We start from the raw sequence: 57,671 nt of genomic DNA, 5'->3' as shown, positions 1-57,671 counted from the left end.
GTACCTCTCGCACTTCCGCGCGGACTCGATCGTGGCCGACGCCGAGCACGTGCGCCGCACGCTGTTCGGCGGTCGCCGCTGGGAGTCGCTCGGGCAGAGCTACGGCGGCTTCCTCACGCTCACGTACCTGTCACGCGCCGCCGAGGGCCTCTCGGCCTGCTACGTCACGGGCGGGCTCGCGGGCATCGAGGCCGACGCGACCGAGGTCTACCGCCGCACCTACCCGCGCACCGCGGCCAAGAACGCTCGCTTCGCGTCGCGCTTCCCCGACGACGTCGCACGCCTCGCGCGCATCGCGGACAGGATCGCGGTGGGGGACGTCACTCTGCCCGACGGCGACACGCTCTCGGTGCGACGCCTCCAGACGCTCGGCATGGACTTCGGCATGAAGCCGGGCTTCGAGCGTGTGCACTGGCTGCTCGACGAGGCGTTCGACCACGACGACGAGGACCTGAGCGACACGTTCCTCAGCGAGGTCCGGGACCTGACCTCGTACTGGACGAACCCGCTGTACGCGGTGCTGCACGAGTCGATCTACGCCTCGGGCCGCGGGGCCACGGGCTGGGCCGCCGAGGGGGTCCGCGCCGAGCACCCGGAGTTCTCCCCCGAGGCCCGGCCGCTGCTCTTCACGGGCGAGATGATCTACCCCTGGATGTTCGAGGAGATCGCGGGGCTCCGCGCGTTCCGCGGGGCGGCCGAGGAGCTGGCCCGCCGCGAGGAGTGGACCGTGCTGTACGACCTGGACGTGCTCGCGGCCAACGAGGTCCCGGTCGCCGCGGCCGTCTACTACGACGACATGTTCGTCGACGCCCACCTGTCGCTCGACACGGCCTCGCGCGTCGGGAACGTGCAGGCGCTCGTCACGAACGAGTTCGAGCACGACGGGCTGCGCACGGGCGACGTCCTGGAGCGGCTGCTGCCGCTCGTCGACCAGCAGGGCGGGCCGCTGCGCGACGTGTGACGACGTGCGACGCCGTCAGCGAGGCGGGCGCGACGTGGGCGGGCCAGGGCAGGCAGGGCGAGCGCCGGCCCGGCCCACCTCACTCCGCGCCGGGCGTCGGCGCGTGCTTCTCGAGGAACGCGTAGACCTCTGAGGCGTCAACCCCGGGGAACGACCCCGAGGGCAGTGCCGACAGCACGTGCTGGTGCATGCGCGCGCTGGGCCACGCGACCTCCTCCCAGCGGCGCGCGAGCTGGGCCTGGGGCCGGCGGCAGCAGGCCTCGTCGGGGCAGGTCGAGGCGCGCCGCGCGGTCGTCTCGCGTCCCCGGAACCACTTGGCCGAGGCGAACGGGACCCCGACCGTGATCGAGAACTCGCCCGTCGTCGTCGTGCCCGTCTGCGTGCTGCACCAGAACGTGCCCGCCGGGGTGTCCGTGTACTGGTAGGACTCGGTCGCCCGGTCGCGGCGCGCGAAGGCCTCGCGTGCCGCCCACCGGCGGCAGACCAGCTGCCCCTCGATGGCCCCCGTGACGTCGGCCGGGAACGGCAGACCGTCGTTCGCGTAGCCGCGGTAGAGGGCGCCGTCGTCGCCCACGCGCATGAAGTGCACGGGGATGCCCAGGCGCGACGTCGCGAGGTTCGTGAAGCGCTGCGACGCGGCCTCGTGCGAGACGCCGAACGCGTCGCGGAAGTCCTCGACCGCGAGGTCCTTCTCCTTCTTGCGCTGCTCGAGGAACTCGACCGCTGCGGACTGGGGCATGAGGCAGCACGCCGCGAAGTAGGTGATCTCGACGCGCTGGCGCAGGAAGTGCGCGTACGACGTGGGCCGCTGGTGCCCGAGCACGCGGTGCGCGATGGCCTGCAGACCGAGCGAGCGCAGGCCGTGGCTCCCGGGGATCGAGGCCGGCGGCAGGTAGATGCGGCCGTTGCGCAGGTCCGTGACGGTGCGGGTCGAGTGCGGCAGGTCGTCGACGTGGAGCAGCGTGAAGCCGAGCTGCTCGGCCATGCGAGCAACGGTGCGGTGGGTGAGCGCACCCACGCGGTAGCCGGCCCGGCGCGTCATCTCCTCGGCGAGGTCCTCGAGCTCGGGGATGTAGTTGTTGCGCGACTGGCGCTCGAGGCGCAGCTCGGTGTTGGCGCGGCGTGCCTCCTCGGGCGTCGCGATGGCCTCCGACGCGCGCCGGGCGAGCTCGCCGTGCAGCCCCACGAGGTTCTCCAGGACCGGCATGGGCAGCTTCTGGGAGGCCTTGACCGACGGCAGCCCCAGGGTCGCGAAGAGGGGGCCTCGCTGGGCCCGGTCCAGCTCGATCTCGAGCGCGGCCCGGCGCGACGGCGGCTCGTCCGCGAGCAGGTCCGTCACCGTGACGTCGAGCGCGCCCGCGAGCGCCTGGAGCAGCGAGAGCCGGGGTTCACGCTTGCCGTTCTCGATGAGCGACAGGAGGCTCGCGGTGGTCCCCACCTGCGCACCGAGGGCGTCGAGGGTGAGCTCCCGACCGGTCCGGAACCAGCGGATCCGGCGGCCCAGCGTGATGAGGTCGGTGGTCGCGGGAGCCAGGACCTCGGGGGTCGTGGGGATCTTGCGGTCTTCGTCGACGGCCATTCCTTGACTCTATGTCAAGAACCGCAATTCTTGACACGGTTCTGGGTGGAAAACTGCGCCGTTCCGGGTCGAAGGTGGAAACAGCAGGACACACGCCCACCGGGCGAACGCCCCCGCCCAGGACCGGAGACCCGATCATGACCGTGACCGCCAACCCTCGCCGCACCCACCTCGCCGCCCTCGCCGAGGAGCTGCCCGACGTGCTCGCCACGCCCCTGGCCGGTGCGGCGTTCGGCCCCGGTGCCCGATCCGCCGTCGTTGCGGACCGCGACCCGCGCGCCTGGGTCCGCGAGATCGCCGACCTGACCGAGCCCGACTCGGTCGTGTGGTGCGACGGGTCCGCGGCCGAGAAGCAGCGGCTGATCGACCTCATGGTCGACGCGGGCACGCTCCTGCCGCTCGACCCCGAGCTGCGACCGGGCAGCTACCTCGCCCGGTCGAACCCGAGCGACGTGGCCCGCGTCGAGTCCCGCACGTTCATCTGCTCGCAGGACGAGGCCGACGCGGGGCCCACCAACAACTGGCGCGAGCCCGACGTGATGCGCGCCGAGCTGCGCGGGGTGTTCGACGGCTCGATGCGGGGTCGGACCATGTACGTCGTGCCGTTCTCGATGGGACCGGTCGGCGGCCCCATCTCGCAGGTCGGCATCCAGGTCACCGACTCCCCGTACGTCGTGGTGAGCATGGGCGTCATGACGCGGGTCGGCAGCGACGTCCTGGCCCTGATCGACGCGGGCGCGCCGTTCGTGCCGGCCGTCCACTCGGTGGGCGCGCCGCTCGTGGTCGACCGCCCCGACGGTTCGGTCGACCTCCACGAGGACGTCGCGTGGCCCTGCAACGACACCAAGTACATCGCGCACTTCCCCGAGACCCGGGAGATCTGGTCGTACGGCTCCGGGTACGGCGGCAACGCCCTGCTCGGCAAGAAGTGCTTCGCGCTGCGCATCGCCTCGGCCATGGCACGCGACGAGGGCTGGCTCGCCGAGCACATGCTGCTCATCCGGGCCACGTCGCCCGAGGGGCGCGCCTACCACCTCGCCGCGGCGTTCCCGTCGGCGTGCGGCAAGACGAACCTCGCGATGCTCCAGCCGACCGTCCCGGGGTGGAAGGTCGAGACCATCGGCGACGACATCGCGTGGCTCCGCCCCGGTCCGGACGGGACGCTGCGCGCGATCAACCCCGAGGCAGGGTTCTTCGGCGTCGCGCCCGGCACGGGCATCGACACCAACCCGGTCGCGGTCGCGACGTTCGCCCGCGACACGATCTTCACCAACGTCGCCCTGACCGACGACGGCGACGTCTGGTGGGAGGGACTCACCCCCGAGGCCCCCGAGCACCTGATCGACTGGCGCGGTGACGACTGGACGCCCGCCGACGGGGCCGCGGGCACGCCCGCCGCGCACCCCAACTCCCGGTTCACGGTCGCAGCCGCCCAGTGCCCCACGATCGCCGACACCTGGGAGGACCCCGCGGGCGTCCCGATCGACGCGATCGTCTTCGGCGGGCGCCGCGCGACCAACGTGCCGCTCGTCGCCCAGGCCTACAGCTGGGAGCACGGCGTCTTCATGGGAGCCACCATCTCGTCCGAGCGCACCGCCGCGGCCGAGGGCGCGCTGGGCGAGCTGCGCCGCGACCCCTTCGCGATGCTGCCGTTCTGCGGGTACAACATGGCGGACCACTGGGCCCACTGGCTGAGCGTCGGGGCAGGGCTCGACCCGGCCAAGCGGCCCAAGATCTTCCAGGTCAACTGGTTCCGCAAGGGGGCCGACGGCTCGTTCCTGTGGCCCGGGTTCGGGGAGAACTCGCGCGTGGTCGAGTGGATCGCCCAGCAGGTCGACCGGTCCCGCGGCCTGCGGACGGACGCGGGTGCGGTGACGAGCGCCGTCGGGCTGCTGCCTGCCGAGGGTGCGCTGGACGTCGACGGGCTCGACCTCCCGCAGGGTGCCCTCGAGGCGCTGTTCGAGGTCGACGCCGCGTCGTGGCTCGCGGAGACCGAGCTCACGAGCGAGTTCTTCGACACGTTCGGCGACCGGGTCCCGGACCAGCTGTGGGCACAGCTGGCGCGGCTGCGGTCGCGGCTCGGGGCCGAGTGAGCCTCGGACTCGTGTGAGGACGCGGACCGGTGCGAGACGCGGACCCGGGCGAGAAGGGCCCCTCCTCGCCGAGGGTGACCACCCCGCCCGCCGACGGTGACGCACCAGCCCGCCGACGGTGACACCTGATGTCCCCCTCGGCGGGCGGACTGGTCACCGTCGGCGGGCCCTCACGTCACCCTCGGCCGGAGCACGCGTCACCCTCGGCGGTAGACCATGCCCATGAGCCCGCGCACGTCCTCGAGCGTGCGGTCGGCGATCTCGTTGGCCCGCGCGTTGCCGCGCGCGAGGATGTCGAGCACGTCGGGTCCGTCGCCCGCCGCGAGCGCCGCACGCCGCGCGCGGATCGGGCGCAGGTGCTCGACGAGCGCCTCGGTCACGAGCGCCTTGAGCCTCCCGGCACCCGCGGACCCGATCTCGTCGGCGATCTGCTCGGGGGTGCGCCCCGTGCACAGCGACGCGATCGTCAGGAGGTTGGCGACCTCGGGCCGGGCGTCGGGCTCGTAGGTGATGACCCGCTCCGCGTCGGTCTTGGCCCGCTTGACCCACCGGGCCGTCTCGTCCTCGCTCGCCCCGAGAGGCAGCGTGTTCCCGCGGCTCTTGCTCATCTTGGTCCCGTCGGTCCCGAGGATCGTGGGCGAGGGCGCGAGCAGCGCGTCGGGCTCGGGGAAGTACGGGTTCGCGGCGGCGTACCGCTGGTTGAAGCGGCGCGCGACGGTACGCGTCATCTCGAGGTGCGGCAGCTGGTCCTGCCCCACGGGCACGAGGTTGCCGTGGCAGAACAGGATGTCGGCGGCCTGGTGCACGGGGTAGGTCAGCATGAGCCCGCTCATGGCCCGACCGCCCGTGGCCGCGGTCTCGGCCTTGACGGTCGGGTTGCGGTCGAGCTCGGCGACGCTCACGAGGCTCAGGAACGGCAGCAGGAGCTGGTTGAGCGCGGGGACGGCGCTGTGCGCGAAGACCGTGGTCCGGTCCGGGTCGATCCCGGCCGCCAGGTAGTCGAGCAGGATCTCGCGCACCGTCCCGCGCAGGTCTCCGGCCTCGTCGCGGTCGGTGATGACCTGGTAGTCGGCGAGGATCAGGAAGACCTCGACGCCTGCCTGCTGGAGCCGCACGCGGTTCGCGATGGTCCCGAAGTAGTGCCCGATGTGCAGCGCTCCCGTCGGTCGCTCGCCCGTCAGGACGCGGAACTCCGCGGGGTTCGCAGCGATCCGCGCCTCGACCTCGAGGCTGCGGGCACGGGCCGCGTCGAGTGTCCCGACGGCGGAGCCCGCCTCGGGCGGACGGGTCCCCTGGGCAGGGGGCGTGGCTGCGACGTGGGCCGCGGTGGTGAGGGTCATGGTGCTCCTTGGTTCAGGAGCCGCCCTCGCTCGCCGGAGGCGACGGAGGGCCGACCCGGGCTGCACGCAGGGCAGCTCGGGGACACGACTGGTCACGGCTGCGAGGGCAGCCACCACCAGTTGCGCGTTGTCATGGGCTCAAGGCTACTCCCGACGCCCCTGGGCAGAGCACCGGTGCGCTGCCGAGCGGACCCGCCCGGGTCGACCACACCCGTCCCCGGGTACGTCGCCGCGCTCGGTTCACGGCACCGTCCGACGGCTCTGGCGCAGGAGCCGACGCAGGCCGTCCTGCACCGGTTCCCGGGTCCGGGACAATAGCCCCATGCGTGCCGAGAACATCACCGGTCCCGTCGCCCACCACGGCGAGGGGCCTGTGTGGTCCCCGACCTGGGGCGGGCTGCGGTTCGTCGACATGATGGCCGGCGACCTCCTGACCCTCCAGCCCGACGCCACGGTGGCCCGCCGCCACGTGGGCGACTACGCGACCATGGTGCGCCCTCGCTCCCGGGGAGGCTACGTCGTCGGGCTGGAGCGTGGGCTCGCGCTCGTGGACGACGAGTCCCCCGACTCCCCCGTGCGCCCCTTCCCCGAGCTGTGGAGCGACCCGACGGTCCGCCTCAACGACGGCTCGGCGACCCCGGACGGCGCGTTCTACGCGGGGTCCATGCCGTTCGACGACCGCGCGGGCGCGGGCGCCCTGTACCGCGTCGAGCCCGACGGCGCCGCTCGCCTCGTGCTGTCGGGCGTCACGTGCTCGAACGGGCTGGGCTTCTCCCCCGACGGGACGCTCGCGTACTACGTGGACACGCTCACGTGCCGCGTCGACGTGTTCGACTACGACCCGGGCACGGACGAGCCGCTCGCGAACCGTCGGGCCCTGGTCGAGATCCCGCGCGAGGACGGGCTGCCCGACGGGCTCACGGTCGACGCCGAGGGCGGCGTGTGGGTCGCGCTGTGGGGCGGCAGCGCGGTGCGCCGCTACGCCCCGGACGGCTCGTTGACCGAGGTCGTCGAGCTGCCCGCCTCGCACGTCACGGCGTGCACGTTCGGCGGCGCGGGCCTCGACGAGCTGTACATCACCACCTCGCGGCTCATGATCGGCGAGCCCTTCGAGCCCGAGCTCGACGCGGGGTCGGTGTTCCGCGTGGTGCCCGGGGTCGAGGGGCTGCCGGTCCTGCCCTTCGCGGGGTAGGCACGCGGCGCCCTGGCCGACCCTCAGGTCGTCACACGACCGCGTCGCGGACCTTCTGCTCGCAGCGGCCCAGGCCCTCGATCTCGACGGCCATGACGTCGCCGTCGACCAGGTAGGGGAAGCGGCCCGAGAGCGCGACCCCCTGCGGCGTCCCGGTGTTGATGACGTCCCCCGGCTCGAGCACCATGTACTGCGACAGGTGCCACACGAGGAAGTCGACGGCGAAGATCATGTCGGCCGTCGACGAGTCCTGACGGACCTCCCCGTTGACCCACGAGCGCAGGCGAAGGTTCGTGGCGTCGACCTGGTCGGCCGGGACGAGCGCGGGACCCATCGGGTTGAAGGTCTCGCAGCTCTTGCCCTTGGACCACTGACCGCCCGAGACGGCCATCTGGTAGTCGCGCTCGGACACGTCGTTGGACACCGTGTACCCGGCGACGTGCGCCGCGGACTCCGCGGGCGAGGCGAGGTAGCGGGCCTTCTTCCCGATGACGACCGCGAGCTCGACCTCCCAGTCGACCTTCTGGGCCCCTGGGGGCAGCAGCACGTCGTCGTCGGGGCCGACCACGGTGTTGGAGTGCTTCCAGAAGATGATCGGGACGGTCGGCGGCTCGGAGCCGGACTCCGCCGCGTGCGCGGCGTAGTTCATGCCGATGCACACCACGGCCGTGGGCCGGGCGACCGGGGCCCCGACCCGCAGCGCGTCGGCGTCGACGACCACGGGCAGCTCGCCCGCCTCGAGGGCGGCCCGGGTGCGCGCGATCCCGTCGGCCGCGAGGAACTCGCCGTCGACGTCGCGGGTCAAGGAGTCGAGCGAGTAGGTGGTGCCGTCCGCGGTGCGGACGACGGGACGTTCGTGGCCGGGGAGGCCGAGGCGCATGAGCTGCACGTGCTGCACGGGGTGCTCCAGGAGGTCGTTATCAGGGATGAAACAGGACGTCAGCGTGCCAGGGCGCGCGCGTAGTCCGGGTTGACGATCGAGCCGACGGGACGGCCCGCGAGGAACTCGATCGCGTTCTGCGCGGTGTGCACGGGCAGGTCGGCCATGGCCTCGGGCGAGAACCAGGCGGCGTGCGGGCTCAGCAGCACCTGGTCGAGGGTGCGAAGGCGTGAGTCCGCGGGCAGCGGCTCGTGCGAGAACACGTCGAGCGCCGCAGCCCCCAGGTGGCCCCCCTCGAGCGCGTCGGCCAGCGCCTCCTCGTCGATCAGGGGGCCGCGGCACGTGTTGACCACGACGGCGCCCGGCTTCATGGTCGCGATCGACGACGCGTCGAGCAGGTGCCGCGTGGCCTCGCTGAGCGGGGCGTGCAGGCTCAGCACGTCGGCCTCGGCGATGGCCTGCTCGCGCGAGACCGGCAGGTAGCCGGCCGCGGCGACGTCGACGTCGGGCACGAACGGGTCGTGGACCAGGACGCGGTAGCCGAGCGCCGCGCAGCTGCGCGCCACGAGCGAGCCGATCCGGCCGTAGCCGATGACCGAGACCGTGGTCGCGGACAGGCGCGCGGCCATGGGGCGCGGGGCGGTCGCGGCCCAGACCCCGCTGCGCACGGCACGGTCGTAGCCGACCAGCCCTCGGCTCAGCCCGAGGACCATCGCGACCGTGTGGGACGCGACCTCCTCGATGCAGTAGGTCGGGGTGTTCGCGACGGCGATCCCGCGCTCGGTCGCGGCGGCGACGTCGACCATGTCGTAGCCGATGCCCATGCGGCTGATGAAGCGGACGCCCTCGATCTCGTCGAGGACTCGGGCGGTCAGGGGCGCCCACTGGACGACCAGGGCGGACGGGGTCGCGCCTGCGGCCGCGGCGTCGCGGACGAGGTCGATGACGGCGTCCTCGGTCCGGGCCGCCCCGCGCACGACACCGAGGCCGGCGGCCGTGACGGTGTCTTCGCAGGCGGTGCCCGGGAGGTCGCAGTCGGTGATGACGACGGTGTCGGGGTTCATGAGCGGAAATGCTATAGCATCTAGCAACCCGGAGCCAGCGTGCATGGACAGGTGCTTGCGCTCCCCACAATTTGCTATAGCGTTTGGCCCATGGCTCGACGACTTGCGCTGATCACGGGCGCCAGCTCCGGGATCGGTTCCGCGACCGCCCTCCAGCTCGCCCGTGACGGATACGACCTCTGGCTCACCTACGCCCACGACGAGCTCGGGGCGCGCACGACCGCGGACCTCGCGACCGAGCTCGGCGCGACGTGCCACGTCTCGCGCCTCGACCTGCGCGACGTCGTGTCGGTCGAGAAGCTCGTCACGCGGGTCGACCGGCAGTGGGGCATGCTCCACGTCCTGGTCAACAACGGCGGCATGTGCCCGTACCGCGCGCTCGACGACATCGAGCTCGACGAGTGGGACGCCGTCATGGAGACCAACGCGCGCGGCACGTTCGTCCTCTCCCGCGCGGCGCTCCCTCTCCTGCGGGCCGCCGCAGCCCCCGAGGGCGAGCCTCCCGTCGACCGCAGCATCGTCAACGTGGCCTCGATCGCGGGCCAGCAGGGCGCGCTCAAGACCGGGGTGCACTACGCCGCGAGCAAGGGTGCGCTCCTCGCGATCACGCGCAGCTTCGCGCGCCTCCTGGCCGCCGAGGGGATCCGCGCCAACGCGGTCACGCCCGGCCCCGTCACGAGCAACATCACGAACCAGCTCGACGACGTGGGTCGCGCGGCCCTGACGTCCTCGATCCCGCTGGGCCGGTTCGGCACGCCCGACGACGTCGCGTGGGTCATCGCGTCGCTCGCCTCCCCGCGGGCCGGGTTCGTCACGGGAGCCACGTACGACATCAACGGCGGCGTCCGGATCGACTGACCCGGCACGACCCGGCCACCACCCGACGACCACGACGAGACGAGCACCGCATGACCGAGCGCACCGCACCCCCGAGCGAGACGGCCCACGCCGTGGTCACCGAGCAGGTCACCGCGTTCAACGCGCACGACCTCGAGCGGTTCCTCGCGACCTACGCGCAGGACACCGTGGTCGTCGGCGTCACGCCCGCGCCGATCGTCGGCAAGGACGCGCTGCGCGCCTTCTACGGTCCCCGCCTTGCAACCGGAGATGTGCACTGCACAATCGATGCCTCGGTGACGTACGGTGAACGATGGGTGGTCGCACGCGAGATCGTGACGACCTCGAACGGGTCGGGCGAGACCATCGCCACCTTCGAGGTCCTCGACGGTGTCATCACCCGGGCGAGCATGCTCAAGGCCTGACGCCCCCACGAACGCGGAGCCCGGTCGGTCACCCCCCTTGATCGACCGGGCTTCGCTCTGTCCGGTGCGCACTACCTCCCGAGCGACGCCGCCAGCGGGCACGTGAACGGCTCCTGGGCGCGCAGGCCCACGTGGTTGAGGTAGCTCACCACGATCCCGTAGGACCGGAACAGACCCACCTCGGTGTAGGGCACGCCCGCGACCTCGCAGTAGGTGTGCACGATCGGCTGGACCTTCTTGAGGTTGGGCCGGGGCATGCTCGGGAACAGGTGGTGCTCGATCTGGTAGTTCAGCCCACCCATCACGGCGTCGACCGCGTACCCGCCGCGCACGTTGCGTGACATGAGCACCTGGCGCCGCAGGAAGTCGAGCGTCATGTCGTGCGGCACGATCGGCATGCCCTTGTGGTTCGGGGCGAACGACCCGCCGAGCAGCACGCCGAACAGCGTGAGCTGCACCCCCAGGAAGGCGGCGGCCTTGCCCGGTGGCAGCAGCACGAACAGCACACCCACGTAGACCGCCAGCCTCCCCAGGACGAGCGGCGCCTCGACCCCCCGATGCGGGAAGGCGTCCTTGCGCAGCACGGTCCGCACGCTCGCGACGTGCAGGTTCAGACCCTCGAGCGTCAGCAGCGGGAAGAAGAACCACCCCTGGTGGTGGGCGAGCCACGCGCGCCACCCCGTCCTCGCCGCCAGGGCAGCGGGGGTGAACGAGATGACTCCGGGCGAGATGTCGGGGTCCTCGCCCTCCTGGTTGGGGGCCGAGTGGTGGCGCTCGTGCTTGGTGCGCCACCAGCCGTAGCTCAGGCCGACGAACCCGCCCGCGAGGACCCGGGCCGTCCAGTCGTTCCACCCGCGCGAACGGAAGATCTGCCGGTGCGCGCTGTCGTGGCCCAGGAAGGCGATCTGCGTGACGACCACGGCCATGGCCGCGGCGACGACGAGCTGCCACCACGAGTTCCCGACGAGGGCGACCGCGACCCAGATCCCGGCGAAGGCGAGCAGCGCCAGGACGAGCCGCGTCCAGTAGTAGCCGTACCGCCGTCGGAGCAGCCCGGTCTCACGGACGAGCCGGGCCAGGGTGGAGTACTCGTTCGTCACCCGAAGCGCGACGGGCCGCGCCCTCGGGAGGTCTGTCGGCGCCACGTCCATGGGGTCCTCATCGCTCCGGGGTCACTCGAAGCGGATCTCGTCCGCCTCCACGAGGACGGCACCGGCGCGTCGATCCTCTTCTCGCTGCAGGTCCGCGACCTCCGCGGCCAGGCGGTCGTGCTCGGCGACGAGGTCCCGGCTGACATCACGCAGGACGCCGGCGATCTCGCGGGCGAGGCCACTCCGGAGCACGGCGAGGCTCGTGTGGCCGATCAGCAGGCGACGGTCCGAGACGGTCAGCTCGACGCCCTCGTATCCCGCGTCGGCGAGGCGTCGTCGGACGTCGTCGCTCTCGATCGCGTCCTGCTCCTCGCGCGTGACGCGGCGCGAGAACACCGCAGGGACGGTGTAGGCGACCGGCTCACGCGCCGTCCCCAGCTCCGGGGGCAGAGCGGTCGCCAGGACACCGGTCAGCCGGAGGGCGTCGGGGTCGGGTGGCTGCTCGGGGTCGCGGCCGCGCGCGTGCGCGTTCTCGCCGACGTGCCCTCGCTCGTGCCCGCCCTCGTTGTCCCAGTCGCGTGCCGCCGCGTCGTCCTCACGCTCCGCGACCGAGCGTTCGACGTCCTCCGGCAGCGTCGTGAGCGCGCCCTGTCCCCCGCCGCGCCCTGGTGCAGCCGGTCCGTGCGTCTCGTTGCCAGGCATAGTTCGACGCTACGCCTCATCGGGTGCGCCGACGGGTCCTCGCCGGTGCAGGTTGCGTGTGGGTCGGGCCGCCTCGCCGGGCACGACGACGGCCCCGGTCCGTGAAGGACCGGGGCCGTGCGTCTCGCGCGTGCGGAGGTTCTCAGACCGCGTCGTCGAAGGCCGCGCGGAGCTTGGCCTCCTCGTCGGCCGACAGGTTCGTCTGGATGAGCTCGCCGTGGATGCCCTGCGCCTTGAGCGCCTCGTGGACCCGGTCCATGACGGCCCCCGACGTCATGACGAACAGCGCCGACGTGCCCGGCGTGACCTTGGACCGCACCGAGTCGATGAAGTCGTCGTCGATGCCCACGTCGGTCAGCGAGCCGGCCAGCGCGCCCGAGGCAGCACCGATCGCGACGCCGATGAGCGGGATGAAGAAGATGATCCCGAACAGCAGGCCCCAGAACGCGCCGCCGAGCGCGCCGATGCCCGTCGTGTTGTTGGACTGGTGCGTCTTGGGCTTCTTCTTGCCCTCTTCCCACGACACGATCGCCGCGTCCTGCACCTGGATGAGCTCCTGCTTCTGCAGCCCCAGCAGCGCGTCCTCCGCCTGCTGTGCGCCTTCAGGAGTCTCGAACTTCCACACCGTCAGTGTTGCCACCACAAGCCTCGTTCCGTCGTCGTCGGTTCTCGGAGGACGCCGTCCCGGTCCGGGAGCGGGTCCTCCTCGACCGTAGGTGCGCTTGCCCGAGGCCGCCATCGGAGACCGGCGTCAGTCGGCGCAGCACGAGCACCCGTCGCGGTCGGGCGTCGCGCCGCCCGCGGCACGCGCGTCCGTGCCCGACGACGGAGCCCCCTCTCCCTCGGCGTGCAGCGCCGCGACGGGCGAGCAGCACGCGTCGCCGCGCCAGGCCTCGACGCCTTCCTTGATCGCGACGGCCGCGATGACGAGGGCCGCGACCGGGTCGGCCCACGTCCAGCCCAGCGTGGTGTTGAGCAGCAGGCCCACGAGCAGCACGGCCGAGAGGTAGGTGCACAGGAGCGTCTGGCGCGAGTCCGCGACGGCCGAGGCCGAGCCCAGCTCGCGGCCCGTGCGTCGCTCGAACCAGGAGAGGAACGGCATGATCGCGAGGCTCACGGCCGCGAGCACGATCCCGACGGTCGAGTGGTCAGGATCGGATGCCCCGAGCAGCGTGCGCACGGCGTCGACGCTGACGAACAGCGCGAAACCGAAGAACGACACCGCGATGAGGTGCATCGCGGTCCGCTCGCGACGGTGCGGGTCGGGGGCCGCGAACTGCCATGCGACGGCTGCGGCCGACAGCACCTCGACGACCGAGTCGAGGCCGAAGCCCACGAGCGCGGCCGAGGACGCGAGGCGACCGGCCGTGATCGCGACGACCGCCTCGACCACGTTGTAGGCGATGGTCGCCGTGACGATCCAGCGCACGCGACGCTCGAGGAGGGCTCTGCGGGCGGGCGCGAGGCCCGCGTTCGGGCGGGGGCCGATCGACACCGAGGTCATGAGCAGGTGCACCCGTCGGGCGAGCAGCACGTCGGGTCGACCGTGACGACGAGCCGGAGCAGGTCGTCGAGCGCGGGCGCGAGGTGGCTGTCGGCGAGCCGGTACCAGGTGCGTCGGCCGTCGGGGATCGCCTCGACGAGCCCGCACCCGCGCAGGCACGCGAGCTGGTTCGACATGACCTGGCGCGAGACGCCCAGGGCGTCGGCCAGGTCCGAGGGGTACGCGGGCGCTTCACGCAGGGTCAGCAGGATGCGCGTGCGCGTCTCGTCGGACAGTGCGTGCCCGAGCCGCGCGAGCGCCGCGGTGTGCGTGAGGGTGACGGTCTCCATGGACAGGACAGTACACGGAAACCTGAATCCAGAAGATAGTGTATCGCCAAGGTGGCCGGGTCGTCAGGGTCCTCCCGGTCGACTCACGCCAGCCCGTACCGCGCGTCGAGCTCTGCGTCGTGCGGCAGCGTGCCGAACGACGCGGTCCAGGCGCCGTCGGCCGCGATCGACTGCCCGGACACGTAGGACGACTCGTCCGACAGCAGGAACGCGACCACGGCCGCGATCTCCGACGACTCGGCGATGCGCCCGAGCGGCGGGCCCTCGGCGAGCCCGCGCTCCTCGGCCGCCGGGTCGGCGGCGTTCGCGATCTGCGCGTCGAGGTGCGGCGTGCGGACCCCGCCGGGCGCGACCGTGTTGGCCCGGATGCCGTAGCGCCCGTATGTCACCGCGACGCTGCGCGCGAGGGCGTCGATCCCGCCCTTGGTCAGCTCGTAGGCCGCGTGGTCGACGAACGAGGACCGCCCGTGGATGGACCCGACGTTGACGATCGACCCGCCGCTCACCTGGTCGGTGAACGCCTCGACCGCCGCGGCGGCCCCCCACAGGTAGCCCAGCCCGTTGATCTCGACGACGTCGCGCGCCGTGCGCTCGATCGCCTCGGCCCGTCCGGGGTCGCCCATCGCGTGCAGCGGCGTGGTCTGGGTGATGCCCGCGTTGTTGACCCAGCCCGCGAGCGGCGCGAGGGTCCGGGCGACGCGCGCGGCCTCGCGGTGCGCCTCGCGGTCGCGCGAGTCCGCGAGCACGACGGCCGCGCAGATCCCCTCCGCGACGGTCCCCGAGCCGGGGGTCCGCTCGAGCCCGACGACGGCCCAGCCGTCCGCGGTCAGCCGCGCCGCGATGGCCCGGCCGATGCCCTTGCCGCTCCCGGTCACCACGACGCTGCGGGTCGCGGCTGGTCCTGGCACGGAGGCTTGTCCGGTCGGGTTCTGGGCGGACACCGGTCCTCGCTCGTCGTCGTGCCCGACGGCGGAGCCCGCCCGGGGCGTGCTCGTCGGGTCGGTCATCGGTCCTCCTGGTCGCCGAGCATGCGGTTGTCGTCGGTCGAGCATGCGGTTGTCGTCGTTCCGGGGCCCGTTCCGGACGCCAACCGCATGCTCGGCCGCGAGGGCTCGGTCTCGAACGTGAAGTACGCGGGCGAGAGCGTGAAACCCAGGCCGGGGGCCTCGGGCGGCAGCGCCGTGCCGTCCGAGAACGTCGGCCCGCCCTCGACGAGCAGCGGCGCCGGGTCGTAGGGGTTGCCCTGCGGCGAGCGCTCGAACGTCTCGACCCCGATCCCCGCTGCGCCTCCCAGGTGGACGCTGACCTCGGGGTACACGTGGCTCGACGTCACGAGCCCCGCGTCCTGCCAGGACCGGACCAGGGGGTCGGCGGCGGTGATGCCACCGATCCCGACCACGTCCACGCGCGCCACGTCGAGCGCGCCGAGCGCAGCGAGCCGCGCGAAGACCTCAGGGTCCGTGACCTCGTCGCCGATCGCGAGCGGCAGTCCCGTGACCTCACGGATGCGCGCTGCGCCGTCGGCGTCCTCGGGCAGCACGGGGTCCTCGAGCCAGGCGAGCGCAGGCGCTCCGGCCCCTGCGGGACCGCCGATCCCCCACGCGTCCAGGTCGGCGAGCGCGTCGTCCGCGTCACGCCAGCCGAAGCCCACGTCCACGACGACGCCGCTGCGGCCCGCCTCCGTCTCCCGGCCCGTCGCTCCTGGCAGCTCGTCGCGCAGGATCGCGAGCAGGCCGCGCATGAGGTCGCGGTCGGGAGAACGGGAGATCTTGAGCAGCGGCCAGCCCTCGCGGGCGCGGTCGAGCACCTCGTCGGCGACGTCGCGCGCCGTGCGACCGGGGGTCGGGTAGGCCGCGACCAGGATCGCCGGGCGGGCCGCTGGCACGACCGGGCCGGAGTCCAGGAGCCGCCACACCGGGACTCCTGCGACCTTGCCCGCGACGTCCCACAGGGCGACGTCGACCAGCCCGATCGCCCGGCGGACCAGGCCCACGCGCCCCACGATCGCCGATCCGCGCAGCGCGGCGTCCCACGCCGCGCGCACCCCTGCGGCCGGATCGTCGACCGGGAGGTCGCGGCCCACGACGTGCGGTGCGACGAGGCGCTCGACGATCTCGGCCATGGGCGCCTCGCGCGTCAGGGCGTAGGAGACACCCGTGACCTCGGCGCCGTCGGGCAGCACCGCACGGACCTGGACCCCCACGTACTCGCGGCGCGTGACCGTCATGGCCCCGAGCTGCAAGGGCTGCGGCAGGGCGACGACGGTCGTCGACGTGCGGACGTCGGTGATGCGCGCGAACCCGCCCCGGCTCATGGCTCGGCTCGTCATTCCGGCTTCTTCGCGAGCGGGACGCCGTAGTCGATGATGAACCCGCCGTCGACGTAGATGGTCTGGCCGATCACGTACTGCGACTGGTCGGACACGAGCCAGCTCACGGCGTTCGCGATCTCCGAGGCGTCGGCGAGGCGGCCCGCGGGGATGCGCGCGAGGATCGTCTCCTCCTTGAGCGTCCCGGCCGCGACGCCCTGGCGGAAGACGCCCGTGTCGATGTACCCGGGCGCGACCGCGTTGACCCGTACCCCGCGCGCGGCCCACTCGGCCCCCGCGGTCGAGGTCAGGCCGATCACGGCCGCCTTGGTCGTCGAGTACGGGGCTCGGCCCGCGGAGCCGCGCGCCGAGACCGACGAGATGTTGACGATCGCGCCGCGGCCCGCGGCGAGCATGTGCCGGCCCGCGGCCTGGAGGCAGGTGAAGACGCCGTGCAGGTTGACGTCGACCACGGCCTTCCACTCGTCCCAGCTCAGGTCCTCGATGCCGCGGTGGCGCTGGATCCCGGCGTTGTTGACCAGGGCGTCGATGCTGCCCGTCGCGGCGGCGACCGCGTCGAACGCCGCCCCCACGGCCGCGTGGTCGGTGACGTCGAGGGGCATCCAGACCAGGCTCGGCTCGGCGGGCAGGGCCACGAGGTCGAGCGCGGGCAGGTCGTGCTGGACGACGTCCACGCACACCACGCGGTAGCCGTCGGACGCGAGCCGCTCGGCGATCTGTCGGCCGATGCCGGCCGCGCCGCCCGTGACGATCGCGGTGCGGAGCGGGGTGCCGGCCGGGGTGCCGGCCGGGGTGCCGGTCGTGGTCGTGGTGCTGGGGATGCTCACTGTTCCTCCGTGGAAGTCTGCGCTGGTGCCGGCGTCGTCGCCGCCAGGGTGTCGATGAGGTGGTTCGCGTGCTGCTCGAGCCGCGCGAGCGAACCGGGCGCGAGCGGCGACTGCCACGCCTGGTAGGCGCCGCGCACGTAGGCCTGGTCGGTCGGCAGGTAGACGAAGCCCGGGCCGTTGGTCAGGTTCGCGACGACCACGGGGTGGTCACCCGCGTGCTCGCGGACCGTGCGCTGGAAGCGCGAGTACGCCTCGCCCGGGTGCGCGACGAGGAACCCGTCGCCGATCTGCCACACCCACGTGGGGTGCTCGACGGTCGGGCCGGTCACGTAGCCGTCGCGCAGGTTGCGCGCGCGGCGCAGCCGCTCGTCGCGGCTGCGCGGGTCGATGTCGGCCCACTCGGCCTCCATCTGCGCGAGGCTCGGCAGGTCGCGCAGGTCCAGCACGACGGCGTCGCTCACCGCGCGCAGGACGCGCGAGCCCTCGACGGGGCGCGGCTCCCACATGCCCAGCGGTGCTCCGGACTGCACGACGTGCGTGAGCTCGAGGGCCGTGCCGGGGGGCGGCAGCTCGGCGAGCGCCGCGAGGACCGCGTGCCCGAGCGAGAGACCGTGCCGGTCGGCGACAGCGACGTCCCCCGTGTACTGCTCGCGCGGGGCCAGCTCGCCCGAGGCGCCCTGGAAGAACGCGACGGGGGCCCCGGTCGACTCCTCGACGAGGTCGCGCATCGCGCCCACGTAGTCCGGGGAGACCAGGGTGTTCTGCCACGCGAGCGTCGTGGGATGGCACGCGTAGTTGACGATCGTCGCGAGAGGCGTCGTGGTCGGCAGGGGCTCGCGGGCGGCCGCGCAGGCGGGGCAGCGGCTCGCGTCGGCGGTCGACGGGGGGTGGTCGTGCCCGGTCGGTGCAGGGTGGTCGTGCCCGGTGTGTGGCTCGACCCGGCTGAGCCGGCCGATCACGACCGTGTCGTCCGTGGCGGCGCGCGGGACCGACGGGTTGAACCCGATCACGGGGAGCCCGAAGTCCTCGGTGACGTCCGCGGTGGCGCCGGAACCGGCGGACGTCGCGGCCACGGCCTCGCGGCCCGCGTCGACGGGCTCGCCGTGCGACCCGCCCGCGCCGAGGATCAGCTCGCGGTCCGCCGCGAGCGCGCAGCGCCCCGTGGTCCACTCGAGCGTCGCGGGGGCGAGCGTGGCCACGGCCTCGCGGCCCGCGTCGACGGCCTGCGCCGCGAGGTGCTCGAGGTAGGCGGGGACGAGCTCGCCACCTTCGAGGTCGGCGTCGTGGCTGCACAGCACCGGTCCGGCGTGGGTGTGGGACAACGAGATGAGCAGCCGCTCGGGCGGCAGGCCGAGGCCCGCGAGGACCGCGTCCCGGACGCCGCGCTCGTCGTCGACGCGGCGCCACCACGTGGCGTCCACGGTGATCATCACGAGCGGTTCGACCCGGGGAGCGGCGAGGTGCTCGGGGTGAGCGGCGCCGTCGGGCGTGCCGACCTGCTCGGGGTGAGCGGCGCCGTCGGGCGTGCCGACCTGCTCGGGGTGAGCGGCGCCGTCGGGCGTGCGGCGCGCGGGCGAGACGCCCGAGCCGGGCGCCTGCTCCTCGGCGAGGGCGATCGCGGTGAGGGTCATCGCGCGGTGGGTGCCCCGGGAGGCGTTCCAGTCGGCCGGACCCCAGTTGCGGGCGCGGATGCCCACCGGTGGCGTCACGTCGCGGCGCGCGACACCTGCCAGACCGCGGAAACCAGGCACCTTCACCTGGTCGTGCAGGGACACCATGGATCCTCCTCGAGCCTGTGCGTGAACCCTCGAATGCTATAGCATGTAGTGAGGGGGCAAGCCGTCCGGTGGCCCTTCGCCTCGATGGTGGCACAACGGTGCGCCCCGCGCAGACCTCGCCCCGACCACGCACCGCGGGCGAGCAGCCGGGCCCGGTTCGCCGACCGCTATCCTTCGGGGCACCTCCCGGATCGGACCGCAGAACACTACGGAGAACCCATGGCGCTCAAGAGCGTGCCCGACCTGAACGTCGCCGACCGCGTGACCGTCGAGCTGCGAGAGGCCATCTTCAGCGGCGACCTCGCGCCCGGGTCCCGACTCGTCGAGCGCAAGCTCGCCGAACGCCTCGGCACGAGCCACATCCCCGTGCGCGAGGCCCTCACCCGCCTCACCGAGGAAGGGCTCGTCGAACGCCTCCCCCACCGCGGGGCGCGCGTCGCCGCGCTCACGAGCCGCGACCTCGAGGAGATCTCGAGCCTGCGCACCCTGCTCGAGCAGTTCGTCGTCGTGCGCGTGCAGGCCGAGTGGGACGCCAAGACCGAGGCCCGCCTGCGCAAGACCGTGCAGCAGATGGTCGACGCGGCCGAGCGCGGCAGCTCGGCCCGCGTGTTCGAGCTCGACCGACGCTTCCACGAGCAGCTCTGGGAGCTCGCCGACCACCGCATGCTCATGACCATCACGTCCCAGCTCCGTTCCCGGATCACGGGCTTCCTGCGCGCCGCGAACGTGGCCCTGGACCCCGAGGCGCGCGTCGCGCACGCCGAGACGCACAACCTCATCATCGACGCGATCGCGAGCGGCGACCCCGAGCGGGCGCGGACCGTCATGGCCGAGCACATCGGCGAGGCTGCGGCGCGGCTCGAGAGCCACACCGAGGAGGGCGAGGCAGAGGCCGGCCCTGCTCCGGTGGCTGGGGCCGTGGCCGGGGCCGTCGAGGCCGCGCGCTGACGCGACGGGCTGTGCGGGGTCAGGCCTGCAGGTAGCGGAGCAGCAGCCGGCCGACCAGCGCTTCGTACGCGTCACGCGCGAAGACCAGGTGCACGGGCGGGGTGAACGGCACGTCCTCGACCCCCTCGTCGGCACGGTCGCCCGGGACCTGCCAGCCGAGGTCGCGCCACTCGACGACACCCTGACCGATCACGAGCCGCGCACTCACCGCGCCGCACCCGAGGTCCGCGCACACCGGGCAGACGAGCAGCGGGACACGACCGTCGGCGAAGACGCTCACGTCGTCGGGGGCTCCGCCGCCGAGCAGCGCGTCGAGGTACTCCGACGCGGTGGCCGGCAGGAACGGGCTCAGGTCGACCAGCGGGGCCGCGAGCCCTCCCGGTCCCTCCGCAAGGGACACTCGATCGACGAGCCGGGTGAGCGTCTCGCCGTCGACGGTCCACTCGTCGCGGTACGCCAGCGTCCCGGGGTCGGTCGGTTCCATGACCGTGCGGATGCCGAGCTCGTTCACGCGCGCTCCGACAGCAGCGCGGCCTCGCGCCGGGACGCCACGAGGGCGAGCGCACCGCACCCGACCGCGAGCACCAGGAGCAGCGGTCCCTGTGCGCGGGACAGGACGAGCGCGACGATCGGGCTCGTCACGACCAGCGCGATCCCCGGGCCCCGGAGCAACGGGTTCCCGGTGCGACCGTCGAGCAGGAGCAGCCCGATGCCCAGCGCGAAGGCAGGACCGGCGAACCGGAGCATCATCGGACCCGAAAAGTACGCCAGCAGGACGAGCACGAGCAGGACCACGCCGTACCGGTCCTTGCCCTCGGTCGCCCACGCCGGTCCGCGCCTCGTGCGACGCGCGGCGACGACCCACAACACGAGGTACACGAGGGACGGGACGAGCATCCCCGGCCAGAACCTCCAGGGGTCGCTCCAGAGGGACACGGCGAGGACCGCGAGCCCTGCGGCCGTCCCCGTGAGCGGGAGGGACGTGGCGCGTCGCTGGGCTCGACGCCTGGCCTCGGTCGCTGCGAGGAGCGAGGCGGCGTCGACGGTGGTCGTCGTCATGGGAGCACTGTGGCGTGCCGCGCACACCCCGTCAACAGGGGTGGGCAGCGAAGGGACGGCTCGCGTCGGTGCGGGTCGTGGCGGTCGAGGGATGGACACGTCGTGCGAGGTCCAGCCCGACCTCGCACGTGCTTCGTTGCCGTGCATCGTTCACTCGAGAACGTGGTTGCGAGACTATTCTTGCTATAGCAAAGCGTCAAGCCGGCAGGGCCAGGCGTACCTGGACCGCCTCGCGCACCCATCCCCACCTGCGACGACATCCCGCAGGCTCATCGAGGAGCCCCATGGAATTCCGCACCGCGACCCCCGCCGACGTCCCGTCGCTGTACACGCTGTGGGCTGCGGCGTTCGACGCCCCGCTCATGGTCCCGGTCTACGAGACCGACACCGACCGGCTCGACCGCACGATCGTCGCCGTCCTCCCAGGGACGGGCGCAGAGCCGGACCGCGTCGTCGCCTCGGTCTGCTGGAGCCCGCGCACGCTCGTGGGCCTCCCCGGCCCCGACGGGGCAGCCACCACGCTGGCCGTGGGTGGCGTCTCGAACGTCGCCTCGGCGCCCGACGTGCGCGGGCGCGGCCTGGTCCGCCTCGCGCTCGCCGCGGCGGTCGAGCGCATGGAGGCTGCGGGCATGGACGCCTCGCTGCTGTTCACCGGCACGCCGGGCGTCTACCGCCCGAGCGGCTGGGAGACCTTCGAGGTCCCCGTCATCTCGGGTCCGCTCCGGCCCGACGGCGCCGCTCGCCCCGGGCAGCCGGGCCCGGCCGGGCAGCCGGGCGCGACCAGGCTCGCGGTCCGCCACGAGGGGGCGGCGCGCGCAGCTTCGGCCACCCCCACCACGTTCCCCGCCTGGAGCACCGACCTCTTGTGGCAGGACCTCGCGACCCTCCACGACGCGTTCCACGACGCGCCCGTGACCACGCGCCGGACGGCCGAGCACTGGCAGCACCGGGTCCCCCTCTGGTACTCGGCCGCCGAGCTCCTCACCGCTCGACGCCCCGACGGCACGATCGCGGGCTACCTGGTCGCGGAGACCGAGGGCGAGACGCTGCGCGTGCGGGAGCTCGCCGTCGGGCCCGACGACACGTCGGCGGTCGAGGCGCTCGCGAAGGCAGCCCACACCCTGGGCCACGAGCGCGGCGCGACCCGCGCCGAGGTGCGCCTGCCGCGCACCCCGGCGACCACGGTCCTCACCGATGTGCTCCTGGCTGCCGAGGGCCGCGAGAGGACGTCGGACGCTACGGGCATGCTGCGACCGGTCCGGCGTCCAGCGGCGGAGATCGACGCCCTGCGCGCCGCGACGAGCGGCCCGGCCGCCGGCTTCCACTGGCCCGGCGACTACCTGTGAAGCACGGGGCGCCGACGTCGTGCCCGACGGGGGACGCGCACCGAGATGCGGCCGACGTCGCCGCGCGACCTTGCCACCCGACGCGCGCCGAGATGCGCCCAAGGGGGGCCGCGGAGCCCCGCCGAACCCCCGTCGGACGCATCTCGGCGCAGCGGGCACCCAGCCGGCAGCGTCCCACCCCGCCCCGCCCCGGAAGGACCCGACGGACCTGGCGGCTCGTCATCAACCTCTTGACATTGCTATAGCACCGGCCTAATCTCCGGGAAATGCCCGATTCATCCGGACGCAACGAAGCGCATCCATCCTGCTGTCGCGGCCTGCCGCACACAGCCTGAACCGTTCCCTCGCACTCCCGTCCCCGGTCACCGCAGCCCCGGCCCGGCGGACTCCACCCGCACTCCCCCGTTGCCGCGCGTCGGCCACGCCTGAACGGACCCGTCTCATCGACTCGTCCGAAGGGTGACCCACGTGAAGACCCCCCTGACTGCCCGCGAGAGCGCGGCAGCGCCACACCTCTCCCCCGACTCCGACACCACCGCCCCCTCGCGCCGCGGCCTGCTGCGCGTCGCCGGCATGGGCGCGCTGGCCGCGACCGCGTTCGCGCTGTCCACGAGCACGGCGCCCGCGGCGCTCGCCTCGCCGCTGGGCCTGAGCAAGGACAGCGAGCCCGACGACGAGCTCACCGTCGCGACGTCGGTCGCCCAGCTCGTCGGCTGGCGCGCCAAGAAGATCGACCACGGCACCGTGGTCCGGCTCCTGGGCCACGCGACCCCCGGCGACGGCGCCGCACGCCTCGTCCGCTACGACGCGAAGAGCACCGCGACCCCCAACGGAGGCACGGTGCTGGCGCCGCAGGACCTCGGTGCGGCCGGGCTGGGTCCTGGGCGGTGGCACACGCTCCACACCGGCACGGCCGACTTCCGCTGGTTCGGGATCTTCGGCGCCGACGCCCCCACGGGCAGCGCCGACGACGCGCTCGACGCGCTCGTGAACGACCCGACCGTGAACCGCATCGAAGGGCACACCGAGCTCAACTTCGTGCGCCGCCACACCTACGCGCGCTCCGACCTCGAGCTCGACTTCGGCGGCCGGACGATCACGACCGAGGGCATCGAGCGCAACGCGCACGACAACCCGTTCGGCGCCGTCATGTTCTTCCAGGGGACCGTGACGGACGTGACCCAGCAGCGCACGCTCGTCGAGACCATGCCCGACCAGCGCGACGTGTTCGAGGTCGCGGACTCGACCGCGTTCGCGGTCGGCGACTGGTGGACCGTGCAGGTCGACCCCCGGCCGGGCGGCGGGCGCGACGAGCGCGAGCTCCAGCGGCTCGTGCAGGTCACCGAGGTCGTCGACGCGGCGCACGTGCGCGTCAACTACCGCAACGGCTGGGAGCTCGCCCCGGGCCGCGTGCTCGAGTGGCGCAAGGTCGTGCCCGTCGAGCAGGTCCACGTGCGGAACATGACGTTCGTCGGGGCCGGCCCCTACGACGGCCCGCTCGACGGGGAGCTGCCCGACGACCGCGAGCTCAGCGGCTCGCACCCGGTCGCGTACGAGTTCGCGGTGCGCTGCGACGTCTCGGACGTGCACGGCTCCAGGACGTGGTGGCCCGTCATCATGCGCCGTTGGAACACGTTCTTCGCGACCGAGCGCTGCTCGGTCGCGAACCCGCCCACGGTCTTCTACGGCGGCGCGGGCTACCTCACGCAGCAGATCTACTGCCTGTACGGACGCGTCGCGGACTGCCGCTCGCACAACGCGCGCCACCTCAACGACCTCACGGCCTCGGCCTACTGCCTCGTCGAGAACTGCCACGGCGACGGCGACGACCAGGGCGGCAACCCGTTCACGACGCACGGCCAGTACGAGCACGACCTGTTGTTCCAGGGCAACAGCGGCCTCATGGACATCGCCAACTCGGGGGCGCAGTGGGGCATCAGCGCCAAGCGCATCACGGTCAAGGGACACGTGGCCTCGTGGTTCACGGTGAGCACCAAGATCACCGACCTGACGCTGGAGGACGTGCACGTGGTCGCGCGCTCGACGTTCGACCAGCAGGGCAGCCTCACGGTCAACGCCGACGGCGTGCAGATGCGCGGGTGCACCGCGTCGTTCTTCGCGGTCGCCCAGCGGTCGAACCTGTCGAAGCGGCCCAACGTCATCGAGGACTGCCACTTCTCGCTGCCGGTCGCCAGCGTGCTGCACCAGACGCCGGTCGCGAACCCGGTCCACTTCGTCCGGACGAGCTTCACCGGGTTCGACGGCACGATCCTGCGCGGCGCGGGGCCCGTGACGTTCACCGACTGCACGTTCGTCGGCTCGACCGACGAGGCCTCCCCCGCGGCCCCCGCGCTCGTCGGGTCGGCCGACGTCACGATCAGCGGCGGGACGCTCACCGGCACGGGCATCCAGCTCAGCGGGGTCCGCGACCAGAGGCTCACGGTCCGCGGGGCGGAGCTCTCCGGCACGACGACGGCAGGCGCCCTGGTGTCGCGGGCTGCGGGCCCGGGCACGGTCCAGGTGGACCTGCGCGGCGCGACGCTCTCCACGAGCGGGACCACCGCGCACGTCACGCTGACCTCGGGCACCGACGCGCTGACCGCGGTCGGCACGCGCTTCAGCGGCGGCCGGTACGACCTGGCCCCGGCCACGCGCGTGCTCCAGTCCGGCTGCGTCGAGCAGGGCGTCGACCGCACCGGCTTCCCCGAGGGCGACCACGTCCTCGTCACCGACTCCCTCGCGCTGTGAACCGCACGAGCACTCCCCCTCCCTGCCCACCCGGAAGCACCCCTGATGAAAGGCCTCTGCAGATGACGAACCTCCTCACGCCCGGACAGACCCCCGACGGGCCGGCGACGGCGCCGATCTCGCCCCTCCAGGGCCCCACGGTCGAGGCCCCCTCGCGCCGCAACCTGCTGCGCGTCGCCGGGATCGGCGGCCTCGTGGCTGCCGGCGCCCTGATGGGCACCCAGTCGGCCGCAGCCGGCACGCCCGCTGCCGCTGCGCCGTCGGGCGTGCTGCCCATGAAGAAGGACGAGCCCGACGACGAGGTCCTCGTCGCGACGTCCGTCGCCCAGCTCGTGGGTTGGAAGGCCAAGAAGATCGACGACGGGACGGTCGTCCAGCTCCTCGGCCACGCCACGCCGGGTGACGGTGCGGCGCGCCTGGTCCGCTACGACGCGAAGAGCGAGGCGGCCGCGAACGGCGGCACGGTGCTCGCGCCGAAGGACATCGGAGCCAAGGGGACGAACCGAGGGCGATGGCACACGCTCCACACGGGCACCGCCGACTTCCGCTGGTTCGGGCTGTTCGGGAAGGACACCCCGGCCGACGACGCGCTCGACGCGCTCGTGAACGACCCGACCGTGAGCCGTATCGAGGCGCACTCCGACCTCAACTTCGTGCGCCGCCACCGGTTCACGCGCTCGCACCTCGAGCTCGACTTCGGCGGGCACACCATGACGACCGAGGGCATCGAGAAGGCCGGGCAGGACGACCCGTTCGCGGCCGTCCTGTTCTTCCGCGGCACCGTGACCGACGACGTCCGCACCCACAAGCTCACGGCCGTCATGCCCGAGCTGCGCGACGACTTCGAGGTCGCCGACTCCTCGCAGTACGCCGTGGGCGAGTGGTACGCGCTCGAGGTCAACGCGCTCGCGGGCAAGTGGGAGCGCGAGCTGCAGCTCCAGGTCCAGGTCACGCAGATCGTCGACGCGACGCACGTGCGCGTCAACTACCTCAACGGCTGGGAGCTCGCCGCGGGGCGCACGCTCACGTGGACCAAGGTCGAGCCCGTGCAGCAGGTGCACGTGCGCAACCTGTCGTTCGTGGGCGTCGCGGGCGGCGACCAGTACACGGGATCGCACCCGCTCGCGTTCGAGTACGCGGTGAGCTGCGACGTCGAGAACGTGCACGGGGTCGCGACGTTCTGGCCCCTGGTCATGCGCCGGTGGTCGACGTTCTTCACGACGTCGCGCTGCTCGCTCGCCAACCCGGCCTCGATCACGTGGGGCGGCGCGGGCTACCTGACGCAGCAGATCTACTGCCTGTACGGGCACGTGTCCGACTGCCACACCTCGAACTGCCGCCACCTCAACGACTGGACCGCCTCGGCGTACGGCCTCGTGGAGAACTGCCACGGCGACGGCGACGACCAGGGCCCGTTCGTCACGCACGGCCAGTACGAGCACGACCTGACGTACGTCGGGAACTCGGGGCTCATGACGTTCGCGAACTCGGGTGCGGCGTGGGGCTCGTCGGCCAAGCGCATCACGGTCAGCAAGCACGTGTGCTCGTGGTTCGTGGCGCGCGTCAAGGTCACCGACCTGACGCTCGAGGACGTCCAGGTCATCCGCAAGGAGGGCCTCGCGGGCTCGGGCATGCTGTGGGTCAACGCCGACGGCGTCCAGCTGCGCGGGTGCCAGGCCGACGACACCCTGATCGTCTCGCAGGCGTCGAGCCGCTCGAAGCGTCCCAACGTCATCGAGGGATCGCGCTTCAACGTGCTGCCGGGTACCCCGATCACGCAGGCCACCGTGACCAACCCGGTCCACCTGGTCCGCACGACGCTGAACGGGCTGGAGGGTGCGTCGTTCGCGGGTTCGGGGCCGGTGGTCCTCGACCAGTGCACGCTCGAGGCCGCCGAGGGCAAGGGCACCGTGACGGCGTCGGGAGACCTGACGATCCGTGGCGGCGTGGTGCGCAACGTCGCGGTCGTCGCGGCGGGCGCCGCCGAGCAGACCATCCGGGTCGGCGACGGGGCCCGGCTCGAGGGATCGCCCGCGGGCGGCACCTTCCTGAGCCGGGCGAAGGCGGACAAGCCGGTCACCTGGAACCTGGACGGTGCACGATCCACCGCGCCGACGGGTGACACTGGTCACGTGAAGCTAGACGCAGGTATCAATCGATGGTCGGCCGTGGGCTCCACCTTCACGGGTGGTCGCCTCCAGCTCGCCGACGGCGCATTCGGCACGGGGTCCTACCTCCTGCACTCGGGCAACGTGGAGAGCGGCGTGCAGCGCGTCGCGATCCCTTCCGACGGCCCGACGGTCTCGACGACGGGCACGCTCGTGGTCTGACCCCTGCCCGTCCCGCCGGCCGCACCCCGACAGCACGAGGGGTGCGGCCGGCGTCGCACGGGCATCAGGGCAGCGACGGGACGTTCACCGACACCGAGCGGCCGGCCTCCGACCTCCGGCGCCGAGAACGGGGTTCCGCGCCCTCGACCACGAGGTTGCGGTCGTTCTCCGTGGGAAAGCGACCGCAACCTCGTGCTCGGCACCGGCGGACCGGCCCGGTGGCAGCGGCAGCCGCCGGTCTCGGCCCGGTCGTCGACCATGCGGTGGGCGGCTGCCGAGCATGCGGTTGCTGTCTGCCGAGCATGCGATGGGCGTCAGAAATCCCACGCATCACGACGCCAACCGCCTGCTCGGCACCGAGAGCACGGCCGGCGCGACCAGCCTCCGGTGCCGAGAACGGGGTTCCGCGCACTCGACCACGAGGTTGCGGCCGCTCTCAGCGGGAAAACGACCGCAACCTCGTGCTCGGCACCGAGCCGCCGATCGTCACCACCCGCCGTGGCGGGTCTGGCGGGAGGCCGACGAAGGAGGCCGGCTGGAACACCCGCGCCCCCACCCTGGTCGAGCCCGGTCCCAGACCGCACGAAAGATAACGACTCGGTCGCAAGTTGACCTGACGGGCTGTCAGGGCGCAGGATCATCTGTCATAGTTGCTATAGCAAATAGCAAATGAAGCCGTACTCGCCCGGCCCCTCACCGCACCACCCGCTCTCCCCGCAGCCCCCGCAACGAAGCAAGGACCGCTCGTGACCCGCAATGATGCACCCGTGACCGTCGCCCTCGTGGGCGCCGGCAACCGTGGTCAGACCTACGCACGCTGGATCGCCGCGCACCCCGACCGTGCACGCCTGGTCGCGGTCGCCGACCCGCGCCCGTTCCAGCGCTCGCTCGTGGCGTCCGGCTCGGCAGCGGCGAACCCCGACGCCGCCCCCGTCGCAGAGTTCGCGGACTGGGAGACCCTGGTCGCAGCGGGCGACGAGGCCACGGGCGCCCCCGCCCGCCTCGCCGACATGGTCATCGTCGCGACCCAGGACCGCGAGCACCGCGACCCGGTCGTGGCGCTCACGGCGCAGGGCTACGCGATCCTGGTCGAGAAGCCGCTCGCACCGAGCCCCGAGGAGTGCCGCGACGTCGTCGACGCGGTCGAGGCCTCGGGCGTCCTGTTCGGCGTGTGCCACGTCATGCGCTACATGCCGTACACGGACCTCATGAAGTCGGTCGTCGACTCGGGCGTCCTGGGCGAGGTCGTCAACGTGCAGCACCTCGAGCCGGTCGGCTGGTGGCACGACGCGCACTCGTACGTGCGCGGACCGTGGCGCTCGGAGAAGACGTCGAGTCCCATGCTGCTCGCCAAGTCGAGCCACGACCTGGACTGGATCCGCTACGTCACGGGCAAGCGGATCACGACGGTCGCGAGCTTCGGCTCGCTCAAGCACTTCCGGCCCGAGGAGCGCCCCGAGGGCGCCGCGGACCGCTGCCTGGACTGCCCGCTCGAGCCGACCTGCCCGTACTCGGCTCCCCGCCTGTACCTGGGCACGCTGCGCGAGAAGGGACCGATCTGGCCCGTCACGGTCGTCACCGACGGCACCGACGAGGCCTCGGTGATCGAGGCGCTGCGCACGGGCGACTACGGGCGGTGCGTCTACGCCTCGGACAACGACGTCGTGGACCACCAGGTCGTCGCGATGGAGCTCGAGGGCGGCGGAGCGGCGACGTTCACCATGACCGCCTTCTCGGAGCAGGACCACCGCAAGACGCAGATCTTCGGGACCCACGGCTGCCTCGACGGCGACGGCGAGAAGATCCGGGTCACCGACTTCCGGGACGGCTCGGTCACGGTCCACGACTCGGGTCACCACGGCGCGACCAACGCGGCCGACGACCACGGCGGCGGCGACTCGGGCGTCATGGACGCGTTCGTGCGCGCGGTCGCGACGGGCGACGCGTCGCACGTCCGCTCGGGCGCCGTCGAGTCCCTCCAGAGCCACCTCGCCGTGTTCGCGGCCGAGGAGTCGAGACACTCACGCACCGTCGTGGAGGTCCCGGCCCGCTAGCAGCACGTCCCGTCCGGGCGGGCAGCAGCCGCCCGGACACCGAAGCAGCACCTCGCAGGGAGCAGCGAAGCACCCGAAGCACCACCGCACGACCCCCGAAACATCCAGAAAGCATCCAGCACGGTAGTCATCGTTCGACGTCAAAGGAGCACGAAAATGACCATGCCGAAGAAGCACGTGGTGACCGCGATCGCCGCGATCGCCAGCCTCGGCGCCATCACCGCGTGCAGCGGTGGCGGCACGACCGGCAGCTCGACCCCCGTCCCCTCGGACGGCGCGGCCTCGGGCTCGGTGACCATGTGGACCTACCCCGTCATCGCCGACGAGGCGGCCCACAAGAAGTTCTGGGACGAGCAGATCGCCGAGTTCACGGCCGAGAACCCGGACGTCGACGTCAAGGTCGAGATCTACCCGTGGGCCGGCCGCGACGAGACGCTCGCGACGGGCATCGCGGGCGGCAAGGGCCCCGACGTCGTCTACCTGATCCCCGACCAGCTCCCCAAGTACGCGAAGTCCCTCGCGGCGGTCGACAACTACATCACCGACAACACGGGCGACCTGCGCGAGAACGCCGCGAAGTCCGTGAGCATCGACGGCGCCATGATGGGCGCGCCGCTGATCATGAACTCGAAGCCGCTCGTGTGCAACGCCGCGGCGTTCGACGCGATCGGCGAGCCGGGCAACTACCCCGCCACGTGGGACGACCTGATGACCCTGGCCCCGAAGTTCAAGGACGCCGGGTACGACGTCACGAACTACTGGGGCGCGGTCGACGCGACGCTCAACGAGTCCTTCTACCCGCTGCTGTGGCAGGCGGGCGGCTCGGTGTTCTCCGAGGACGGCACGAAGGTCGCGTTCGACTCCCCCGAGGGCGTCGAGGCGCTCCAGTTCGTCACGGACCTCGCCGAGGGCGGGTTCGTCGAGAAGGACCTGCTGACGACCATCCCGGCGTTCGAGCAGACCCGCACCGCGCAGGGCAAGATCGCCTGCACGTGGCAGCAGGGCCCCGGCGACGTCGCGAGCTTCTGGGGCGAGGAGAACACGGTCGTGCTCCCCTCCCTCAAGCAGGCCGAGTCGATCGGCTACGGCACGGTCGGCTCGCTGGCCCTCATGAAGAAGGCCGAGAACCTGGACGCGGCGGGCAAGTGGCTCGCGTTCGCCACGCGCCCCGAGGCGTCGGCCGAGTACGCGAAGGCTGCGGGCTGGTTCACGCCGTACACCTCGCAGACGGGCCTGTACGGCGACGACGCGACCATGGCGGCCCTCGAGGCCACGCTCGACGCGACCACCTCGGGTGACCTCAACGAGAAGTCGCGCGAGGTCATGGGCATCCTCGCCCCGGAGATCCAGGCCGCGCTCATCGGCCAGAAGACCCCTGAGCAGGCCATGAAGGACGCGGCCGCTGCCGCGAACCCGCTCCTCGGCTGATCTCGCACCACACCCACCGGGCCGGGAGGCCGCCGCAGACGCGGCCCCCGGCCCGGTGAGGCGAAGGAGAAGAACCTCATGACAGCAACCACCCCGTCCGGAGACGTCCTCGGGACAGGCTCCGTGCCCGACGGCGCCACGCCCGTCGCGCGGAGCACGTCCGGTGGGTCCTCGGGCCCGTCGGGCGGGACCGGCCCGACAGGCCCATCAGCGTTCCGCCGCACCATGGCCCGCCGCGAGGCCCGTATCGGCCTGCTCTTCGCGCTCCCGGCCTTCCTGCTCTTCCTCGCCTTCCGCTTCGGACCGGCGATCGCTGGCGTGGGGCTGAGCTTCTTCGACTACACGATCGGGGACACGGCCCAGTGGACCGGCCTCGACAACTTCGAGCGCATGGTCAACGACCCGATCTTCTGGTCCGCGATGCGCGTGACCCTGATCCTCAGCGTCCTGATCGTGCCGCTGTCGCTCGCGATCTCGACCTTCATGGCGCTCCTGGTCCGCCGTTCGTTCCGCGGGTCGGGCTTCTACCGCTCGGTGTTCTTCCTGCCGGTGGTCACGAGCCTCGTGCTCGCTGCGACCGTGTTCACCTGGGTCTTCTCGACGGGCGGACCGTGGTCGCAGCTCATGGGACTGATCGGCCTGTCGACCGACTCGTGGCTCGGCAGCACGACCCTGGTCCTGCCGGCCCTGGCGCTCGTGTCGATCTGGTCGCGCTTCGGGTACGGGATGCTCATCCTCCTGGCCCGCATGCAGGACCTGCCGCGCGAGCTCGAGGAGGCCGCGGCGCTCGACGGCGCGAACGCCTGGCACCGCTTCTGGCACATCATCATGCCGCAGCTCAAGCCGACCCTGTTCTTCCTGGCGGTCATCGAGACCACGGCCTCGTTCCAGATCTTCGACCTCGTCTACACCATGACGGGCGGCGGACCGGCGCGCGCGAGCTACAGCCTCGTCTACCAGATCTACGACCAGGGCTTCAAGTACTTCGACCTCGGCTACGCCAGCACGCTCGGCGTCGCCCTGTTCATCATCACCATCGTCGTTGCGTTGGTGCAGCGTCGCCTCATCGGGAGGGACAAGTGACCACGCTCGCCACCCCCGGCACCCCGGGACACCCCGGGACCGCTGCCGGTACCACCAGCCCGACCGACCTCACGCCCAAGGTGCGTCGCAGGCGCAGCAAGAGCTCGGGCACGGACCTGACGCTGCGCGGCAAGATCGTGCGGTACGTCGTGCTGAGCCTCGCCGCGGTCGTCACGATCTTCCCGTTCTACGCGATGGTCGTCCTCTCGCTCAAGCCTGCGGCGGCGATCCAGTTCCCGCAGAGCCTGATCCCCACGAACCTGGGCTTCGCGGCCTACGAGCGCGTGCTCGGCGCGGGCAACATCTGGACCTGGTTCGGGAACACGCTCATCTACTCGGTCGTGTCCGTGGTGCTGGTCCTGGCGTTCTCCGCGATGGCCGGCTACGCGTTCGCCAAGAAGAAGTTCCCGGGCCGCGAGGCCATGTTCTGGTCGTTCCTCGCGATGGTCATGGTCCCGTACCACGTGACCCTCATCCCGACCTTCATCCTCATGGCGCAGGTCGGCGGCCTCGACACCTACTGGGGCCTGATCCTGCCGACGCTCGCGAACGCGCAGGCCGTGTTCCTCATGCGGCAGTTCATCATGGACATGCCGGACGAGCTCTTCGAGGCCGCCAAGCTCGACGGCGCCTCCGAGTGGCGCATCTTCACGCGCATCGTGCTGCCCCTGTGCAAGCCGATCCTCGCGACGCTCGGCACGTTCGTCTTCCTGTGGCACTGGAACGACTTCCTGTGGCCGCTCATCATGGGCCAGGGCACCGACCACTGGACCCTCACCGTGGGTATCGCGTCGCTGCAGCAGCAGGACGTGCCGCTCAACATGATCCTCGCCGGCGCGACCATCTCCTTCGTGCCGATCTTCGCCGCCTACCTCGTGGCCCAGCGCTACTTCCAGGAGGGCGTCACCATGTCCGGAATCAAGGGATAGCACTCGTGTCTTCGACCTCACCCAGCCCCCTGCCCGCCGCCGCCGTCGCACCTGCCGGCCCCTCCGCCGTCGGGCGCCCCGCCGGTCCCTCGTCGCTCGCCGAGCTCGAGGACCTGCTCACCACCCCCTCGCCCGCGCTCGTCGCGGACATGGCCGCCCGCTCGGGCGACCTGGTCGTCCTGGGAGCGGGCGGCAAGATGGGCCCGAGCCTCACGGTCCTCGCGCGACGCGCGCTCGACGCCGCGGGCCGCACCGGCGACGCGGTCCACGCGGTCTCCCGCTGGTCGGACCCGGCCCAGGCCGACCACCTGCGCGACGCGGGCGTGAACGTCGTGACGGCGGACCTCATGACGGGCGACCCCGCCGTCCTCGCCGGCCTGCCCGACGGCGCGGACGTCGTCTACATGGTCGGCGCCAAGTTCGGCACGTCGTCGGCCCCCTCGCTCGCGTGGGCCGCGAACGCCGCGCTCGTGAGCGACGTCGCGCGCCGCTACGCGGACTCGACCATCGCGGCCTTCTCGACCGGGAACGTCTACCCGCTCGTGCCCGTGTCCTCGGGCGGCTGCTCCGAGGACGACCCGACCGGGCCCGTCGGCGAGTACGCCATGAGCTGCCTCGGGCGCGAGCGCCTGTTCCAGCACGCGGCCCTCACGCGCGGCACCAAGGTCGCGAACATCCGCCTCAACTACGCGGTCGACCTGCGCTACGGCGTGCTGTGCGACGTCGCGGCGCCGCTCCTCGCGGGCGAACCGGTCGACCTGACGACGAGCCACGTCAACGTCGTGTGGCAGGGGTACGCGAACGAGGTCGCGCTGCGCGCGCTCGGCCACGCGTCGTCCCCCGCGTTCACGGTCAACCTCACGGGCCCGGAGACCGCGTCGGTGCGTCGCCTCGCGGGGCTGCTCGGTGCGGGCCTGGGCCGCGAGGTCTCGTTCACGGGCACCGAGGCCGGCACGGCGCTGCTCAACGACGCGAGCCTGTGCCACGAGCTGTTCGGCTACCCCGACGTCTCGCTGCGCACGCTCGTCGACTGGCAGGCGCAGTGGCTCGCGGCGGGTCTGCCCACGAGCGGCAAGGCCACCAAGTTCACCGTGCGCGACGGGAAGTTCTGATGGGTTCGACCGCCCGCGCCATGAAGCCCGACTCGCTCGCGCTCCTGCGTGCCGGCACGGTCATCCCGGCCCAGCCGCTCGCGCTGACCGCCGACCGCCGGTTCGACGAGCGCCGCCAGCGCGCCCTGACGCGGTACTACCACGCGGCCGGGGCCGGCGGCGTGGCCGTGGGCGTGCACACGACGCAGTTCGAGATCCGCGACGTCGGGCTGTACCGGCCCGTGCTCGAGATGGCGGCCGAGGTCTCGCGCGAGACGACGGGCGGGAACGCGCCCGCGGGATCCTCGGTCACCGGCCCGCGCCCGCTCGTCCAGATCGCCGGAGCCTCGGGACCGACGGCCCAGGCCGTGGCCGAGGCTCAGGTCGCCGCAGAGCTCGGCTACGACGCGGTGCTCCTCGCACCGCGTGTCGCGGGGCTGAGCGGCACGCGCGAGGAGGTCGAGCGCTACCTGCTCGACCGTGCGCGGGCCGTGGGCGAGGTCCTGCCCGTGATCGGCTTCTACCTCCAGGAGGCGATCGGCGGGCCGCGGCTCTCGGTCGACTTCTGGCGCGAGTTCGCGGCGATCGAGGCCGTCGTGGCCGTCAAGGCCGCGCCGTTCAACCGGTACCGGACCATCGACGTGCTGCGCGGCGTGGCCGAGTCCGGCCGCGCCGACCAGATCTCGCTCTACACGGGCAACGACGACGCGATCATCGCCGACCTGGTCTCCGAGGTCGACGTCCCGGTCGCGGGGAGCACGAGCCCGTACACCGCACGCTTCGTGGGCGGCCTGCTCGGTCAGTGGGCCGTGTGGACGCGCGGCGCGGTCGAGACCCTGCGCCTCGCCCAGGCCGCGCGCGGCGTCACGTCCGACGGCACGCTCACGGTGCCCGACGACGCGGCCCTGCGCCTCCTGGTCGCCCGTCAGACCGGGCTCACCGACGCCAACGCCGCGGTGTTCGACTCCACGAACGACTTCGCGGGGGTCATCGCCGGGGTGCACGAGGTGCTGCGACGCCAGGGGCTGCTCGAGGGCATCTGGTGCCTCGACCCCGCCGAGACGCTGTCGCCCGGGCAGGCGGACGAGCTCACGCGCGTCACGGCCGCGTACCCGTGGCTCGGCGCGTCGGACGACGCGTTCGTCGCCGAGCACCTCGACGCGTGGCTGGCATGATTCCCCGATGAGCCGCACCGCGAGCGTCGTCAGCGTCTCCCCCGCGCTGCGGGCCGAGTTCTTCTCGCCCGCGGCGTGGGAGACGCTGGGCACGCTGACCGACGTCCTGCTCGTCGACGACCCGGCCACGCTGGGTGCGACGCTCGACGCCCGGACGGGCGCTGCGTCGTCGGGCCCCTCGCGGGCGGAGGTGCTCGTCATCTCGTGGGGCACACCGCGCCTCGACGCCGCGCTGCTCGACCGCATGCCGGGCCTGCGGCTGGTCGCGCACACGGGCGCGAGCGTCAAGCCGTTCGTCACGCCCGAGCTGTTCGCGCGCGGCGTGCGCGTGACGCAGGCCGGGCAGGGCATGGCGCAGTCGGTCGGCGAGGTGTCGGTCGTGTTCGCCATGGCCCTGCTGCACCAGCTCCCGCGGTTCCACCACGGTCTCGCGTCGGGCGCCTCGTGGGAGGACGCCGAGGACGCACCGCCCAGGTACGAGATCGCCGGCACGCGTGTCGGCGTGATCGGCGCGTCCCGGACCGGGCGGGCAGCGATCACCATGCTGCGCGCGCTCGGGGCCGAGGTCGTGGTCGCGGACCCGACGCTGTCGGCCGCGGACGCCCGGGCCCTGGGCGTCGCGCTCGTGAGCCTCGACGACCTGCTCGCGACGAGCCGTATCACCATGGTCCACGCACCCACGCTGCCCGAGACGCACCACCTGGTCGGGGCGCGCGAGCTCGCGCTCATGCCCGACGGCGCCGGTCTCGTCAACACCGCCCGGTCGTGGCTGACCGACGAGGACGCGCTGCTGCGCGAGGTCGCGAGCGGACGGATCGACGCGGCGCTCGACGTGTTCGACGCCGAACCGCTGCCCGTCGACCACCCGCTGCGGACCCTGCCGAACGTGCTGCTCACGCCGCACCACGCGGCCGCGACGGTCCAGGGCCGGCTGCGCCAGGGGGCGATCGTGGTCGAGGAGATCGGGCGCTTCCTCGCGGGCGAACCGTTGCAGCACGAGGTCGACGCGGCCGCGCTCACGCGGACGGGCTGAGGCCCTTCCCCCGATCGGTTGTCAGAAGCGAGCCGGGGCATACCCCGCTCTGCTTCTGACAACGTGGCGCCGCACCGACTGGTTGTCAGAAGTGAGCCGGGCCCTACACCGGCTCACTTCTGACAACTGGTCTCCCGCGGCGGTGGGAGAATCGAGACCATGCCCGACGACGCACCCACCACTTCCGCGCCCGCACCTTCGCCCGGGGTCACCGGTGCCGAGGACTGGCGACCGCACCTCGGCACCGACGCCGAGCGCCCGGCCCCCACGCTCCCCCACCTCGTGTTCTTCGAGCCCCGCATCCCCGGCAACACGGGCAACGCGATCCGCCTCGCGGCCGTGACCGGCGCCCGCCTGCACCTGGTCGAGCCGCTGGGCTTCGACCTCGACGAGCCCAAGCTCCGCCGGGCGGGCCTGGACTACCACGACCTCGCCGCGATGGAGGTGCACGCCGACCTCGAGGCCGCGCTCGCGTCGATGCCCGAGGCCCGCGTCTTCGCATTCACGACCAAGGCCACGACCCGGCACACCGACGTCGAGTACCGCCCGGGCGACGTGCTGCTGTTCGGCCCCGAGCCCACGGGACTGCCCGACGAGGTCCTGGCCCACCCGCGCATCACCGACCAGGTCAAGATCCCCATGCTGCCCGGGCGACGGTCGCTCAACCTCACCAACAGCGCGTCGATCGCGATCTACGAGGCGTGGCGTCAGACGGGGTTCGCGGGCGGGGTCTGACCCGCGGGGCTCGGTCAGGTCGCCAGGAGGAACGGCTCGACGGGTCAGCCGCCGACGATCGAGAGCTGACCGGACTGGACGTCCTGGACGATCACCTGACCCGGTGCGCCGAACTGCGGGAAGGCGATGGAGACGATGACGGCCCCCGCGACGACGCAGGCCACCACGACGACGAGCCACCGGGAACCGGGGCGCTGGTGGGACCCGGCAGCGTCGGACCGCCCCAGGGCGTCCAGGGCGCGCGCTGCGCGGAGCACCGCCACGGTCAGCACCGCGGCTCCCCCTGCGGCGGTCAGGACGTGTGCCGTGGCCGCACCGTTGCCGGCAGCGTACTGCCACGTCGAGAGGTCGAGGTTGCCGAACCTGTCGACCGCGTGCGCCTGGAACACCTGGGCCAGGATCCTCAGCACGTACGAGACCCCGCCCAGCAGGATCCCGACCGCCAGGAGGGGGAAGACCCGGCGACCGCGGGGCCTCGCGGGCGCGGGCTCAGCCGTCTCCGTGGCCGGGGAGTCCTCGCCCGGATCGAGGTCGTCGAAGGTCTCGGCGTCGACGGGGACCAGCTCGATGGGATGCACCATCCGTGCATCCTGGCAGAAGGGACGCCCTGCGGGCCGGAGGGGCTGGGAACGGGGAGCGTTCACCCCTTCCACTCTCAAGATATAGCGCACGGGGGGCCTTGCGGCAAGGCCCCGGTCCTCCCGCAGAATGGTCGATCTCAGCCGCGAGCAGTGGGATGGAGAACCTCGATCATGCGCGCTTCCTCGTCAGTCTCTCGGTCGCCCCGCACCCGCACGAACCCGATCGGAGCCCTTCGCGTGCCCTCTCAGGACGACAGCCCGTTCGACCTTCCCGAACGCCTCTCCGCGAAGGCCGACCCGGCGCTGATCGCCGCCGACGAGCGGCACCTCGCCGCGATCGCCGGGACCCTCGAGCACTCGGTCGCCGACCTGTCGGGACGCCTCGACGCCGCGCGCCGGGCGCCGGGCGGGTCCGGCACCGAGGCGCTCGAACGGGACCAGGAGATCCACCGGCTCAGCTCCCGGCTGCGACTCCTGCAGAGGTACGGGATCGACCTGTGCCTCGGGCGCCTGGTGCCGGCCGACGGGTCCGAGCCCGTCTACGTCGGGCGCCTCGGCCTGACCAACGCCGCCGGCCGGCGCCTGCTGGTCGACTGGCGGTCGCAGCCCGCCGAACCGTACTTCGCGGCCACGCGCGCGCACCCCATGGGGCTCGCGAGCCGCCGCCGGTATCGCTGGACGGGCGGGCGGATCAGCGACTACTGGGACGAGTCGTTCACCGCGGACGGTCACGACGACAGCGTGGCGCTCGACGACGAGTCGGCCTTCATCGCGAGCCTCGGGACCAGCAGGTCTCCCCGCATGCGGGACGTGCTGGGCACCATCCAGTCCGACCAGGACGCGATCGTGCGTGCCGACTCGCGCGGTGCCCTGGTCGTCGACGGTGGCCCGGGCACGGGCAAGACGGTCGTCGCGCTGCACCGCGCGGCGTTCCTCCTCTACTCCGACCCGCGTCTGGGGCACCACCACGGCGGCGTGCTGTTCGTCGGACCGCACGAGCCGTACCTCGCGTACGTCGCCGACGTGCTGCCGAGCCTCGGCGAGGAGGGCGTGCAGACGTGCACGCTGCGCGACCTCGTCCCCGAGGGGGCGGCGGCGGTGCCAGAGACCGACCCCGAGACGGCCCGGCTAAAGGCGTCGGCACGCATGGTCGCGGCGGTCGAGCCCGCGGTGCGGTTCTCCGAACGACCACCGACCGAGGGCATGGAGGTCGGGACCCCGTGGGCCGACGTCTGGCTCAGCACGGCCGACTGGGCGGAGGCGTTCGCGTCCCCGGACCCCGGCACCCCGCACAACGACGCGCGCGACGAGGTCTGGGAGGCGCTCCTGACGATCCTCGTCGACAAGCACACCGACGAGACCGAAGACGTGCCCGAGGAGCAGGTCTACCGGTCGCTGCGCCAGAACAGGGACCTGGGCACGGCGTTCAACCGGGCCTGGCCGCTCATCGAGGCGACGGACCTCGTCGCGGACCTGTGGTCGGTGCCGGCCTACCTGCGCATGTGCGCGCCCTGGCTCACGCCCCGGGAGGCCCGGGCCCTGCAGCGCGACGACGCCCAGGCCTGGACCGTCGCCGACCTGCCGCTCCTCGACGCGGCCCGCCAGCGCCTCGGCGACCCCGAGGAGTCGCGCCGACGACGCCGGAACCAGGCTGCCGCAGCGGCCGAGAGCGCGCGCATGGCCGACGTCGTCGACCACCTGATCGCGACCGACGACTCCGAGCTGCAGGTCATGTCGATGCTGCGCGGGCAGGACCTCCAGGGCGCGCTCGTCGATCCCTCCGCGCTCGAGACCGCGACACCGGACCTGCTCGCAGGACCGTTCGCGCACGTCGTGGTGGACGAGGCGCAGGAGCTGACGGACGCCGAGTGGCAGATGCTGCGCCTGCGTTGTCCTTCGGGGAGCTTCACGATCGTGGGCGACCGCGCGCAGGCCCGGCACGGGTTCACCGAGTCGTGGGACGAACGGCTCGCACGGGTCGGGCTCGACCGGGTCCGCTCGGCCTCGCTGAGCATCAACTACCGGACCCCGGAGGAGGTCATGGCGGAGGCCGAGCCGGTCATCCGGGCCGCGCTCCCCGACGCGAACGTGCCCACGTCGGTCCGTCGCTCCGGGGTCCCGGTGGTGCACGGGCGCACGGCAGACCTGGACTCGATCCTGGCGACCTGGCTCGCGACGCACGACGACGGCACCGCGTGCGTGATCGGCTCCCCCACGGTCGCGGGCACGCCGCGCGTCCGCTCGCTGACCCCGGTCCTCGCCAAGGGGCTCGAGTTCGACCTGGTGGTCCTGGTCGACCCGGGGTCGTTCGGCGAGGGGATCGAGGGAGCGGTCGACCGCTACGTCGCGATGACGCGCGCGACCCAGCAGCTCGTGGTCCTCGCTGACGGTCACTGACGCCTGCTGCCCCGCAGACGCGGCGCGCCAGGGAGGTACCGCCAGGAACTCCCTGCCTCCGACCGGTGCCCGTAGCGTCGAGGTGGACCGATCGTCAGCACGACCTCAGGAGGACCGCATGGAGAAGCGAACGCTGGGCCAGGGGCTCGAGGTGTCCGCGCTCGGGCTCGGCTGCATGGGCATGAGCCAGAGCTACGGGCCCAACCCCGGTGACCGGGACGAGATGATCGCGGTGCTGCGCGGCGCCGTCGAGCGGGGCGTGACGTTCTTCGACACGGCCGAGGTGTACGGGCCGTACGTGAACGAGGAGCTCGTGGGCGAAGCGCTCGAGCCGCTGCGCGACCAGGTGGTCCTCGCGACCAAGTTCGGCTTCGACATCCGTGACGGGAGGTCGGTCGGGGTGGACAGCCGTCCCGAGCAGATCCGCCGCGTCGCCGACGCGTCGCTCGCTCGCCTGCGCACGGACCGGATCGACCTGTTCTACCAGCACCGCGTCGACCCCGCGGTGCCCATCGAGGACGTCGCGGGCACTGTCGCGGAGCTCGTCGCCGAGGGCAAGGTGGCGTACTTCGGGCTCTCGGAGGCCGGCGCAGCCACGATCCGCCGCGCCCACGCGGTGCACCCCGTGACCGCGCTGCAGAGCGAGTACTCGCTGTGGACCCGGGAGATCGAGGCCGAGATCCTGCCGACCCTCGACGAGCTCGGCATCTCGCTCGTGCCGTTCAGCCCGCTCGGCAAGGGGTTCCTCACGGGCACCGTGGACACCTCGACCGAGTTCACCCCGGGCGACGTCCGCACCCTGATCCCGCGTTTCAGCGAGGAGAACAGGGCCGCCAACCAGGCGCTGGTCGACCTCGTCAAGGAGGTCGCCGCGGCCCACCGCGCGACCCCCGCCCAGGTCGCGCTGGCCTGGCTGCTGGCCCAGCGGCCGGACATCGTCCCCATCCCGGGCACGCGTCGGCTGTCGCGCATCGAGGAGAACCTCGGCGCGACCACGCTCGACCTTCCCGCGGCCGACCTCGCGGCGCTGGGCGAGGCCGCCACGCGCCTGGGCGTCGCCGGGGCGCGCTACAACGAGGCGATGCAGAAGATGACCGGGCTCTAGAGCCGGTCGCGTCCGGACGGCCCGACGCGGGGCGTCCGGACGCTCGCGGACGGCCAGGACGGCCAGGACGGCCGTGCGGCCGTCGGTACGGACGTTCGTGGACAAGGGGTCCCTCTCCGGCGATCCGCCCGCTACAGTCGTCGCGTGCTGTCGCCGGGTGTCGGTCTGCTGCGCGGGGTTCGAGCAGGGTTGCTCGCCACCGCGGTCGTCGGGCTGTCCCTGGTCTCGCACGGGCTGGCCGGCGGTGCGCCCCCGGGGGCCGTTCCCGTGGTCGTGCTCGTGATGGTCACGGCCGTGCTGCTCCGCTCGCTCGTCGGACGTCGGGTGGCGCTCCCGTACCTCCTGGGCGTCCTGGGTCTGGGCCAGCTCGCCTTCCACTACACGTTCGAGCAGTGCGCCCTGCTCTCGAGCGCCTCCGCGCCGGCGCACGCGCACGCCTCGGACCGCCCCGAGGTGATGCTGGCCGCCCACGTGGTGGCGACGCTCGTGGTCTCGGTGTTCCTGACCCACGCCGACCGCGTGCTGTGGGCACTGTGGTCGTGGCTCACGATGCGCTCGGTCCCCAGGGCCGTGCCTCTCCCTCTCGCCCGCGGGCGCAACCCCCTCTTCCTCCCTCTCGTCGTTCCCGTCCTCACGGCCCCGGGCCGTGGGTCGGTCCGGGGCAGAGCCCCTCCCGTCGTGGTCCTCGCAGCAGCACCTTGACCTCGATCGCGGCCCAGCCGCGATCCGCTCCCTGCCGCCCGGGCACGTGCCCGGCGACGGCCGGCGCCGCGACGGCTCTCGTCCGTGCGGCGCCCCGAGCGACCCTGCGTCCCACCACGGAAGGCCTGTGCCTCAGATCATGAAGCGTCCACTCCAGCTCCTCACCGTCGCCGCGGCGACGACCACGCTCCTCGCGCTCGGTGCGAGCGGCGCGTCCGCCCACGTGTCGGTCGACCCCGACACGACCACCGCGGGCTCCTACGCCTTGCTGACCTTCGGCGTCCCGCACGGCTGCGGGGAGTCCGCGACCACGAAGGTGTCCGTCCAGATCCCCGAGCCGATCACGAGCGTCACCCCCACGGTCAACCCTGGCTGGGACGTCGAGAAGGTCATGGTGACGCTCGCGACCCCGATCGACGACGGTCATGGCGGCCAGCTCACCGAGCGCGTGGGCGAGATCGTCTACACCGCGAGGTCCCCGCTGCCCGACGGCTACCGGGACGCCCTCGTCCTCTCGACCAAGCTCCCCGACACGGTCGGCGAGACCCTCGTCTTCCCGACCGTCCAGACCTGCCAGGAGGGCGAGTCCGCTTGGGTGCAGGTCGCGGCGGAGGGCGAGGACCCGCACGACCTCGACCTGCCCGCACCGGTCCTGACCGTCACGGCTGCGGAGGACGGGGCCGCGCACGGCGAGACCGAGACGGTCTCCGACGAGTCCGCGACCGTCGAGGCCGCGGCGGCGCCCGCCGAACCGTCCTCGACGCCCCTCGTCCTGTCGTGGGTCGCCGTCGTCCTCGGCGCCGCAGGGCTCGCCCTGGGTGGGGCCGCGTTCGTGCGCGGCCGCCGCAGCCAGGGCTGAGATCGGCCATGGACCTCTCCCGCGCTGCGCGCGGGGCGGTGGCGTTCGTCGTGGCGGCCGTGGCCGGGGTGGTGCTGATGCTCGCATCGGCCACCCCGGCCACGGCCCACGCCGTGATCGTCGACACCGATCCTCGGGACGGCACCGTCCTCGAGGAGCCCCCGGCCCGGCTGACCCTGACCTTCAACGAGTCCGTCCAGGTCGTCCCCGACGGCATCGCCCTGCTCGACGCCGCAGGCAGCACAATCCCCATCACGGCCGGCGCCGTCGACTCCCGTGTCGAGATCGCGGTGCCCGGCGATCTCGACGACGGGACGTACGTCGTGAGCTGGCGCGTCACGTCCGGTGACACCCACCCGGTCGCGGGCGCTCTCACGTTCTCGGTCGGCGCCCCCAGCACCAGCGTCGCAGCCGCCCCTGCCGACCCGGCCTCGCCCGCGGTGACCGTCCTGCGTCAGGTCGCGCAGGCCGTCGTCTATGCAGGGACGCTCGGGGTGGGCGGACTCGTGGTGTTCGAGCTCCTCCTGCTCGACGCGACTCCCGGGGCCATGCCCACGCTCCGCCGTCGGCTCCAGCGGACCCGTCGCCTGCTCGCGACCTGCGCCGGAACGGCTCTGCTGGTGTCCGTCCCGGTCACGGCGCTCTGGCAGGGCGGCCGGGGCGCGAGCGCCCTGGTCGACTCGTCGTTCTGGCGTGCGTCGCTGACGTCCGAGTCGGCGCTGGCCGCCCTCCTCGGGCTGACCGGCCTGACCGTGGCCGTCCTGGCGTGTCCCCGGGCGGGGAGCGCGACGCGCGCGCGATGGCCGCTCCCCGCGGCGCTCGGCGGCGCCGCGCTGGCGGTGACCTCGCTCTCGGTCGTGGGACACACCCGCACGTTCGGTCCCGTCTGGCTCGTGCTCGGCGCGGACGTCCTGCACGTGGTCGTCGGAGCCGTCTGGTTCGGCGGCATCGTGGGCCTCTGCCTCCTGCTGTCCAGGTCCTCGGGCGCGTCGGCCCAGCGCGCCGCCCGCACGGTCGTGCGCTTCTCGGGCGTGGGCGCTTGGCTCGTCCTCGCGCTCGCACTGACCGGGATCCTCCTCGCCTGGCGCATCCTCGGCTCGCTCGACGCCCTGCTGACCACGGGGTACGGACGAACGCTCCTGGTCAAGGTCGGCCTCGCACTCGTCCTCGTGGTGATCGCCGCGTGGAACCGGTACCTGCTCGTCCCGCACATCACCTCCGACCCCGTCGGCCTGGGGCGCCTGCGCCGGACCGTCGCGACCGAGGCCGTGCTGCTCGTCGTCCTCCTGGGGGTGACCGGGGTGCTCGTCTCGCAGAGCCCGGTCCCGGCGAGCGCGACGCCGCCGGAGTCCGCCGCACCGCGGTCGCAGGTGTTCGACGAACCTCGGGGACCGGGTCGCTCCAGGCCAGGGTCACCCCGGGCGCGCTGGGCATCAACTCGCTCGAGCTGACGCTGCTCGACGCCGACGGTGCCCCGCTCGAGCCCGTCGCGCTGCCGGAGGTCCGGACGACCCAGGCAGAGCTGGGGATCGGACCGTTCACCCCGACCCTGACCCGCACGGGTCCGGGGACGTACCTCGCCTCGATCGACCTCCCGCTGGCCGGGACGTGGGACGTGGCCGTCAGCGTCCGCACGTCGACGTACGACAACCCGGTCGTCTCGCTCCCCGTGGAGGTCGTCTCGTGACGCGCAACGGTCGGCCGCGGTCCTCGTTCGCCCGCCTCGTGAAGCGCTCGGCTGCGGTCCTCGGTCTGAGCGCTCTGCTCTGCGTGTCCGGGGCCCAGGGGGCCTCGGCGCACGTCCTGCTCGAGACCGCGGCGCCGAACGGGGACGGCACGACCACGCTCACCTTCTCGTTCGAGCACAGGTGCGACGGGCAGCCCACCACGGCTCTCGACGTCTCGCTGCCCGACGGGGTCGAGGCGATCTCGACGACGCAGCCGGACGGCTGGTCCTCGGCCCAGGACGGGGCCTCGGTGCGCTGGTCCGGGACCCCGGTCGAGGACGGCACGCCCGCGCGTTTCGAGCTCGTCGCCACGATCACGGGCGACGTCGGCCAGGCCTTCGTGTTCCCGACGACGCAGACCTGCACCGAGGGCTCGACCGACTGGGTCGACGTCGATCCCTCCGCAGCGCATCCCGCACCGAGCTTCGTCGCGACCAGCGCGACGCTCGTCCCGCCGCCGGCCCAGCCGGTCGCCTCGGCAGGTGGCGGCGCGAGCCTGTCGCAGACGCTCGCCGTGGTGGGTGCGTCGACGCTCGTGGCGGCAGCGACGGGCACCTGGTGGGTCCGCCGACGGAGGCGGTGAGCCACGAGACGGACGAAGGGCCGTCGTTCCTGGAGGAACGACGGCCCTTCCGGCCACGGCACCCGACCTCAGGTCAGGTCGCGCACCGCCGCGTACTGCGCACGGGTCCCGGGCTCGGGAGCCGCGTCGTAGTCGCTGCTCGACGACGTCTCCCACCTCGGGGCCTCCGCCGCACCCGACAGCACCCAGGCTGCCTGGCGAGCGGCGCCGTCGGCCACGTACTCGCCCGGCTCGGGGACCGAGACGGGCAGGCCAAAGACCTGCGGCGCGATGCGCCGGACCGCCTCGGACTGCGCGCCGCCGCCGATCAGCAGCAGCCGCTCGACCCGGACCCCCTGCTCGCGCAGGGCGTCGAGGCCGTCGGCCAGACCGCACAGCATGCCCTCGACCGACGCCCGCGCGAGGTGCTCGGGCGTCATGGTGGACAGCCGCATGCCGTGCAGCGTGCCGCTCGCGTCGGGACGGTTGGGTGTGCGCTCACCCTCGAGGAACGGGACGAGCACGAGCCCGTCGGCCCCCGCGGGCGCCTGGAGCGCGAGCCGGGACAGGCCCGCGTGGTCCACGCCCAGCACCCGCGCGGTCGCGTCGAGGACGCGGCTCGCGTTGAGGGTCACCCCGAGCAGCAGGTAGTTGCCCGTGGCGTCGGCGAAGCCGTTGACGAGCCCGCTCGCGTCGGCCGTGGCCGACGTGGCGATCGCCGAGACGACGCCCGAGGTCCCGATCGAGACCGCGACGTCGCCGGCGCCCATGCCGAGCCCCAGGGCCGCGGCCGCGTTGTCGCCCGCACCGGGCCCGATCAGGGCCCCGCCGCTCACCGCGGCACCGGCGACGGTGGCCGAGGCCACCCCGCCGTCCTCCCCCGGGCCGAGGACCCGGGGCAGCACCACGTCGGAGCGTCCGAGCGCGAGCTCGAGCAGGTCCGTGCGGTACGCACCGCGCCCGCCCTCGGCCGAGGCGTCGAAGTAGCCCGTCCCCGACGCGTCGGAACGGTCGGTCACGAGCGCGCCGAGGTTGGGCTCGAGGCCCTCGCTCCGCGGGCCGTAGCCGGCGATCCGCCACGTCAGCCAGTCGTGCGGGAGCGCGACGGCCGCGACGCGCGCGGCGTTCTCCGGCTCGGCGTCGCGCAGCCAGCGCAGCTTGGTGGCCGTGAGCGACGCGACGGGCACCGAGCCGACGGCCTCGGCCCATGCCTTGGCGCCGGCGCCGGGGTCCCCGGCACCGAGCTCACGGATCAGGTCGACCGCGGCACCGGCCGAGCGGGTGTCGTTCCACAGGAGCGCGGGACGGATCACCTCGCCGTCGGCGTCGAGCACGACCATGCCGTGCTGCTGCCCACCCACGGCCAGGGCCGCGACGTCGTCGAGCCCGCCCGCGACGCGGACCGCGGTCCCGAACGCCGTCCACCAGGCGTCGGGCGAGACCTCGGTGCCGTCCGGGTGCGACGCCGAGCCGGAGCGCACGAGCGCCCCGGTCACGGCGTCACGGACGACGACCTTGCAGGACTGCGTCGACGAGTCGACCCCCGCGACGAGACCGCCGCTCATGCTGCACCCCCGCGCGTGTCCGCGGCCGGCACGATTGCGCCCCTCATCAGCCGATCAGGTGCTTGAGCGCGAGCTGGTTGAGGCGCACGAAGCCGAAGTCACGCTCGGCGGCGGCCTCGACGTCGAACTCCTCGTAGGCCGAGCGGTCCGCGAGCAGGTCGGCGACGGACTCGCCCGCACCCAGCGTGCTCTCGCCGAGCTCGAACACGCCCGAGTGCTTGAACGCGGCCTGGACCTCGGGGTCGGCCCGGTACTCGGCGGACTTGCGCGCGAGCATCGAGTAGGTCTCCATGTTGGCCTTGGCGGAGTCCCAGACGCCGACCTCGTTCTCGGTGCGCGAGGGCTTGTAGTCGAAGTGGCGGGGGCCCTCGTAGCGGGGTCCGCCGTTCGGGAAGCCGTTCTCGATGAGGTCGACCGTGAAGAACGCGGAGAGCAGGTCGCCGTGACCGAACACGAGGTCCTGGTCGAACTTGATGGACCGCTGTCCGTTGAGGTCGATGTGGAAGAGCTTGCCGGCCCACAGCGCCTGCGCGAGGCCGTGCGTGTAGTTCAGGCCCGCCATCTGCTCGTGGCCCGTCTCCGGGTTGAGGCCCACGATGTCGCCGTGCTCGAGCTGCGCGATGAGCGCGAGCGCGTGCCCGATCGTCGGGAGGAAGATGTCGCCGCGGGGCTCGTTGGGCTTGGGCTCGAGCGCGATCTTGATGTCGTAGCCCTGGTCCTTGATGTACGCGGCCGTGAGGTCGAGGCCCTCGGCGTAGCGCTCGTGCGCGGAGTGGAGGTCCTTGGCGCCGTCGTACTCGGTGCCCTCGCGGCCACCCCACATGACGAACGTCTTGGCGCCGAGCGACGCGGTGAGGTCGACGTTGCGCAGCACCTTGCGCAGCGCGTAGCGACGGACGCCGCGGTCGTTCGAGGTCAGGCCGCCGTCCTTGAAGACGGGGTGGCTGAAGAGGTTGGTCGTGACCATCTCGATGGTCAGGCCGGTCTCGTCGGCGGCCTTCTTGACCTCGCCGAGGAGCTGCTCGCGCGTCGCGTCGTCCGAGCCGAAGGGCACGACGTCGTCGTCGTGGAACGTGAAGCCCCACGCACCGAGGTCCGCGAGCTTGCGGACGGACTCGGCCGGGTCGAGGTGGGGGCGGCTGGCTCCGCCGAACTGGTCCTGGCCGGTCCACCCCACGGTCCACAGGCCGAAGGAAAAGTTGATGTTCTGCTCGGTCGCGTCAGCCACGACAGTCTCCTCGTCGAGATGGGCCGGCTCCTCGAGCAGGCCGCCATTTGTTGTATGGATGAACTTATGCGGTCCTGTCGGTAAGGTCAAGACGTGAACCGCGACGAGTCCTCGACCAGCGTCAGGACGCCCACCAGGGGGCGCTCCACGGCCGCCCGCCAGCACACCCTGCGCGAGTACAACCTCGCCCTGGTCTCGCAGGCGATCTTCGACGCCACGACCCCCAGGTCGCGCGCAGACATCGCCGGGAGCACGGGCCTGACCCGTGCCACGGTGTCCGTCCTGGTCGACCAGCTCATCGAGGCACGGCTCGTGCGCGAGCTCCCACCCGCGACGCCGCTGCGGGCAGGCCGCCCCGCCGTCCCGCTCACGCCCGCCGAGCGGACCGTCGTCGGGCTGGGGCTCGAGGTCAACGTCGACTACCTGGGCGGCACGGTCCTCGATCTCACCGGTCAGGTCGTCGCGCAGGAGGTCGTCCCGGGCGACCTGCACGGCAGCGACCCCGCCGAGGTCCTCGGGCGCCTGGGCGCCCTGGCCCGCCGCCTCGTCGAGGAGGTAGAGGCCCAGGACATGCAGGTCGCGGGCGCACGGCTCGCCCTGCCCGGCCTGGTCGACGCGCGCGCAGGTCGCCTCCAGGTCGCCCCCAACCTCGGCTGGTCCTCGTTCCTGCCCGTCCCGCTGCTCGGCCTGCCCGAGCGGCTGCCGGTCCAGATCGCCAACGAGGCCAACCTCGCGGGGCTCGCCCAGCTCGTGGCCCCGGCCTCGTCGGGCGAGGGGGACCCGCGCGCGGGCTCGACGATCGCACGCACGCCACACCCGGGGCCCGACGACGTCGCTCCCCCCGTGCCGTCGTCGTTCCTGTACGTCTCGGGCGAGGTGGGCATCGGCTCCGCGATCGTGATCGACCGCGAGCTCTTCCTGGGCAACCGGGGCTGGAGCGGCGAGATCGGGCACGTCGTGGTCGACCCGCACGGGCCCCGGTGCCTGTGCGGGGCCACGGGCTGCCTCGAGCAGTACGCGGGCAAGGACGCCATGCTGCGCGCGGCCGGCATCCCCCTCGACGCCCCCGTCGAGAGGTTCCTCGACGCGCTCGAGGAGGGCACGCCGTCGGCCCTCGACGCCGCGGCCTCGGCCGGGACCGCGCTGGGGCGCGCGCTCGCGAACTTCGTCAACCTCATCGACATCGAGACCGTGCTGCTCGGCGGGATCTACACCGACCTGCTGCCGCACCTGCGCGAGCCCCTGACGGCCGAGCTCACGACGCGCGTCCTCGCGTCGCCGTGGACCGAGCTCGACCTGCGGCCCGCGCTCGTGGCCGGGCACGCAGCCATGATCGGCGGCGCGCGGACGGTGCTGCGGGACGTCGTCGCGTCGCCGTCGGCATGGACGACCAGCGACTGACGCACGCCCGTCGCGCGCGCGGTGCGGTGCAGGTGTGACCTGCGCCGCACCGGAGACCGGGAGAACGCGGGTACCGTCGTTCGTTGGACCATCGGGGACACCCACGCCCCCGCACCGGTTGACCCACCCTCGGAAGGACCGCGCATGACGACGACCCACACCCTCCAGGCGCGCGACCTCTGGGCCGGGCACGGCGGCGCCGACGTCCTGCGCGGCGTCTCGATCGAGCTCTCGGCGGGCCAGGAGCCCGTGGGGATCGTGGGCCCGTCGGGCGTCGGGAAGTCGACGTTCATCAGCGCGCTGCTCGGCGAGATCAAACCCTCGAGCGGGACCGTGACGTGGGGCGGGCGCACCGTGACCCGCCTGGGCCGTCGCGACAAGAAGACCTTCAAGGCCGCCGTGCGGCGCGTGTCGCAGGACGGCCTGCCCGGGATCGACCCCGCGAGCACCGTGACGCACGTGCTCAAGTCCGGGCTGACCGACGCACGCAAGGGCGGGCGCCCCTCGGGCCAGTCGATCGAGGACCTGCTCGACCTCGTCGCGCTCGAGCACCGCTACACCGACCGGCCGCTGCGCACCCTGTCCGGGGGTGAGCGCCAGCGCGTGGCCCTGGCCCGGGCCCTCGCGACGCGCCCGGACATCCTGCTGCTCGACGAGCCGCTCACCGCGCTCGACCCGACCATGCGCGGCGAGATCGCCGGGCGCGTCAAGGACGCCGCGGCACAGCTCGGGACAGGTGTGCTCCTGGTGTCCCACGACCTCGAGCTCGTGCACCGCATGACGACGTCCGCGCACCTGCTGGTCGACGGGGAGTTCGTCGAGTCCGGCCCGCTCCAGCAGGTCCTCGCCGAGAGCGAGCACCCCGTGGTCCGTGAGCTCGCAGAGGCCGCCCCGCTCGCGGTCCAGCGCTGGAGCTGAGCGGAGCGGCCCGGTTCCCGGCCCCCCCGGGGCGCCGGACCCATGGCCGGTCGGACGGCTCGACGCCGCCCGACCGACCGTCAGGACACCGTGCTCAGCGCGTCGTGCCGTCGACCGCGAACGGCTCGATCGCCGCGATCTCCTCGGCCGTGAGCGCGGGGGCGTCGAGCGCGGCGACGTTGTTCTCGAGCTGCGCGACGCTGCTCGCGCCCACGAGCGCCGAGGTGATGCGCTCGTCGCGCAGGACCCAGCTCAGGGCGAGCTGCGCGAGCGACTGGCCCCGTCCGGCTGCGATCTCGTTCAGCGCGCGGGCACGCTCGAGGTACGTCTCGGAGATCGCGGTGGGCTTGAGGAAGTGCCCGACGGCGGCGCGCGAGTCCGCGGGCACCTCGCCCGAGAGGTAGCGGTCCGTCAGCAGGCCCTGCTGGAGCGGCGAGAAGACGATGGTGCCGACGCCGAGGTCCTCGACGACGTCGAGCAGGTTCTCGCCGTCGTCGTGCCCGGCCTCGGGCAGCTCGACGTGCCGGTTGAACATCGAGTAGCTGGGCTGGTGGATGAGCAGCGGGGTACCCAGGTCGGCGAGGATCTGCGCGGCCTCGCGCGTCTGCGACGGCGAGTAGTTGGACACGCCGACGTACAGCGCGCGTCCGCTCACCACGGCCGTGTGGAGCGCGCCCATGGTCTCCTCGAGCGGGACCGTGGGGTCGAACCGGTGCGAGTAGAAGATGTCGACGTAGTCGAGGCCCATGCGGGCGAGCGACTGGTCGAGCGAGGACAGCAGGTACTTGCGCGAGCCGCCGTCGCCGTAGGGGCCGGGCCACATGTCGTAGCCGGCCTTGCTCGAGATCACGAGCTCGTCGCGGTAGGGGCGCAGGTCGCGCGCGAGGTGGCGCCCGAAGTTCTCCTCGGCCGAGCCGTAGGGCGGGCCGTAGTTGTTCGCGAGGTCGAAGTGCGTGATCCCCAGGTCGAACGCGCGGCGCAGGATCGAGCGCTGGTTGTCGAACGGGTTGACGTCACCGAAGTTGTGCCAGAGGCCCAGCGACAGTGCGGGGAGGGCGAGTCCGCTGCGACCGGAGCGCCGGTACGTCATGGACTCGTAGCGGTCGTCGGCAGCGAGGTAGCGGGGTGCAAGAGGCATGCTGCCATTCTGCACCCCGGGTCCGGTCGGGGTCTCCGGCTTTCTCAGGCCGAGTCGCGCACCACGAGGGTCGGGTCGAACACGACCGAGCGCACCTGGCGGTCGCCCTCGGCGATCTGCCCGATGAGGAGCCGCGCCATCTCGGCCGCCATCTCCTCGACGGGCTGGCGCACGCTCGTCAGGGCCGGGCGGCACAGGGGCGCGATCGAGCTGTCGTCGAACCCGACCACGGCGACGTCCTCGGGGACGCGCAGGCCACGGGCCTGGATCGCGTGCACGGCACCCTGGGCCATGTAGTCGTTCGCGGCGAACACGCCGTCGAGCCCGGGGACGGTGTCGAGGAGGCGTTCCATCGCGGCCTCACCGCCCTCGAGCGTGAACTCGCCCGAGACCTCGGGGTCGTACGCGCGCCCGTGCCGCGAGACCTCGTCACGGAAGCCCGCGAGGCGTTCCTCGGCCGCGTAGAGGCCCGAGGGCCCCGAGATGACGGCGAGCTCGTCGCAGCCGCGCTCGATGAGGTGCTTGGCCGCGAGCCGCGCGCCGTCGCGGTTGGCGACGTCGACGAAGCTGATGGGCAGCGCAGGCTCGGGACGCGCGAACAGGACCGCGCGCTGGCCGGCCTCGACGAGCATGCCGGGCAGGGGGTCGTCGGCCTGCGCGGCGACGAGGAGCGCACCGTCGGCGTTGCCCTGGCGGAGGTAGGTCATGACCTGGGCGCGCGCGTCGTCGGTCTCGGCGAGCATGAGCACGGGGTGCAGGTCGTGGGGGCGCAGGGCGCGCACGAACGCGGCGACGATGCGGCCGAAGAACGGGTCCGCGAAGACCTGGCCGGTCATCTGGTTGCCCTCGATCTCCGGGTCCACGCCTGAGATCACGACCGCGACCGTGCCCGTCCTGCCCGTGACGAGCGAGCGGGCCGCGCGGTTGGGCACGTACCCCGTCTCGACGATCGCCTTCTCGACGACCGCCTTGAGGTCGGGCGCGACCTGGCGCTTCTGGTTGATCACCCGGGACACCGTGGCGCGCGAGACTCCCGCCACCCGGGCGACGTCCTCGAGCGTCGGGGGCGTCGAGACTCGGCCGTCCTCACGCATGGGGCGAGGCTAGCAGCGCGGAGCGCGCTCCTGGGACAGCCCCGGGCCCGACGGCGGAGCGCGGCCCTGCGCGTCGGGTCGCGCCCGGCTGTCGCGAAGATCGCGGGAGAGCGCTCTCTTGACGCCGGACCCGCTCCCCTGAATACTGGCCGACATCGTGAGAGAGCGCTCTCTCACGACGTGCGTCCTGCTCGGCGTAGAGCCTGGACGCGGTCGACGACGACCTAGGAGAGAACCGATGCCCTTCTCGCCCCTTCCCACCGTGCCGCCTGCGGCACCCGTCCCGCAGCGCCGGAGACGCCCGTCCCGCCGAGGAGCCGGAGCGGCCCTCGCCCTGGCGGTCGCGGCGGCAGGCCTCGCGGTCCCGCTCGTCCCCGCGGCAGCGGCCGACGGCCCCACGCTCCTGTCCCAGGGGAAGCCCGCGACGGCGTCCTCGACGCAGTCACCCAACGGCTACCAGGCCGGCGAGGCGTTCGACGGCGACGGCGGCAGCCGCTGGTCGAGCCTGGCGGCCGACCCGCAGTGGATCCAGGTCGACCTGGGCCAGCGGGCCACGATCGACCGGGTCGAGCTCGACTGGGAGGGCGCCTACGGCAAGGGGTACCGGATCCAGACCTCCGACGACGGCACGAGCTGGACCACCCTGAGCACCGTGACGAACGGCGACGGCGGGGCGGACGTGCTCGACGTCGACGGCGCCGGCCGCTACGTCCGCCTGCTCGGCGACGTCCGCGGTACGGGGTACGGCTACTCGCTGTGGGAGTTCCGCGTGTTCGGCGAGCCCGCAGGCGGACCGGTCGACCCGGTGGACCCCGTGGACCCGGTCGATCCCACCAACCCCACGGCCTGCCTGACCGACGTGACCGCGGGAGCCACCGCGACGGCCTCGTCGCAGCAGGGCGACTCGACCCCGGCCAAGGCCGTCGACCAGAACACCAGCACCCGCTGGGGCTCTGTGCTCGACACGACCACGTGGACGGGCCAGGACGACGAGTGGCTCCAGGTGGACCTGGGCGAGGCCAACGAGGTCTGTGGCGTGAGCATCCTCTGGGAGGGCGCGTACGGCAAGGACTACGACATCGAGCTCTCGACCGACGGCTCCACGTGGACCTCCGCTGCGCAGGCGCGCAACCAGGACGGCGGGACCGACGTCGTCACGTTCGACACGACCTCGGCGCGCTACGTGCGCTGGCAGGGCGTCGCCCGCGGGACGACGTTCGGGTACTCGATGTACGAGTTCCGCGTCCTGACCCCCGGCGCCTCGATCGACCCGACGACCGACCTGTTCGGCCCGAACGTCTTCGTGTTCGACCCCTCGATGCCGGACTCCGCGATCCAGCACCAGATCGACACCGTGTTCGCCCAGCAGGAGCAGGACCAGTTCGGCCCCGGCCGGTACCAGTTCCTCTTCACGCCCGGTGAGTACGAGGTCGACGCGCGCATCGGCTTCTACACCTCGCTCTCGGGTGTCGGCCAGGACCCGACCGACGTGACCGTGAAGGGCGGCGACTGGGTCGACGCGCAGTGGTTCGGCGGCAACGCGACCCAGAACTTCTGGCGCTCGGCCGAGAACCTGTCGATCACGCCCGACGACGGCATGGCCCGCTGGGCCACGTCGCAGGCGGCACCGTTCCGCCGCATCCAGGTCAACGGCGGCCTGCAGCTCGACTCGTCGGCCTACGGCTGGTCCTCGGGCGGCTACATCGCCGACACGAACGTGACCGGCGTGGTCGAGTCCTGGACCCAGCAGCAGTGGTACGCCCGCGACAGCTCGGTCGGCGAGTGGAAGGGTGGCGTCTGGAACATGGTCTACTCGGGCGTCGAGGGCACGCTGCCCACGGCCGCGACGTGGCCCAAGCCGCCGGTGACCACGCTCGACACCACGGGAACCGTCCGCGAGAAGCCCTACCTCTACCTCGACGGCGACGAGTGGGCCGTGTTCGTCCCCGAGCTACGCGAGGGCACGACGGGCACCACCTGGAAGAACGGCCACACGGCCGGCACGTCGGTCCCGCTCGACGACTTCTTCGTGGCCAAGGAGGGCGACACCGCGGCCGAGATCAACGCGGCCCTGGCCGCGGGCAAGAACCTGCTCATGACCCCGGGCGTCTACCGCGTGGACCAGACGATCCAGGTCGACCGGCCCGGCACGGTCGTCCTGGGCCTCGGCTACGCGACGATCATCCCCGAGCACGGCGGCGTCGGCATGCACGTGGCCGACGAGGACGGCATCACGGTCGCCGGCATCCTGTTCGACGCCGCGGTCACCGAGTCCCCGGCGCTGTTCGTCGTCGGCGACGAGGGCGTCCACACCGACCACTCGGACGACCCGATCGTCCTGCACGACGTGTTCATGCGCGTGGGCGGGGCCGTCGCGGGCAAGGTCGACGCGGCCATGATCATCAACGCCGACGACACCATCGTCGACCACGTGTGGTCGTGGCGCGGTGACCACGGCGAGGGCATCGGCTGGGACCTCAACACGTCCGACTACGGGTTCGTGGTCAACGGGGACGACGTCTCGGCGTACGGCCTGTTCGTCGAGCACTACCAGAAGTACAACACCCTGTGGAACGGCGAGCGGGGCAAGACCGTGTTCTACCAGAACGAGCTGCCGTACGACGTCCCGGACCAGGCGGCCTGGCAGAACGGCGACACCCGAGGGTGGGCGGCCTACAAGGTTGCGGACGGCGTGAAGAACCATGAGGCCTGGGGCCTGGGCTCCTACTCCAACTTCACCTCCGACACCGAGGAGACCGAGATCGTCGTCGACGGCGGCTTCGAGGTCCCCCAGGTGGCCGGCGTCAAGATGCACAACATGCTCGTCGTCTCGCTCGGCGGAGAGGGCATCTTCGAGGCCGTCATCAACGGGGTCGGCCCGCGCGCCGACGGGCCGGACACCATCCCGAGCTACGTCGCCTTCTACGGTGGTGTCGACGTGACGCCCGCCCCGGCGCTCGACGTGCAGGCCACGGCCGTCACGCGCTGCGTGGCCGGCAAGGTCCAGCTCGCGGTCACGGCGACCAACAAGGAGGGCGCGCCGGTCGACGTCGCGCTCGCCACGCCGTACGGCACCAAGACGTTCTCCCAGGTGGCGGGGGGCAAGCTCGCGGCGCAGAGCTTCAACGCCCGGGCGGCTGCGGTCGCGGCGGGCAGCACCTCGGTGACCGCGACGGGCACGGCCGACGGGGAGGCCGTCACGACGGTCGTGCCCGCGACGTTCGACGGGAGGACCTGCTGACCTCCTGACCGGGTGACCGACGGCCCGCCCGGGTCCGCGACACGACGTCGCGGACCCGGGCGGGCCGTCGGCCGGCACCTCAGGCCGAGCCGCGCACCACGAGCGCGGGCTCGAACAGCACCGAGCGCACCGCGAGCGTCGGGTCCTCGATGCGCTCGAGGAGGAGCCGCACCATCTCGCCCGCCATCTCCTCGACCGGTTGACGCACGGTCGTCAGGGCCGGGCGGGCGCGCTGCGCGAGCGCCGTGTCGTCGAAACCGATGACCGCGACGTCCTCGGGGACGCGTCGTCCGGCCTCGTGCAGCACGTCGATCGCCCCCTGGGCCATGAGGTCGTTCCCCGCGAAGACCGCGTCGACCCCGGGCATCTGCTCGAGCAGCGTCCGCATCGCGGCGTCACCGCTCTCGATCGTGAAGTTCCCCTCGACCGACGGCACGTAGGCATGACCTCGCCGCGCGAGGGCGTCGCGGAAACCGGCGAGCCGGTCGCTCGCCGCGAGCACGCCGAGCGGGCCGGAGATCGCGGCCGGGGCCGTCCTGCCGTCGGCCACGAACCGCTCCGCCGCGAGCGCTCCCCCGTCCCGGTTGGCCAGGTCGACGAAGCTGATCGGGAGCGGCGCGGTCGGGCGCGCGAACAGCACGGCGGGGCGCCCGACCTCGACCAGGAGGGCGGGCAGCGGGTCGTCGGCGCGGGTCGAGACGTGCAGGACGCCGTCGGCGTTGCCCTGCCGGACGTACGAGACGACCTGCGCCCGGGCTGCGTCGTCCTCGGCGAGCATGAGGACCGGGTGCACGTCGTGCGGGCGCAGGGCCCGGACGATGCCCGCGACGATGCGCCCGAAGAACGGGTCGTCGAACACGTGGCCCGCGTAGCGGCTCCCGCCCGACCCGGGGTCGGTCACGGGATCCGTCTCGGGGTCCGTCCCGGAGATCACGAGCGCGACGCTCCCCGTCCGGCGCGTCACGAGCGTGCGGGCCGCCCGGTGCGGGGCGTAGCCCGTCTCGGCGACCGCGCTCTGCACGAGCTCCTGGAGGGCGGGCGCGACCTTGCGCTTGCCGTTGATGACGCGCGACGCGGTCGCACGCGAGACACCCGCGACGCGCGCGACGTCGTCGAGCGTCGGGCCGGCGGAAGGACGAGGTGCTGTCACAGGGGTGACGCTAGCACTGATGGGATAGCGCTTTCCCGGCTTCCGCAGACACGCCAACGCCCAGAAGCGAGGCAATCACTGGCTTCCTGGACCCCTCCAGCACCCGCGCCGGCTCCGGGAACTTCACCCCGGCCGCACGAACGTGGGAACCGTTCCCTTGACAGCCCTCCCGAACGCCGGAATACTCCGAATTCGGATGAGAGCGCTCTCCCGGATGGATCCAGCTCGACGAAGAACTGACTCCCGGAGCCTGCCGACGACGGCCAGGACTCCTGTCTCCCCCGAGAGGTAGAACATGAGACCCCCGCACACCCCTGCCAGACCGCAGCACCGGAGGCGGCGCAGCCTGACCGCGCTCGCCCTGTCGCTCCTCGTCGCGTCCGCGACCCTGGTACCCGTCGGAGCAGCCGAGGCGGCCCCGACCCTGCTGTCCCAGGGCAAGCCGGCCACCGCGTCGTCGGTCGAGAACCCCGACTACACGCCCGCCTCGGCGGCAGTCGACGGCAACCCCGGCACGCGCTGGGCCAGCGCCTGGTCGGATCCCCAGTGGATCCAGGTCGACCTCCAGCAGCGCTCGACGATCGAGCGCGTCGAGCTCCAGTGGGAGTCGGCGCACGCCAAGGCGTACCAGATCCAGGTCTCGGACGACGCCACGACCTGGACCGACGTCTACTCGACACAGAGCTCGACCGGCGGTGACCAGACGCTCGCCGTCACGGGCGCCGGCCGCTACGTCCGGCTCCTCGCGACGCAGCGCGCCACGGGCTACGGGAGCTCCCTGTGGGAGCTCAAGGTCTTCGGCACGCCGGGCGCCGGCCCCGTCGATCCCGTCGATCCCGTCGACCCCGACTACGTGAACCCGGGCCACCCGAACGTGCCCGTGCCGGACTCGGGTCCGAGCACCGTGAAGGTCGTGGGCAGCAGCGGCGACTGGGACCTCCAGGTCGACGGCAAGCCGTACACGGTCAAGGGCTTCACCTGGGGACCGGCGTTCGCCTCGGCCGACCACTACATGGGTCCGCTCGTCGCCATGGGCGCCAACACGGTCCGCACGTGGGGCACGGGGGCCGACACCAAGCAGCTGCTCGACTCCGCGGCCGCTCACGACGTCCG

The 57,671-nt window shown here is 72.7% G+C and carries 49 protein-coding genes (2 of these 49 only partly in view); 28 read left to right on the top strand and 21 right to left on the bottom strand.

The features are described from left to right. Window positions 1-961, top strand: the 3' portion of a protein-coding gene (locus tag ASE15_RS10005) for an alpha/beta fold hydrolase (RefSeq protein WP_056649653.1). It extends 338 nt beyond the left edge of the window; only the last 961 of its 1,299 coding nucleotides appear in the window; its start codon lies off the left edge, out of view; its stop codon occupies window positions 959-961. Between the two features lie 79 nt (window positions 962-1,040). On the opposite strand, the gene ASE15_RS10000 is transcribed toward ASE15_RS10005, so the two are convergent. After that, window positions 1,041-2,540: an XRE family transcriptional regulator gene (locus ASE15_RS10000; RefSeq protein WP_082608798.1), complete on the bottom strand. Its 1,500-nt coding sequence runs from the start codon at window positions 2,538-2,540 to the stop codon at window positions 1,041-1,043. 137 nt (window positions 2,541-2,677) lie between these two features. Here ASE15_RS10000 and ASE15_RS09995 point away from each other — a divergent pair, with 137 nt between their 5' ends. Then, window positions 2,678-4,633 (top strand): phosphoenolpyruvate carboxykinase (GTP), encoded by a 1,956-nt coding sequence (locus tag ASE15_RS09995; RefSeq protein WP_082608797.1) that lies wholly within the window; start codon window positions 2,678-2,680, stop codon window positions 4,631-4,633. A 197-nt stretch (window positions 4,634-4,830) separates the two neighbouring features. Here the strand turns inward: ASE15_RS09995 and trpS are convergent, their stop codons facing one another. Then, window positions 4,831-5,973, bottom strand: a complete 1,143-nt coding sequence (trpS, locus tag ASE15_RS09990; protein WP_056763120.1) for a tryptophan--tRNA ligase — start codon at window positions 5,971-5,973, stop codon at window positions 4,831-4,833. 322 nt (window positions 5,974-6,295) lie between these two features. Between trpS and ASE15_RS09985 the strand changes: the two genes are divergently transcribed. Beyond that, window positions 6,296-7,165 carry an SMP-30/gluconolactonase/LRE family protein gene (locus ASE15_RS09985; RefSeq protein ID WP_056763118.1) on the top strand — a complete coding sequence of 290 codons (870 nt, stop codon included), beginning with the start codon at window positions 6,296-6,298 and terminating at the stop codon, window positions 7,163-7,165. 31 nt (window positions 7,166-7,196) lie between these two features. Here the strand turns inward: ASE15_RS09985 and ASE15_RS09980 are convergent, their stop codons facing one another. Together ASE15_RS09980 and ASE15_RS09975 are read right to left on the bottom strand one after the other, a co-directional pair. Then, window positions 7,197-8,054: a fumarylacetoacetate hydrolase family protein gene (locus ASE15_RS09980; protein ID WP_056763245.1), complete on the bottom strand. Its 858-nt coding sequence runs from the start codon at window positions 8,052-8,054 to the stop codon at window positions 7,197-7,199. A gap of 50 nt (window positions 8,055-8,104) precedes the next feature. After that, window positions 8,105-9,109 carry a C-terminal binding protein gene (locus tag ASE15_RS09975; protein WP_056763116.1) on the bottom strand — a complete coding sequence of 335 codons (1,005 nt, stop codon included), beginning with the start codon at window positions 9,107-9,109 and terminating at the stop codon, window positions 8,105-8,107. A gap of 90 nt (window positions 9,110-9,199) precedes the next feature. Here ASE15_RS09975 and ASE15_RS09970 point away from each other — a divergent pair, with 90 nt between their 5' ends. Together ASE15_RS09970 and ASE15_RS09965 are read left to right on the top strand one after the other, a co-directional pair. Beyond that, window positions 9,200-9,967 (top strand): SDR family NAD(P)-dependent oxidoreductase, encoded by a 768-nt coding sequence (locus ASE15_RS09970; RefSeq protein WP_056763112.1) that lies wholly within the window; start codon window positions 9,200-9,202, stop codon window positions 9,965-9,967. Window positions 9,968-10,017: 50 nt separating this feature from the next. Next, on the top strand, window positions 10,018-10,371 hold the full coding sequence (locus ASE15_RS09965; RefSeq protein ID WP_056763111.1) for a nuclear transport factor 2 family protein: 354 nt from the start codon (window positions 10,018-10,020) through the stop codon (window positions 10,369-10,371). 71 nt (window positions 10,372-10,442) lie between these two features. Here the strand turns inward: ASE15_RS09965 and ASE15_RS09960 are convergent, their stop codons facing one another. The 9 genes from ASE15_RS09960 to ASE15_RS09920 form a co-directional block, all read right to left on the bottom strand. Continuing rightward, complete coding sequence (locus ASE15_RS09960; RefSeq protein WP_235534323.1) at window positions 10,443-11,471, bottom strand: acyl-CoA desaturase; 1,029 nt, start codon at window positions 11,469-11,471, stop codon at window positions 10,443-10,445. Window positions 11,472-11,543: 72 nt separating this feature from the next. Beyond that, on the bottom strand, window positions 11,544-12,164 hold the full coding sequence (locus ASE15_RS09955; RefSeq protein WP_056763108.1) for a hypothetical protein: 621 nt from the start codon (window positions 12,162-12,164) through the stop codon (window positions 11,544-11,546). 142 nt (window positions 12,165-12,306) lie between these two features. Then, window positions 12,307-12,804: a DUF1269 domain-containing protein gene (locus tag ASE15_RS09950; RefSeq protein WP_056763240.1), complete on the bottom strand. Its 498-nt coding sequence runs from the start codon at window positions 12,802-12,804 to the stop codon at window positions 12,307-12,309. Between the two features lie 111 nt (window positions 12,805-12,915). Beyond that, a complete protein-coding gene (locus tag ASE15_RS09945) occupies window positions 12,916-13,668 on the bottom strand; it encodes a cation transporter (protein ID WP_082618376.1) in 753 nt (250 codons plus the stop codon). Further along, window positions 13,665-13,997 carry a helix-turn-helix transcriptional regulator gene (locus ASE15_RS09940; protein WP_056649628.1) on the bottom strand — a complete coding sequence of 111 codons (333 nt, stop codon included), beginning with the start codon at window positions 13,995-13,997 and terminating at the stop codon, window positions 13,665-13,667. The genes ASE15_RS09945 and ASE15_RS09940 overlap by 4 nt, the downstream gene beginning before the upstream one ends. 83 nt (window positions 13,998-14,080) lie before the next feature. Beyond that, window positions 14,081-15,004 (bottom strand): SDR family NAD(P)-dependent oxidoreductase, encoded by a 924-nt coding sequence (locus ASE15_RS09935; RefSeq protein WP_082618354.1) that lies wholly within the window; start codon window positions 15,002-15,004, stop codon window positions 14,081-14,083. After that, window positions 15,001-16,326 (bottom strand): enolase C-terminal domain-like protein, encoded by a 1,326-nt coding sequence (locus ASE15_RS09930; protein ID WP_235534321.1) that lies wholly within the window; start codon window positions 16,324-16,326, stop codon window positions 15,001-15,003. Before ASE15_RS09930 ends, ASE15_RS09935 begins: the two co-directional genes overlap by 4 nt. After that, window positions 16,323-17,153 (bottom strand): SDR family NAD(P)-dependent oxidoreductase, encoded by an 831-nt coding sequence (locus ASE15_RS09925; RefSeq protein WP_235534320.1) that lies wholly within the window; start codon window positions 17,151-17,153, stop codon window positions 16,323-16,325. Before ASE15_RS09925 ends, ASE15_RS09930 begins: the two co-directional genes overlap by 4 nt. Continuing rightward, entirely contained in the window at window positions 17,150-18,931 is a 1,782-nt protein-coding gene (locus ASE15_RS09920) for a hypothetical protein (RefSeq protein ID WP_056763106.1), read from the bottom strand. The genes ASE15_RS09925 and ASE15_RS09920 overlap by 4 nt, the downstream gene beginning before the upstream one ends. A 219-nt stretch (window positions 18,932-19,150) precedes the next feature. On the opposite strand from ASE15_RS09920, the gene ASE15_RS09915 reads away from it, so the two are divergent. Then, a complete protein-coding gene (locus ASE15_RS09915) occupies window positions 19,151-19,879 on the top strand; it encodes a GntR family transcriptional regulator (RefSeq protein WP_082608794.1) in 729 nt (242 codons plus the stop codon). Window positions 19,880-19,898: 19 nt separating this feature from the next. Here the strand turns inward: ASE15_RS09915 and ASE15_RS09910 are convergent, their stop codons facing one another. After that, window positions 19,899-20,390 carry a hypothetical protein gene (locus ASE15_RS09910; protein ID WP_056649623.1) on the bottom strand — a complete coding sequence of 164 codons (492 nt, stop codon included), beginning with the start codon at window positions 20,388-20,390 and terminating at the stop codon, window positions 19,899-19,901. Further along, window positions 20,387-20,938: a hypothetical protein gene (locus tag ASE15_RS09905; RefSeq protein ID WP_056763104.1), complete on the bottom strand. Its 552-nt coding sequence runs from the start codon at window positions 20,936-20,938 to the stop codon at window positions 20,387-20,389. The genes ASE15_RS09910 and ASE15_RS09905 overlap by 4 nt, the downstream gene beginning before the upstream one ends. Before the next feature lie 284 nt (window positions 20,939-21,222). Here ASE15_RS09905 and ASE15_RS09900 point away from each other — a divergent pair, with 284 nt between their 5' ends. From ASE15_RS09900 to ASE15_RS09850, 11 genes are all read left to right on the top strand, one after another. Beyond that, on the top strand, window positions 21,223-22,284 hold the full coding sequence (locus tag ASE15_RS09900) for a GNAT family N-acetyltransferase (protein WP_056763102.1): 1,062 nt from the start codon (window positions 21,223-21,225) through the stop codon (window positions 22,282-22,284). Window positions 22,285-22,752: 468 nt separating this feature from the next. After that, entirely contained in the window at window positions 22,753-25,032 is a 2,280-nt protein-coding gene (locus ASE15_RS09895; protein WP_235534319.1) for a peptidase C14, read from the top strand. Window positions 25,033-25,094: 62 nt separating this feature from the next. Continuing rightward, a complete protein-coding gene (locus ASE15_RS09890; RefSeq protein WP_235534318.1) occupies window positions 25,095-27,362 on the top strand; it encodes a peptidase C14 in 2,268 nt (755 codons plus the stop codon). A 746-nt stretch (window positions 27,363-28,108) separates the two neighbouring features. After that, the gene (locus ASE15_RS09885) at window positions 28,109-29,416 is read left to right on the top strand and encodes a Gfo/Idh/MocA family protein (RefSeq protein ID WP_056763100.1); all 1,308 of its coding nucleotides are present in this window, start codon (window positions 28,109-28,111) and stop codon (window positions 29,414-29,416) included. A 156-nt stretch (window positions 29,417-29,572) separates the two neighbouring features. After that, complete coding sequence (locus ASE15_RS09880; RefSeq protein ID WP_056763098.1) at window positions 29,573-30,844, top strand: sugar ABC transporter substrate-binding protein; 1,272 nt, start codon at window positions 29,573-29,575, stop codon at window positions 30,842-30,844. A gap of 78 nt (window positions 30,845-30,922) precedes the next feature. Continuing rightward, window positions 30,923-31,927, top strand: a complete 1,005-nt coding sequence (locus tag ASE15_RS09875) for a carbohydrate ABC transporter permease (protein WP_231907790.1) — start codon at window positions 30,923-30,925, stop codon at window positions 31,925-31,927. Further along, window positions 31,924-32,856, top strand: coding sequence for a carbohydrate ABC transporter permease (locus ASE15_RS09870; protein WP_235534316.1), 933 nt, complete (start codon window positions 31,924-31,926; stop codon window positions 32,854-32,856). The genes ASE15_RS09875 and ASE15_RS09870 overlap by 4 nt, the downstream gene beginning before the upstream one ends. A 5-nt stretch (window positions 32,857-32,861) precedes the next feature. Continuing rightward, window positions 32,862-33,968 carry an NAD(P)-dependent oxidoreductase gene (locus ASE15_RS09865; protein WP_235534315.1) on the top strand — a complete coding sequence of 369 codons (1,107 nt, stop codon included), beginning with the start codon at window positions 32,862-32,864 and terminating at the stop codon, window positions 33,966-33,968. After that, window positions 33,968-35,122 (top strand): dihydrodipicolinate synthase family protein, encoded by a 1,155-nt coding sequence (locus tag ASE15_RS09860; protein ID WP_235534313.1) that lies wholly within the window; start codon window positions 33,968-33,970, stop codon window positions 35,120-35,122. The genes ASE15_RS09865 and ASE15_RS09860 overlap by 1 nt, the downstream gene beginning before the upstream one ends. Before the next feature lie 7 nt (window positions 35,123-35,129). Next, window positions 35,130-36,155, top strand: a complete 1,026-nt coding sequence (locus tag ASE15_RS09855) for a hydroxyacid dehydrogenase (protein ID WP_056763096.1) — start codon at window positions 35,130-35,132, stop codon at window positions 36,153-36,155. A 159-nt stretch (window positions 36,156-36,314) separates the two neighbouring features. Next, complete coding sequence (locus tag ASE15_RS09850) at window positions 36,315-36,890, top strand: tRNA (cytidine(34)-2'-O)-methyltransferase (RefSeq protein WP_082618352.1); 576 nt, start codon at window positions 36,315-36,317, stop codon at window positions 36,888-36,890. Window positions 36,891-36,934: 44 nt separating this feature from the next. Here ASE15_RS09850 and ASE15_RS09845 read toward each other — a convergent pair whose 3' ends face one another. Then, window positions 36,935-37,471: a hypothetical protein gene (locus ASE15_RS09845; protein ID WP_056763095.1), complete on the bottom strand. Its 537-nt coding sequence runs from the start codon at window positions 37,469-37,471 to the stop codon at window positions 36,935-36,937. A gap of 237 nt (window positions 37,472-37,708) precedes the next feature. On the opposite strand from ASE15_RS09845, the gene helR reads away from it, so the two are divergent. The 7 genes from helR (at window position 37,709) to ASE15_RS09815 (ending at window position 44,844) form a co-directional block, all read left to right on the top strand. Beyond that, complete coding sequence (gene helR, locus ASE15_RS09840) at window positions 37,709-39,868, top strand: RNA polymerase recycling motor ATPase HelR (RefSeq protein WP_056763094.1); 2,160 nt, start codon at window positions 37,709-37,711, stop codon at window positions 39,866-39,868. A 118-nt stretch (window positions 39,869-39,986) separates the two neighbouring features. Next, window positions 39,987-40,973 carry an aldo/keto reductase gene (locus ASE15_RS09835; RefSeq protein WP_056763093.1) on the top strand — a complete coding sequence of 329 codons (987 nt, stop codon included), beginning with the start codon at window positions 39,987-39,989 and terminating at the stop codon, window positions 40,971-40,973. 144 nt (window positions 40,974-41,117) lie between these two features. Beyond that, on the top strand, window positions 41,118-41,675 hold the full coding sequence (locus ASE15_RS09830; RefSeq protein ID WP_139107608.1) for a hypothetical protein: 558 nt from the start codon (window positions 41,118-41,120) through the stop codon (window positions 41,673-41,675). 139 nt (window positions 41,676-41,814) lie between these two features. Beyond that, a complete protein-coding gene (locus ASE15_RS09825) occupies window positions 41,815-42,534 on the top strand; it encodes a YcnI family protein (RefSeq protein WP_082618373.1) in 720 nt (239 codons plus the stop codon). Between the two features lie 8 nt (window positions 42,535-42,542). Next, on the top strand, window positions 42,543-43,985 hold the full coding sequence (locus tag ASE15_RS09820) for a copper resistance CopC/CopD family protein (RefSeq protein ID WP_056763092.1): 1,443 nt from the start codon (window positions 42,543-42,545) through the stop codon (window positions 43,983-43,985). Continuing rightward, window positions 43,961-44,221, top strand: coding sequence for a FixH family protein (locus tag ASE15_RS21850; RefSeq protein WP_369800584.1), 261 nt, complete (start codon window positions 43,961-43,963; stop codon window positions 44,219-44,221). The genes ASE15_RS09820 and ASE15_RS21850 overlap by 25 nt, the downstream gene beginning before the upstream one ends. After that, the gene (locus tag ASE15_RS09815; RefSeq protein WP_056763091.1) at window positions 44,218-44,844 is read left to right on the top strand and encodes a DUF1775 domain-containing protein; all 627 of its coding nucleotides are present in this window, start codon (window positions 44,218-44,220) and stop codon (window positions 44,842-44,844) included. Before ASE15_RS21850 ends, ASE15_RS09815 begins: the two co-directional genes overlap by 4 nt. A 68-nt stretch (window positions 44,845-44,912) precedes the next feature. Here the strand turns inward: ASE15_RS09815 and ASE15_RS09810 are convergent, their stop codons facing one another. After that, complete coding sequence (locus ASE15_RS09810; protein WP_056763090.1) at window positions 44,913-46,388, bottom strand: xylulokinase; 1,476 nt, start codon at window positions 46,386-46,388, stop codon at window positions 44,913-44,915. 46 nt (window positions 46,389-46,434) lie between these two features. Further along, window positions 46,435-47,616 carry a xylose isomerase gene (gene xylA, locus ASE15_RS09805; RefSeq protein ID WP_056649586.1) on the bottom strand — a complete coding sequence of 394 codons (1,182 nt, stop codon included), beginning with the start codon at window positions 47,614-47,616 and terminating at the stop codon, window positions 46,435-46,437. Window positions 47,617-47,709: 93 nt separating this feature from the next. On the opposite strand from xylA, the gene ASE15_RS09800 reads away from it, so the two are divergent. Next, complete coding sequence (locus ASE15_RS09800; RefSeq protein WP_056763088.1) at window positions 47,710-49,017, top strand: ROK family protein; 1,308 nt, start codon at window positions 47,710-47,712, stop codon at window positions 49,015-49,017. Between the two features lie 144 nt (window positions 49,018-49,161). Continuing rightward, complete coding sequence (locus tag ASE15_RS09795; RefSeq protein ID WP_056649579.1) at window positions 49,162-49,935, top strand: ABC transporter ATP-binding protein; 774 nt, start codon at window positions 49,162-49,164, stop codon at window positions 49,933-49,935. 94 nt (window positions 49,936-50,029) lie between these two features. Here ASE15_RS09795 and mgrA read toward each other — a convergent pair whose 3' ends face one another. Further along, on the bottom strand, window positions 50,030-51,073 hold the full coding sequence (gene mgrA / locus ASE15_RS09790) for an L-glyceraldehyde 3-phosphate reductase (RefSeq protein ID WP_056763086.1): 1,044 nt from the start codon (window positions 51,071-51,073) through the stop codon (window positions 50,030-50,032). A gap of 44 nt (window positions 51,074-51,117) precedes the next feature. Continuing rightward, a complete protein-coding gene (locus ASE15_RS09785) occupies window positions 51,118-52,167 on the bottom strand; it encodes a LacI family DNA-binding transcriptional regulator (RefSeq protein WP_056763084.1) in 1,050 nt (349 codons plus the stop codon). A 238-nt stretch (window positions 52,168-52,405) separates the two neighbouring features. Here ASE15_RS09785 and ASE15_RS09780 point away from each other — a divergent pair, with 238 nt between their 5' ends. Further along, window positions 52,406-55,408, top strand: a complete 3,003-nt coding sequence (locus ASE15_RS09780; RefSeq protein ID WP_082618350.1) for a discoidin domain-containing protein — start codon at window positions 52,406-52,408, stop codon at window positions 55,406-55,408. A gap of 79 nt (window positions 55,409-55,487) precedes the next feature. Here ASE15_RS09780 and ASE15_RS09775 read toward each other — a convergent pair whose 3' ends face one another. Continuing rightward, window positions 55,488-56,558 (bottom strand): LacI family DNA-binding transcriptional regulator, encoded by a 1,071-nt coding sequence (locus ASE15_RS09775; protein ID WP_056649570.1) that lies wholly within the window; start codon window positions 56,556-56,558, stop codon window positions 55,488-55,490. A gap of 295 nt (window positions 56,559-56,853) precedes the next feature. Between ASE15_RS09775 and ASE15_RS09770 the strand changes: the two genes are divergently transcribed. After that, on the top strand, window positions 56,854-57,671 hold the beginning of the coding sequence (locus ASE15_RS09770; RefSeq protein ID WP_056763082.1) for a discoidin domain-containing protein. It continues 1,420 nt past the right edge of the window; the window shows 818 of its 2,238 coding nt (coding positions 1-818); the start codon lies at window positions 56,854-56,856; its stop codon lies off the right edge, out of view.

It is taken from the genome of Oerskovia sp. Root22, from assembly GCF_001429135.1.
Lineage (GTDB): Bacteria > Actinomycetota > Actinomycetes > Actinomycetales > Cellulomonadaceae > Oerskovia > Oerskovia enterophila.
Note: the sequence above shows the minus strand (reverse complement) of the source record. Positions and strands in the feature narration are given on the sequence as shown.

What these genes read in the sequence shown, in the direction of transcription:
- ASE15_RS09825 (WP_082618373.1), top strand. Translation starts at nt 41,815, where the DNA reads ATGAAGCGTCCACTCCAGCTCCTCACCGTCGCCGCGGCGACGACCACG.
- ASE15_RS09890 (WP_235534318.1), top strand. Translation starts at nt 25,095, where the DNA reads ATGACGAACCTCCTCACGCCCGGACAGACCCCCGACGGGCCGGCGACG.
- ASE15_RS09820 (WP_056763092.1), top strand. Translation starts at nt 42,543, where the DNA reads ATGGACCTCTCCCGCGCTGCGCGCGGGGCGGTGGCGTTCGTCGTGGCG.
- ASE15_RS09860 (WP_235534313.1), top strand. Translation starts at nt 33,968, where the DNA reads ATGGGTTCGACCGCCCGCGCCATGAAGCCCGACTCGCTCGCGCTCCTG.
- ASE15_RS09835 (WP_056763093.1), top strand. Translation starts at nt 39,987, where the DNA reads ATGGAGAAGCGAACGCTGGGCCAGGGGCTCGAGGTGTCCGCGCTCGGG.
- ASE15_RS09795 (WP_056649579.1), top strand. Translation starts at nt 49,162, where the DNA reads ATGACGACGACCCACACCCTCCAGGCGCGCGACCTCTGGGCCGGGCAC.
- ASE15_RS10000 (WP_082608798.1), bottom strand. Translation starts at nt 2,540, where the DNA reads ATGGCCGTCGACGAAGACCGCAAGATCCCCACGACCCCCGAGGTCCTG.
- ASE15_RS09810 (WP_056763090.1), bottom strand. Translation starts at nt 46,388, where the DNA reads ATGAGCGGCGGTCTCGTCGCGGGGGTCGACTCGTCGACGCAGTCCTGC.
- ASE15_RS09900 (WP_056763102.1), top strand. Translation starts at nt 21,223, where the DNA reads ATGGAATTCCGCACCGCGACCCCCGCCGACGTCCCGTCGCTGTACACG.
- ASE15_RS09785 (WP_056763084.1), bottom strand. Translation starts at nt 52,167, where the DNA reads ATGCGTGAGGACGGCCGAGTCTCGACGCCCCCGACGCTCGAGGACGTC.
- mgrA (WP_056763086.1), bottom strand. Translation starts at nt 51,073, where the DNA reads ATGCCTCTTGCACCCCGCTACCTCGCTGCCGACGACCGCTACGAGTCC.
- ASE15_RS09935 (WP_082618354.1), bottom strand. Translation starts at nt 15,004, where the DNA reads ATGACCGACCCGACGAGCACGCCCCGGGCGGGCTCCGCCGTCGGGCAC.
- ASE15_RS09915 (WP_082608794.1), top strand. Translation starts at nt 19,151, where the DNA reads ATGGCGCTCAAGAGCGTGCCCGACCTGAACGTCGCCGACCGCGTGACC.
- ASE15_RS09850 (WP_082618352.1), top strand. Translation starts at nt 36,315, where the DNA reads ATGCCCGACGACGCACCCACCACTTCCGCGCCCGCACCTTCGCCCGGG.
- ASE15_RS09875 (WP_231907790.1), top strand. Translation starts at nt 30,923, where the DNA reads ATGACAGCAACCACCCCGTCCGGAGACGTCCTCGGGACAGGCTCCGTG.
- trpS (WP_056763120.1), bottom strand. Translation starts at nt 5,973, where the DNA reads ATGACCCTCACCACCGCGGCCCACGTCGCAGCCACGCCCCCTGCCCAG.
- ASE15_RS09940 (WP_056649628.1), bottom strand. Translation starts at nt 13,997, where the DNA reads ATGGAGACCGTCACCCTCACGCACACCGCGGCGCTCGCGCGGCTCGGG.
- ASE15_RS09985 (WP_056763118.1), top strand. Translation starts at nt 6,296, where the DNA reads ATGCGTGCCGAGAACATCACCGGTCCCGTCGCCCACCACGGCGAGGGG.
- ASE15_RS09975 (WP_056763116.1), bottom strand. Translation starts at nt 9,109, where the DNA reads ATGAACCCCGACACCGTCGTCATCACCGACTGCGACCTCCCGGGCACC.
- ASE15_RS09945 (WP_082618376.1), bottom strand. Translation starts at nt 13,668, where the DNA reads ATGACCTCGGTGTCGATCGGCCCCCGCCCGAACGCGGGCCTCGCGCCC.
- ASE15_RS09780 (WP_082618350.1), top strand. Translation starts at nt 52,406, where the DNA reads ATGCCCTTCTCGCCCCTTCCCACCGTGCCGCCTGCGGCACCCGTCCCG.
- ASE15_RS09920 (WP_056763106.1), bottom strand. Translation starts at nt 18,931, where the DNA reads ATGGTGTCCCTGCACGACCAGGTGAAGGTGCCTGGTTTCCGCGGTCTG.
- ASE15_RS09880 (WP_056763098.1), top strand. Translation starts at nt 29,573, where the DNA reads ATGACCATGCCGAAGAAGCACGTGGTGACCGCGATCGCCGCGATCGCC.
- ASE15_RS09970 (WP_056763112.1), top strand. Translation starts at nt 9,200, where the DNA reads ATGGCTCGACGACTTGCGCTGATCACGGGCGCCAGCTCCGGGATCGGT.
- ASE15_RS09855 (WP_056763096.1), top strand. Translation starts at nt 35,130, where the DNA reads ATGAGCCGCACCGCGAGCGTCGTCAGCGTCTCCCCCGCGCTGCGGGCC.
- ASE15_RS09995 (WP_082608797.1), top strand. Translation starts at nt 2,678, where the DNA reads ATGACCGTGACCGCCAACCCTCGCCGCACCCACCTCGCCGCCCTCGCC.
- ASE15_RS09965 (WP_056763111.1), top strand. Translation starts at nt 10,018, where the DNA reads ATGACCGAGCGCACCGCACCCCCGAGCGAGACGGCCCACGCCGTGGTC.
- ASE15_RS09955 (WP_056763108.1), bottom strand. Translation starts at nt 12,164, where the DNA reads ATGCCTGGCAACGAGACGCACGGACCGGCTGCACCAGGGCGCGGCGGG.
- ASE15_RS09905 (WP_056763104.1), bottom strand. Translation starts at nt 20,938, where the DNA reads ATGACGACGACCACCGTCGACGCCGCCTCGCTCCTCGCAGCGACCGAG.
- ASE15_RS09845 (WP_056763095.1), bottom strand. Translation starts at nt 37,471, where the DNA reads ATGGTGCATCCCATCGAGCTGGTCCCCGTCGACGCCGAGACCTTCGAC.
- ASE15_RS09930 (WP_235534321.1), bottom strand. Translation starts at nt 16,326, where the DNA reads ATGACGAGCCGAGCCATGAGCCGGGGCGGGTTCGCGCGCATCACCGAC.